Genomic DNA, 55209 nt, shown 5'->3' with positions numbered 1-55209 from the left:
ACGGCGTGCTGCTGCCGGTCGACGGATGGGCCCCCGTCCCCCGGTGGCGCGGGCAGCGCTCCTGATGCGGGCTGGGCCCGTGATGCGGGCTGGGTCCTGATGCGCGCCGTCGCCGCCCGGGTCACCCGGGCCTCGGTGACGGTCGACCGCGAGGTGGTCGGCGCGATCGAGGGGGAAGGCCTGCTGGTGCTCCTGGGCGTCCGGACGGACGACACCCCGGAGACGGCGGAGTGGATGGCGCGCAAGCTCCACGAGCTCCGGATCCTCGACGGCGAGCGGTCCTGCGCCGAGGCCGGGGCACCGCTGCTGGTGGTCAGCCAGTTCACGCTCTACGGCGAGGTCCGAAAAGGACGCCGCCCCTCGTGGACCGCGGCGGCCCGGCCCGAGGTGGCCGAACCGCTGGTCGACGCGGTGGTGGCCGCGCTGCGGGCGCGCGGCGCCCACGTCGAGACCGGTGTGTTCGGGGCGCAGATGGCCGTCGAGTCGGTGAACGACGGCCCGTTCACGGTGCTGGTCGAGAGCCCGGGCTGAGCGCGCGGCGGGGCTCCCCGGACGGCCCGGGACGGCGCATCACCGAATCGGAGTGCGCCGTGCCGGCCACCGAGGACCCCGCCGCGGAGATCGTGCCTCGCCGAGGGCGCGCACGTCCCGGGCCCGGATCAGCTCTTGGCGGAGCGGGTGCGGGTGGTCTTGGCCGCGGTGTCGTTCACGGCGTCGGTGACGGTCTCGGTCGCCTTGGTGGCGGCCTTGTTCGCCTGCTCGCCGATCACCTCGACGACCTGCACGCCCGCGTCGAGCAGGGTGCGGGCGACCTGGCGCTGCCCGGCGACGATCTTCTGCACGACGTCGAGGGTGGTGTCGAAGGCGGTGTCCAGCGCGGCGTGCGCGTCGGCGGAGGTGGGGCGGTGGCCGGTGAAGGTGCCGGCGTAGTCCTGAACGGTGTCCGCCCAGGTCTTGACGGCGGATGTGACGGCCTCCTGGCCGCGCTTGGCGTAGTCCGCGAACTGCTCGGTCGGAGCGCTCATGAGAAGTGCCTCTCGTGAAGGAAGTGTCGGCCTTGCGCTTCCTAAACTACGCACGATCGTTAAGTATTTCAAGCAACGCGGCGCGTCACACCGCGGACTTCTCGACGAAACTCCGGTAGACCCCCAGCAGGGCGAGCTTCTGCTCCTCCGAGAGCCGCCCGTCCGCGGCGATCGCCTCCTCCACCCCGGACACCGGCGCAGCCCCCTGAACGGTCGAGCCGTGCGGGCCCGCCGCCGCGGCGGTGGCCCCGGCCGCGGCCGGGTCCGACGCCCAACCCACCTGCTGCAGCAGCTGCTCGGTGGAGAGCTGCAGCGCGTCCGCGATGGAGTGCAGCACCTTGAGCGACGGCTGGTGCAGCCCGCGCTCGACCTGGCTCAGGTACGCGTTGGAAACCTTGGTCATCGACGCCATCTCGCGCAGTGACAGCTTGGCCATCTGCCGCTGCGACCGGATGAAGCCGCCGAGCGCGTTGAACTGCGCCGCCCAGCCCTCGGGGCGCGGACCCTGCGACCCCGCACTCGAGGAACGGGACGACGAACCGGTTGCCATGAGCACATTGTTCCTTCTACGGGGCCTGCGCCGCACGCAGCACCCCGGAGGCGGCCGTTCAGCCGGTCACGTAGCTCCCCGGCGCGTCGCCCAGGACGGGGTGGGTCGTGCCGCCGATCGCGGGCGACGTGCGCATCGCGCCCGCGCGCTCGGCGATCCACGGCGTCCAGTCCTCCCACCAGCTCGCGCGGTGCTCCCCCGCGTCGTCACGCCAGTCGTCGGCGTTCGCCGGCAGGTCCGCGGACTCGCCGAACCAGTGCCGGGACTTCTCCGACGGCGGGTTCACGACGCCGGCGATGTGCCCCGAGTTCGAGAGGACGAACCGCACGGTGCCGCCGAGCTTCGCCGCCCCCTTGTAGACGGACTTCCACGGCGCGATGTGGTCCCGCTCCGCGCAGATGACGTAGGCGTCCTGCGTGACGTCGGCGACGTCGAGCCGCTCTCCCGCGAGTTCCAGCTTGCCCTCGGCGAACTGGTTCTCGACGTAGCAGGTGCGCAGGTACTCCGTCTGCATCGCCGCCGGCATCCGGGTCGAGTCCGAGTTCCAGCTGAGCATGTCGAACGCCGCCGGCGGCTCGCCGAGCAGCCAGTTGTTCACCACGTAGTTCCACATCAGGTCCGTGGACCGCAGCATGTCGAACGTCGTCTTCATCTTCTCCGCGGGCAGGTAGCCGTCCCGCTTCATCACCTTCTCGAGACGGTCGACCGTCGCCTCGTCGACGAAGACTCCGAGCATGCCGGGGCCGGTGAAGTCGAGCAGCGTGTTCATCAGCGTCAGGCTGTTGATCCGGTCCTCGCCCTTCTGGGCGAGCCAGGCGGCGGTGGCCGCGGACATGGTGCCGCCCAGGCACAGTCCCGCGACGTTGACCTTCGGCGCCCCGGTGATCTCCTGCACCACGTCCAGCGCGGCGACGGGGCCCTCCCGCAGGTAGTCGCTCATCGTCAGGTCCCGCAGTGCGGAGTCCGGGTTGCGGTAGCTGATCATGAAGACGGTGTGCCCGTGCTGCACCGCCCACTCCACGAGGCTCTTCCCCGGCGCGAGATCCATGATGTAGTACTTGTTGATCCACGGCGGGCTCATCAGCAGCGGGACCTCGTGCACCTCGTCCGTCTGCGCCTCGTACTGGATCAGCTCGATCAGCCGGTTCCGGTAGACCACGCGGCCGGGCGTCGCGGCCAGGTCCTTGCCCACGACGAACTGACCGGGCGTGGTCTGGCGCGGCAGCCCGCGGTTCTGCACGACGTCCCGCAGCATGTTCGCGAGGCCCCGGACGAGGCTCTGCCCGCCGGTCTCGAGCGCCTTCTTCAACAGCGCCGGGTTCGACGCCGGCCAGTTCACCGGCGAGGTGGCCTCGACCAGCTGGCCGACGACGAAGTCCACCTTGCGCCGCGCGACCGGCGACAGTTCGGTCCCGGCCGCGAGCTCGCTCAGCCGCGCGGCGAACAGCGCGTGCTGCTGGCGGCAGAGGTAGTACCAGGCGTTGCCCTGCCACGCCGGGTCGCTGTAGCGCTTGTCCTTCGCCGGCAGGTCCGCCGGGCCCTCCTTGGTGCCGCCGACGGCCCGGGCGGCCGACGCCACCGTCGCGCGGGCGGCGTCCCCGCCCCAGCCGAGGCCGACCTTGAGCGCGGACCGCGGGTGGGTGATCACCTGGCGCACCGCCTCGCGGACGGCGCCGCCGAGGCCCACGGGATCGATCCGGGCGGCGGTGGTGGCGGGGTCGAGCAGCTCGCGGAGCTCGGCGATCAACGCGGTGACGCGCGCCGTGGCGGCCTCCGCCCTCGCCGTTCCGGTCGCGGGTTCGGCGGCGGCGCCGATCACGGTGGGGTTGCTCGCTCCGGTAGGTGCGGTGGTGGACATCGGTGGCCAAGCCTCCCGTGGTTCGTGGATCGCGTCCGTCGCCGCGAGCAGATGCCCAGGTCGTGGGGCCCCTCGGGGCGGTGATCCCATCGTGAGGGGTACTCGCCGGTAGCGCCGGATGGCGGACCCGGGTCACGTGTATGCCCCGTCACCTGCGCTTGAGATAGCAAGCGCTACCAATGGGTAGCTCCGCGTTGCTTGGGATCCTCATCACGGTTACCGTTCGGTATCGGACTTCTCCGACATCGAAGGAGATGGGAGACGGCCATGACTGCTGCTGCACAGACACCGTTGGAGCTGCACCGCAGGTCGAGGAACGCCGGACCGCAGGACGGCTCGGACGACTTCGCCTCCGTCCCGCTGGCCGGCACCTCCGGCCCGGTCCCGGGCGGGCGCGGCGACGCCGACGACGGCTCGCCGCACCCCGACCCGCTCCGCTTCCTGGCCGGCTACCACGCCGTCACCACGGCCCGGAGCGTCGCCGAGCTGGCCCGCGCGACCGCGACGGCCTGGGTCGACACCGTCACCCACTTCACGACGCCGCTGGAGACCGCCGCGCGCGGTATGGCGTGGTGGTCGACGATGCTGGACCGCCGGGTGCCGCAGTGGCACCTGCCGAACGAGATCGTGCTCAGCACGCCGTTCGCGCACCTGCGGGACTTCACCGCACCCGAGGACCGCGACGACGCCGTCGTGCCGACCCTGGTGCTCCCGCCGCAGGCCGGGCACTCGTCGACGGTCGTGGACTTCTCGCCGCAGCAGAGCCAGATCGCCGTCGTCCGCGCCGCGGGCCTGACGAAGGTCTACTCGCTGGACTGGCGGCCGGCCACCTCCGCGACGCGCACGGTCACCGTCACGGACTATCTCGACATGATCGACCGCTCGATCCGCCGGATGGGCGGGAAGGCGAACCTCGTCGGGGACTGCCAGGGCGGCTGGCTGGCCACCATCTACGCCGCGCTGCACCCGGAGCGGGTGCACACGCTCACGCTGGCCGGCGCGCCGATCGACTTCCACGCCGGGGACTCCGTCATCGCGGCCTCGACGCTGGCGATGGCCGGGAAGCTGGGCATGGCGCCGTACAAGGCGCTCGTCGCGGCCGGCGGCGGGAACATGCCCGGCCGCGCGGTGCTGGCGAACTTCATCATGATCCAGCCGCAGTCCGAGATCTCCCGGCAGCTGCAGCTGCTCGAGAACATCGACGACGCCGCGCACGTCGAGCGCTACCGCGTCTTCGAGGACTGGTTCAAGCACACGCAGGACATCCCGGGCGCCTTCTACCTCTGGCTCGTGGAGAACCTGTTCTGGAAGAACCGGCTGATCTCGGGCGAACTGGAGATCGACGGCCGGAAGGTGGACATGAGCTCCATCACGTGCCCGTTGTTCCTGCTGGCCGGCTCGACGGACCACATCACCCCGCCCGCGCAGCTGTTCGCGGCCGCGGACGCCGTCGGCACCCCCGCGAAGAAGATCACGAAGCGGACCGCGACGGGCGGGCACCTGGGCCTGTTCATGGGCCGGGACGCGCTGCGTCACGACTGGCCGCCCCTGCTCGAGGCGGTGCGGAAGCTCTCGGACACCGATCCGCGGAGCACCAGCCGCAGGCGGCGGGCGTCGAAGGCGGTCGCGGACCCGCGGGACACCCCGCGCGTGCCCGCGCCGTGACGACGAGGCGGTAGGACGGCGTCGCCGGACGATCCCGAACCGTGATCTTGCCCAAAAGGTGATCTGCATTGACCCGGACGGGGGATGCGTATCGCGGGAACGTTTGTCCGGCGACGTGCGTTCAACCCTGTAGAACCCCGGCGGTTCCGACCAATCAGCAGCTTCCAGGTCGCCAGTACCGCCCGGGTCGCATGGGGAGGAACGTAGATGACAGCGCCGACCACCGTGTCGCCGAAGGCCGCCGAAGCCGCCACCGCGCGGACGGCTGCCCGCAAGTCCCCGGTCCGGAAGTCCACCGGCTCGCCGCGGAGCCTGCCGAGCCAGCGTACCTCTTCCGACGAGGTGGAACCGTCCGCCCGGCCGGAGCTCACCGCCGAGGACCTCGACGCGCAGAGTCCCGCCGCGGACCTGGTGCGTGTGTACCTCAACGGCATCGGCAAGACCGCACTGCTCACCGCCGCCCAGGAGGTCGACCTCGCCCGGCGGATCGAGGCGGGCGTCTTCGCGAAGCACAAGCTCGACACCGCCGCCGACACCGGCGAGGAGATCGAGGCCGGGCTCGCCCGTGACCTGCGGGCCGTCGTCCGCGACGGCGCCCGGGCTCGCAACCACCTGCTGGAGGCCAACCTCCGGCTCGTCGTGTCCCTGGCCAAGCGCTACACCGGCCGCGGGATGCCGCTCCTGGACCTCATCCAGGAGGGGAACCTGGGCCTGATCCGCGCCGTCGAGAAGTTCGACTACGCGAAGGGCTTCAAGTTCTCCACGTACGCGACGTGGTGGATCCGACAGGCCATCACCCGTGGCATGGCGGACCAGGCCCGCACCATCCGGCTGCCCGTCCACCTGGTCGAGCAGGTCAACAAGCTGGCCCGGATCAAGCGGGACATGCACCAGCGGATGGGCCGCGAGGCCACGCACGAGGAGATGGCCGAGGAGTCGGGCCTGCCCGTCGAGAAGATCGCGGACCTGCTGGACCACGCCCGTGACCCGGTGAGCCTGGACATGCCCGTCGGCACCGACGAGGAGGCCCCGCTCGGGGACTTCATCGAGGACGCCGAGGCCGCGGACGCCGAGAACACCGTGATCTCGCACCTGCTGCACGACGACCTGCGCCGGGTGCTCTCGACGCTGGAGGACCGCGAGCAGGCGGTGATCCGGATGCGGTACGGCCTGGACGACGGGCAGCCGCGCACGCTGGATCAGATCGGTCGCCGCTTCGGGCTCTCCCGCGAGCGGGTCCGCCAAATCGAGCGTGAGGTCATGGCCAAGCTGCGGATCGGTGAGCGGGCGGACCGCCTGCGCGCCTACGCCAGCTGACAGCCGGCCACCGCCGAAACGACCAAGATCCGGCCCGGGCGCCTTCGTCCGGGTCGGATCTCGTTCCCAGGCCGGCGCCGCCCCCGGGCTCCCCACGAGTACAGGGCGGCGCCGACCGAGAGCAGTGTGTCGGTCGGGCGGGCCCCGCACACCCGCGACAGGCCCCCCGATCGGCTGACGCCCCCCGGACCGCCCGTCCGGGTGATCCGCTGCCGGACGGCTTTCGGGCCGGACGGCTCACCCCAGGGTGAACGGGTCCCGCGTCTCGCCGCTGAGCTCCACCCACACCGCCTTCTCCTCGGTGTACTCCGAGACCGCGCCCGCGCCGTTCTCCCGGCCCAGGCCGCTGAGCCCGACGCCGCCGAAGGGCACGCTCGGCGCCACCACGCGGTAGGCGTTGATCCACACCGTGCCCGCCCGGATCTTCGCGGCGACCCGGTGGCCGCGGTGCACGTCCTTCGTCCACACCGCGGAGGCGAGGCCGTACGGCGTGTCGTTGGCCAGCTCGACCGCCTCCTCCTCGGTGCGGAACGTGTACGCCGAGAGCACCGGGCCGAAGACCTCCTCGCGGACGATCGTCGACTCCGGTCCGACGCCCGTGAGCACCGTCGGCTGCACGAAGTAGCCGCCCAGACCCTCGTCCGCGCCGCCGCCGTAGGCGACCGTGGCGCCCTCGTCCCGCGCGGTGCGCAGGTAGCCGAGGACCTTCTCGTACTGCGGGCCGTTCGCGACCGGCCCCATCTCGGTCTCCGGGTCGTTCGGGTCCCCGAGCCGGATCTGCGACGCGCGCTCCGCGACGAGCCGGACCAGCTCGTCGTGCACGTCCTCGTGCACGATCAGCCGGCTGCCGGCCATGCAGGTCTGCCCGGTCGCCGCGAACACGCCCGCGACCAGCCCGTTCGCCGCCGCCTTCAGGTCCGCGTCCGGGAACACGACCTGCGGGGACTTCCCGCCGAGCTCCAGGGTGACCTTGTTCAGGTTCTCCGCCGCGGCGTGCGCCACCGCCCGGCCGGTGGCCGTCGAGCCGGTGAACGCGACCTTGTCCACGCCCGGGTGCCCGGCCAGCGCGGCCCCCACCTCCCGGCTCTGCCCGGACACGACGTTGACGACGCCCGGCGGAAACCCCGCCTGCTCGATCAGCTCCGCGAAGGCCAGCGTGGACACCGGCGAGTGCTCCGACGGCTTGATCACGATCGTGCAGCCGGCGGCCAGCGCGGGCGCGAGCTTCCAGGTCATCAGCAGCAGCGGCGAGTTCCAGGGCGTGATCGCCGCGACGACCCCGACGGGCTCGTGCCGGGTGTAGACGAGGTAGTTCGGGTTCGGCGAGGGGATCTGCCGGCCCTCGATCTTGTCCGCGAGCCCCGCGTAGTACGCGTACCAGCCGCCGAGCCCGGTCAGCTGGCCGATCATCTCGCGGTAGAGCTTCCCCGAGTCGGCGACCTCGAGCCGGGCGAGGCGTTCGGCGTTCTGCCCCACCAGCTCCCCGAGGCGCCGCAGCAGCGCGGCCCGGGCGAAGCCGGTGGTGGCACCCCACTCGCCGTTCAGGGCGGTGCGGGCCGCGGACACGGCGGCGTCGACGTCCTCCGGGCCCCCGTCCGGGACCAGCGCCCACGGCCGACCGGTGTACGGGTTCTGGGATTCGAAGGTCCGGCCGGACTGGGCGTCGACGGGCTTGCCGCCGATCAGCATCGAGAACCGCTCGAGATCGGCCATCGGGCAGGGCACCTCCACCACGTCGTGTGCCGTCGACCTTCGCACGAGCGACGACCCGGCGGCAACGACCTGCGCGGAGCGCAGGGCGATCCGGCGCACGGCGGATGGTCAACGTCCCCGTCGCTGCCTACTGTCGGGGTATGACGGGATCAACGCCGAGCACCAGCACCGCTCCCGAGGCGGTCACCGCGGCGACCATGCGGGACGTCCTCGGCCACTTCGTGTCCGGCGTCGTGGTCGTCACCGCACAGGGGCCGGACGGCCCGCTGGGCTTCACCTGCCAGTCCTTCGCGTCGCTCTCGCTCGCCCCCCCGTTGATCAGCTTCTCCCCCGCCCGCACGTCGTCGACGTGGCCGCGGATCCGGGAGGTCGGCTCGTTCTGCGTGAACATCCTCGCCGAGGACCACCAGGAGGTCAGCAACGCGTTCGCGCGCTCCGGTACGGACAAGTACGCGGGCAAGAACTGGCGGCCGGCCCCGTCCGGGGCCCCGATCCTCGACGGCGTGAGCGCCTGGATCGATTGCACCCTCTGGAACGAGTACGACGGCGGGGACCACACCGTGGTCGTCGGGCGCGTCACGGATCTCGGTGCGGACCCGGCCCGGCTTCCGCTGACCTTCTACCGGGGCAGCTACGGCATGGCCCCGCCCGCGGGGACCGCGGACGCCGAGGAGAACTGAGTCCGGGGACAACCGGCTCCGGGGAGAACCGGCTCCGAGCTCTCCTGGCTCAGCCGGGCAGGCCGAGCAACGCCGGCAGGTCCGCCACCGAGTCGATCACGGCGTGCGCTCCCGCCCGGCGCAGCACGGGCTCGGAGTGCGCGCCGGTGCGGACCCCCACGGCGAGCCCGGCCCCCGCCCGGACCGCCGCGAGGATCCCGGCGCTCGCGTCGCCGGCGACGACGGCGTCGGGCAACTCCACCTCGGTGCGCCTCGCCGCGCCGAGGACCAGCGCCGGATCCGGCATGCCGCGCCCGCCGGCGTCGGAGGGCGAGAGCACGGCGTCGACGAGGCCGGACCAGCCGAGCGCGTCGATCACCGCGTCTCGGGTCTCCGGCCCGAACCCGCAGACCAGCGCGACGGCCACCCCTGACGCGCGCAGCATCTCGATCGCCGCCCGGGCCCCGGGGATCTCCCGGATCCGCCCGGCCGCCACCGCCGTGGCCAGGCAGGCCTCGTAGGCCACGGCCGCCCGTCGCGCCAGCTGCATGTCGCCGTCGAGGAGATCGCCGAAGACGGTCAGCGTCGCCCTGTCCATCGTCGCCTCGGCCTGCCGGCGCAGCGCGGGGAACCGCGGGCCGTCCAGGGGGACGCGCACCGCGGTGAGGCCACGCCGGACCGCGTCGAGGACGAGCCCGTCGTCGGCCACGGTGGTGCCCGCCATGTCGAGAACGGCCAACCGCATCCCCGCACCCCATCGGCCCGAGATGGCCGGCCGGGAACACCCGGTCGTCGGGCGGGTGAACGGCTCGTGCCGGTCAGGCCCGTCCGGACGCGGGAGGGCGGGCCCGGGCCGCCATCACGCCGAGGCTCAGCAACAGCCGGTCCCGCGGATCGGCGATCCGGCGCCCGGTGACCGCCTCGATCCGGCGCAGCCGGTAGATCACCGTGTTGCGGTGGCAGAACAGCGTCCGCGCGGCGTGGGTCGGCGAGCCACCGCTGATCAGCAGCGCGTCCAGGGTGTCCAGAAGCACCTTCCGGTCCGCCGCGGGCAGCCCGAGCAGGCCGCCGAGCGCGGAGTCCAGCACCCGCGGCAGCAGTTCCGGGCTGTCCGCCAGCAACGCCTCCGGCAGCCGGTCGTCGAGGACGGCCAGGCCCGCCGCGACGAGCGTGCGGACGGCGGCCTGCGCCATCCGGTAGCCGGCGTCGGCCATACCCAGGCCCTCGACGAGGCCGGACAGCCCGACCCGGCCGACGACGCTCGGCTCCAGCAGCGCGCCGATCTCCCGGGCCGAGCGCCCCCGCGCGGCCACCAGGCCGACCATCTCCCCCTGCCGCAGCGCCCACACCGAGTCGATCCCCTGGGCCGCCAGGGTCTCCTGCGGATCGTGCAGCGGATCGTGTCCCGCGGTCTCGACGCAGCCGACGGCGCACAGCAGCGGCCCGGTGTCCGGGAGCCCGAGCACCACCGCCGCGTCCCGGACGAACCCCGGGTCCCGCCCGCGGCCGCCCAGCAGCCCGTCCAGGGCGGCCCGCCGCCGGCTGAGGTCGTGGCCGCGCATCCGCGACTCCTCCTGCCGGTAGGCGTCGACGAGCACCGCCGAGCTGCCGTCGTTGGTCCGCCAGATGTAGCCGGCGGCGTCCAGCAGGGCGACGTCGTACGCCCCGTCGAACCGCTGCCGCGACGCCGTGAGCAGGGCCTCCCAGATCAGTCGCCCGCCGAGCCGGTAGCCGTGCAGCACCGCCTCGAGCGGGACGCCCTGCCGGGCCCGGGTCCGGCCGGTCTCCCGCGTGCTGTCGACCGGGTCGACACCGTCCGGAACCGTGCCGGCGAGCACCTGGACGCCGCGGTGGAGGTTGCGCAGCGAGGCGTCGCGCAGTTCGTCGATCAGGCCCAGCTCGCCGTAGCAGGACTCGTGCTGCAGGATCTGCAGGGTCAGCCGGTCCGCGAGCAGGTCGATCTCGTCGAGGAGCACGGCGCCGAGCACGCGGAGCGCGTCGTCGACCACGGGGTCGTGTCGTGCGCCGCGCACACGACGGTGTCCCGGAGGCGTCGGCACAGCCTCGGACGCCCGCTCCCCGCCGGTGGACAGCACGACGGGAACTGTGCAGCAGGACGGCCCTCGTCGTCCACCCATTCGGGCGTTCCGCCCAGCGATCGGCCAGCGATGTTGTGCGCTGCGTCCATGGCGGTGTCTGGTCCCAGCGCCCAATCTGGACCCCGTCCGGATGACGCCGCTCACCCGGTCTCGTCACCCCCCTCGTCACCGCCGACGACGCCCGGAGGCCGCGCCCCGTGACCGAGCCCAGGCCCGATCCCGTCCCCCCGCCGGGCGCCGTCCGCACGGCCGCGCCCTTGTTCGCCGTCGACGGCGTGGAGGTCCGCTTCGGCGGGCTCGTCGCCCTCGACGACGTCTCGCTCGCCGTCGCGCCGGGGTCGGTGCACGGCGTGATCGGCCCGAACGGCGCCGGCAAGACGACCTTGTTCAACGTGTGCTGCGGCTTCGTCCGCCCGGACGCCGGCACCCTGTCCTGGCACGGCGAACCGGTCCGGGACCTGCGCCCGCACAAGCTCGCCGGGACGGGGATCGCCCGGACCCTGCAGGGCGTCGGGCTCTTCCGCGGCCTGACGGTCACCGAGAACGTGATGATCGGCGCGGACCGGCACCGCCGAGCGGGTTTCGGGTCCGCCCTGCTCGCCCTGCGCCGCTCGGACCGCGACGAGCGTGCCCTACGGGACCGGGCCCTGGCGGCCCTGGACGAGCTGGGCGCCGCGCACTACGCCGATCGGCTGCCCGGCAGCCTTCCCTACCCGGTGCAGAAGCGGGTCGCGCTCGCCCGCGCGCTGGTGGCCGAACCGGAGATGCTGCTGCTCGACGAGCCCGCGAGCGGCCTGGGCGAGGACGAGATGGCCGAACTCGGCGCACTGATCCGCACGCTGACCGCGCGGATGGCGGTCGTGCTGGTCGAGCACCACATGGACCTGGTGATGAGCGTCTGCGACCGGATCACGGTGCTGGACTTCGGCAAGGTCGTCGCGGACGGGCCGCCGGACGAGGTGCGCGACGATCCCGCGGTCGTCGACGCCTACCTCGGCGAGGAGGCGGTCCAGTGAGCACCTCGGCGGACACGGGGGCCGAGGGCCTTACCGCGACCTTCCCGAAGGCGGCCCTCGCCGTGCGCGGGCTCACCGCCGGCTACGGTCCGGTCCGCGCCCTCGACGGCGTCGACGTCACCGCCGAGCGCGGGCACATCACCGCCGTGCTCGGCGCCAACGGCGCGGGCAAGACCACCCTGCTCCGGACGATCTCCGGGCTCGTCCGGCCCACCGCCGGGAGCGTGCACGTCGACGGCACGGACCTGACCGCCGCTGCGGCGGAGAAGATCGCGCGGGCCGGGGTGGCCCACGTGCCCGAGGGCCGCGGCGTGATCACCGAGCTGACGGTGGAGGAGAACCTCCGGCTCGGCGCGCTGCTCGGCTCCGCCCGGAAGCGGACCGAGCGCACCGCCGAGGACGTCTACACGATGTTCCCCGCACTGGCCGAGCGCCGTCGCCGCGACGCCCACACCCTCTCCGGTGGAGAGCGGCAGATGCTGGTCATCGGCCGGGCGCTGGTCTCCGGGCCGGACGTCCTGCTGCTCGACGAGCCGTCGCTGGGCCTCGCGCCGCGGATCGTCTCGCAGATCTTCGGGATGCTCCGGGACCTGGTGCGGGAGACCGAGCTGGCGATCCTGCTCGTCGAGCAGAACGCGCGCAGCGCCCTGTCCATCGCCGACGTCGGGGTCGTCCTCGGGCTGGGCCGCGTCGTCGCCACCGCACCCGCGGCCGAGCTCGCCGCGGACGACGCCCTGCGGCACGCCTACCTCGGATTCTGACCCTCCCTCGCGGGGAAGGAGCCTCATGCAGCAGTTCGTCAACACCACGCTGACCGGCATCGGGCAGGGGGCGATCTACGCCGCCTTCGCGCTTGCCCTGGTGCTGATCTGGCGGTCGACCCGGGTGGTCAACTTCGCCCAGGGCGCGATGGCGATGTTCACCACCTACCTCGCGCTGGCCGTCATCGAGCGGGGCGCGCCGTACTGGGTGGCACTGCTCGTCGCGCTCGCAGGCGGGCTGGTCCTGGGCGCCGGCGTCGAGCGCCTGGTCGTCCGCCGCGTCGCGGGGAACGAGATGGCGGCGGTCATCGTCACCCTCGGCCTGTTCGTCGCGTTCCAGGCGGTCGCGTCGATCCTGTTCGGCGCCACGTTCAAGTCCTTCCCCGCGCCCGTCGGCCTGCAGGGCTTCACGATCGGCTCGACGACCGTCGCGTTCACCCCGTTCACGGTGTTCATCCTGGTCTCGGTGGGCGTGGTGCTGGCCGGGCTGGTGGCGCTGTTCCGGTTCACGAACGTGGGCCTGCGGATGCGGGCGACGGCGTTCAGCCCGGAGGTCTCGCGGCTGCTCGGCGTGCCGGTCGGCCGGATGCTGACCCTCGGCTGGGCGCTGGCCGCGCTGGTCGGCTCGCTCGCCGGGCTGCTGATCGCAGGCGGGAGCCTCGTCTACCCGGCCTACATGGACACCGTGATCGTCTACGGATTCGTCGCCGCGGTGCTGGGCGGGCTGGACTCCCCCGGCGGCGCCGTGGTCGGCGGGCTCGCGATCGGGCTCGGGCTCAGCTACGTGACCGGGTACCTCGGCAGCGAGCTGGTGCCGCTGGCCGCCCTCGCCGCGCTGGTCGCGGTGCTGCTGGTGCGGCCGCAGGGGCTCTTCGCCCGGGCCGCGGCGAGGCGGGTGTGATGGCCGCCCCGGCGAACTCCCCCACCCGCTCCGATGCCGCCGAGACCGTCGAGGACGCCACCGGGCCGGGCCGCTTCGGGCGGCTGCGTCGGTGGCTGCCGAAGTCCGTCCTCGGCCGGCACGCACTGCTCGCCCTCGTCGGGCTCGTCGTGCTCGTGCTGGTGCTCGAGGCGACGCCGCCGTTCGCGAACTCCCAGTTCGCGACGATGTCCTACTACGCGATCGCGGCCGCCGGGCTGACCGTACTGACCGGGCTCAACGGACAGATCTCGCTGGGCCACGGCGCCCTGATGGCCGTCGGTGCCTACACGACCGGGCTGCTGCTGACGCCGGACGGGCTCCCGCTCGTCGTCGTGATGGTGATCGCGGCCGTGGTCACGGCGCTGGTCGGCGTCGTCGTCGGGGCCGCTGCGTCCCGGCTGCACGGGCCCTACCTCGCCGGGGCCACGCTCGCGTTCGCCATCGCCGTGCCCGGCCTCGCGATCTACTTCCACGACTTCCTCGGCGGCGAGCAGGGCATGCAGATCACCGCGCCACGGCCGCCGGCCTGGTTCTCCGACGCGGTGTACTTCCTGTCCGCCAACGAGACCTCCGGGGTCAAGTTCCTCGCCTACGTCGGCTGGGTGACCGCGCTGCTGGTCCTGCTGCTGCTCGCCAACCTGTGCTCGAGCCGGGTCGGGCGGGTGTGGCGGGCGGTGCGGGACGACGAGGTCGCCGCCGAGCTCGCCGGGATCAAGCTCGGCCGGGTGCGCGTGCTGGCGTTCACCGTGAGCGCCGCGTGCGCCGGGCTGGCCGGGGCGGTGCTGGGCGTCGTCGTGCGGCTCGCGGCGCCCAGCGGCTTCACCATCGTGCTGTCGATCGGGCTGCTCACCGCGGTCGTCGTCGGCGGGCTCGGCAGCCTGACCGGCGCGCTCCTCGGCAGCGCGCTGCTGGTGTTCCTGCCGCCCGCGATCACCGACGTAGGCACCTCGATCGGCCTGGACGACGTCCAGGCGGCCCAGCTGGCCCCGCTCGTCTACGGCGCGGTGCTCGTGCTGGTGATGCTCCTCGCGCCGTCCGGCGCGGTGGGCATCGCGAAGAGGCTGGTCCCCGGGTTCGGCAGGGGAAGGGGCCTTCGGGGCAGGTCCTCGAGGGATCACCACTCGACGAGGAGGTCGTGATGGGCAAGATCTGGCCCAGGAGAATCAGGCGGCGTCAGGCGCTGGGCGCGCTGGTCGCGAGCGCGGCGCTGGTGCTGGCCGGCTGCGGCGCCGGCGGGCGGCCCGCGGAGGGCACGAGCGGTGGCAGCGGGGGCGGTACCACCACCGGGCTGACCGCGGACACGGTGAAGGTCGGCGCGCACTTCCCGTTGACCGGCGTCGCCGCCCCGGGCTACAGCGAGATCCCCACCGGCACGAAGGCCTACTTCGACTGGGTCAACGCCAAGGGCGGCGTGAACGGCCGGAAGATCGAGTACGTCGTCCGGGACGACGCCTACAACCCCACCCAGACCAGCCAGGTCGTCAACCAGCTCGTACTCCAGGACCAGGTGTTCGCGGTGATGGGCGGCCTCGGCACGCCCACGCACAGCGCCGTCCTGGACTTCCTCAACGGCGAGGGAGTGCCGGACCTGCTCGTCTCGTCCGGCTCGCGGCTGTGGGACCAGCCGGAGAAGTACCCGCAGACCTTCGGCTTCCAGCCGGACTACGAGATCGAGGCGAAGATCCTCGCCCAGTACGTGGCGCAGAACTTCCCGCAGGCCAAGGTGGGCCTGTTCCTGCAGGGCGACGACGTCGGCGTCGACGCGGAGGCGGGCGCCCGGCGCTACCTGGAGAAGCAGATCGTCGCGGTGCAGCGCTACACCCCGGGCAACACCGACATCGCCCCGCAGGTCTCCGCGTTGCAGGCCGCGGGCGCGGACCTCGTGATCGGCTTCAACGTGCCGTCCTACACCGCGCTGTCCCAGCTGCAGGGGCTGCGGCTGAACTACAAGCCGCAGTGGGTGTACAGCAACATCGGCTCGGACGCGAGCCTCGTCGGCTCGCTGCTGGCGCGCTTCTCCCAGGGTTCCGTGACGGACGCCGGTCTCCTCGACGGTGCCATCACCGACAGCTACTTCGCCACCGTCGACATGCCGGACGACCCCTGGACCAAGCAGTTCGATGCGATCTGGAAGGCGAACGGGATCGGCGGGGAGCTCACCAACTACCGGATCTTCGGCATGACGCAGGCCTACACGTTCGTGCAGGCGCTGCAGGCCGCCGGGCCGAACCCGACGCGCGAGGGACTCGTCGCGGCCGTCGAGAAGACGGGCACGTCGCTGCAGGGTCCATGGGCGGCGCCCTACCGCTTCTCCGCCGACCGGCACGCGGGCCTGTCCGGGGTCCGGGTCACGAAGATCGTCGGCACCGGGCAGCAGCCGCTCACCGGGGTCATGGTGACGGACAACGGGGACGTCCCGGTGACGCCGTACACCGCTCCGGAGGCGATCCCGCCCGCGGACGGGATCCCGCAGCAGCCCGCCGCCGGCTGAGCCCTCGCCCCGTGAAGCAGGAAAGCCCCTCTCCCGCCGGGTCCTGGCGGGGAAGGGGCTTTCCTGCTGTACGGGCGGGGTGGCGGATCAGGCGGCCTCGCTGGTCAGGATGCGCAGGGCCGCATCCGGGTACTCCTCCGTGAGGTGGTCCACCAGGTCGCCCCGGCCCTCGGCGACCGCGGCGTTCACCGCTTCCACGTACTCGTCGTGCAGCGCCACGAGGCGCATCCGTACCTGCTCGCCCATCTCCGTGCCCCTCTCTTCGCTCTCGTGGACTTGAACGATTCCGAGAATCGGAACGTGTGCGGTTCCGACGCAGGTCACAAGGTGTTCCGGGCCACCCGGCCGGGTCAGCTGGTGAGGTTCAGCTCGAAGGAGTAGCGGCTGGCCCGGTAGAGGTGCGAGCCGTACTCCACCGCCTTGCCGCCGGCATCCCAGGCGGTGCGGGTCATGGTCAGCAGCGGTGCGCCCCGGGACTCCCCCAGGATCTTGCCCTCGGCGGACGTCGCGTTCTTCGCCCCGACGATCTGGTTCGCCATCCGCGGGATGTGCCCGGCGGAGCGCAGCAGGTCGTAGAGCCCGGAGCGCTCGAGGTCCTCACGGCGCAGCGGGAGGACGTCCAGCGGGACCGCGTTGTGCATGATCGCCAGCGGTTCGTCGCCCGCGTAGCGCAGCCGCTCGATCCAGGTGACCTCCGTGCCGAACGCGATGCCCAGTGCCTCCGCGACGACGTCCGTGGCGGGCCGGATCTCGATCTCGCGGATCTCGGTGCGCGGTTCCTGCCCGCTCTTGAGCAGGTCGTCGTAGAGGCTGGTCAGCTCGACCGGGCGGCGCACCTTGGGGTGCACGACCTGCGTGCCGACCCCGCGCTTGCGGATGAGCATGCCTCGTTCGACCAGGTAGGAGATGGCGCGGCGCATGGTCGGGCGGGAGACGCCGAGCCGGTCCGCGAGCTCGACCTCGTTCTCAAGGCGGCTTCCGACGGGCATACTGCCGTCCTCGATCTGCTGCTGGAGGCGGGTCGCCACCTGGTAGTAGAGGGGGACCGGACTGGTCCGATCGAGCGACACATCCGGCACCAACCCTCCGGAGGACAAGCGGTCCACGGCGTTACCCCCTCTGTATGTCCTTACAAATTATGTAAGGACAAACCATTGACGTACAGCTCATACGAGCGTACACCTGACGCGGTGTTCCGAGTCACAACCGACGGTCACGTCACAAGCCTGTCGGAGCACGCACGTCACACCGGTCCGCGTCATCCGGCGCGGGCCACCCGTCGGGGGACGGACCGTCGCGACGACGCGACGCAGACCCGAAAGGGAAGGACAACGATGTTCCGACACGGGAAGAGGTCGATCGGCCTCCTCGCCGCGGTGGCGTGCGCGGCACTCGTCGCGGCCGGCTGCAGCAGCCAGGGCGGCGCGCAGAGCCAGGCCGGCGGCACCGCCCAGGGCCAGCGGTACACCATCGCGATGGTCACCCACGAGCAGCCGGGCGACTCGTTCTGGGACAAGATCCGCGCCGGCGCCCAGCAGGCCGCGACCGACCTGAACGTGGACCTGAAGTACTCGAACAACAACGCCGCCGGCGACCAGGCCACCCTGGTCCAGAACGCCATCGACTCGAAGGTGGCCGGCATCGCCGTCACCCTCGCCTATGCCGACCAGGTCGGTCCGGCCGCCCAGAAGGCGGTCGCGGCGGGCATCCCGACGGTCGCGTTCAACTCCGGGATCAACGAGTACCAGAAGTACAAGATCCCGATGTACTTCGGCTCCGACGAGGACCTCGCCGGGCAGTCCGCGGGCACCAAGATGACCCAGGCCGGCGGCGGCAAGGCGCTCTGCGTCGTTCAGGAGCAGGGCTCGGTCGCGCTGGAGGCGCGCTGCGCCGGCGTCAAGAAGACCTTTCCGGCCACCGAGAACCTGCAGGTCAACGGCGCGGACCTGCCGTCGGTCCAGCAGACCATCGGCGCGAAGCTGCAGCAGGACCCGTCGATCACCTACGTGGTGACCCTCGGTGCGCCGATCGCGCTCGCCGCGCTGCAGTCCAAGACCGACTCCGGTAGCCAGGCCAAGGTCGTCACCTTCGACCTCAACGCGGACGTCGCGAAGGACATCCAGAACGGGTCGATCCAGTTCTCGATCGACCAGCAGCCCTACGTCCAGGGCTACATGGCCGTCCAGTCGCTGTGGCTGAACCTGACCAACGGCAACGACCTGGGCGGCGGCAAGCCGGTCCTGACCGGCCCGTCCTTCGTCGACAACACCAACATCACCAAGATCGCGGAATACGCCGCGAAGAACACCCGCTGAGCCCGCTCCACCCCGGGGTCGCCGCGCGGTGACCCCGGGGTGGGCCCCGATCCAGGAGTGCAGAGCGATGAGCTCACCCGTCGCGACCCCGCCGTCCCCCCCGTCCCCCCCGTCCACGTCCGCCAAGGGCGCCGAGCCCGTGCGCGTGCAGCGCTCGCTCGTCGCCCGCGTCCTCGCCCGCCCGGAGATCGGCGCGCTCGCCGCGGCGATCGCGATCTTCGTGTTCTTCTTCGCGGTCGCCCCGCCCTTCCGCACCGCCGAGGCCCTCTCCACGGTCCTCTACGCCTCCTCGACGATCGGCATCGTCGCCGTCGGGGTGGCCCTGCTCATGATCGGCGGAGAGTTCGACCTGTCCTCCGGCGTCGCCGTCACCACCTCCGCGCTGGCCTCGGCGATGATCAGCTACCAGTTCTCGCTCAACGTGTGGGTGGGCGTGCTGGTCAGCCTCCTCATCTCCCTCGCCATCGGGTTCGTCAACGGCTACCTGCTCGTACGCACCAAGCTGCCGTCGTTCCTGATCACCCTGTCCACGTTCTTCGTGCTGCAGGGCCTCAACCTCGGCGTCACCAAGCTGGTCACCGGCACCGTCGCCACCACCAACGTCAGCGACCTCGACGGCTTCGCCTCGGCCAAGGCGATCTTCGCCGCGGACATCCCGCTCGGCTTCATGAACATCAAGATGTCCGTCCTGTGGTGGCTGCTGTTCGTGCTGTTCGCGACCTGGCTGCTGCTGCGCACCCGCACCGGCAACTGGATCTTCGCCTCCGGCGGCAACCAGGACAGCGCTCGCGCGGTCGGCGTGCCCGTGGCCAAGGTGAAGATCGGGCTGTTCATGGGCGTCGGGCTGATGGCCTGGTTCCTCGGCCAGCACCTGCTGTTCAACTTCTCCACCGTGCAGGCCGGCCTCGGCGTCGGCAACGAGTTCATCTACATCATCGCCGCGGTCGTCGGCGGCGCGCTGCTCACCGGCGGCTACGGCTCCGCCATCGGCTCCGCGCTCGGCGCGTTCATCTTCGGCATGACCACCCAGGGCATCGTCTACGCCGGCTGGGACCCCAACTGGTTCAAGACCTTCCTCGGCGCGATGCTGCTGCTGGCGGTCCTGGTGAACCTCTACGTCAAGAACTACGCCTCGACGAGGAAGTGACCCATGACCGACACGATCGCCGACCATGCCGCACCCGACCTGCAGGTCGGATCCCCGCTCGTCGAGATGGAGAACGTCGGCAAGTCCTACGGCGCCATCAGCGCGCTCGAGGGCATCAACCTGACCGTCAACGCCGGCGAGGTGACCTGCGTCCTCGGGGACAACGGCGCCGGCAAGTCGACCCTCATCAAAATCATCTCCGGGCTGCACTCGCACACCGAGGGCACCCTGAAGGTCGACGGGGCGGACTGCCGTTTCGGCTCCCCCCGCGAGTCGCTCGACCACGGCATCGCGACGGTCTACCAGGACCTCGCCGTCGTCGCGCTGATGGAGGTCTGGCGCAACTTCTTCCTCGGCTCCGAGATCCGCAAGGGCAACTACCCGCTCGCCCCCCTGGACATCAAGGGCATGCGCGAGATCGCCGACGCCGAGCTCAAGAAGATGGGCATCCACGTCAAGGACATCAACCAGCCCATCGGGACGCTCTCCGGCGGGCAGCGCCAGTGCGTCGCGATCGCCCGCGCCGTCTACTTCGGCGCCCGCGTGCTGATCCTCGACGAGCCGACCGCCGCGCTGGGCGTCAAGCAGTCCGGCGTCGTCCTGAAGTACACCGCCGCCGCGCGCGACGCGGGCCTGGGCGTCGTCTTCATCACCCACAACCCGCACCACGCCTACATGGTCGGGGACCACTTCATCATCCTGAAGCTGGGCCGCCGGGTGCTGGACAAGAAGCGCAGCGAGGTGTCGCTGGAGGAACTGACCACCGAGATGGCCGGCGGCCAGGAGCTCGCCGAGCTCTCCCACGAGCTCAAGCGCTGAGGAAGGCACGACACGGGTGAGCAGCACGAGGAGGACCATCGGCATCGGCCTGGCCGGACTCGGCCGGATGGGCCGGATCCATGCCGACGACCTGGCCGGGCGGTGCGCCACAGGCCGCCTGGCCTGCGTCCAGGACGCCGATCCGGCGGTGGCCCGGGAGGCCGGGGAGAGGTACGGCGTGCCGTGGGTGAGCTCCTTCGCGGAGCTGCTCGCGCACGACGACGTCGACGCCGTCGCGATCGCGACCCCCACGGGGACCCATGCCGAGCTCACGGTCCAGGCCGCGCGGGCCGGGGTCGACGTGTTCTGCGAGAAGCCGATCTCGCTGGACCGCGCCACGACCGTGGCCACGGTGGAGGAGGTGGAACGCAGCGGGATCGTGTTCCAGGTCGGGTTCCACCGCCGGTTCGACCCGGACTGGGTCGCCGTCGCCGAGCGCATCCACGCGGGCGAGCTCGGGGACGTCGCCCTGTTCCGCACGTCGCTGCGGGACATGGCATCTCCCCCGGCGGCGTTCCTGGCCGGCTCCGGCGGCTTCTTCCGGGACGTCACGGTGCACGACCTCGACGTGGCCCGCTGGATGGTCGGCGAGGTCGTCGAGGTGACGGCGCACGGCGCCGCGGTCTCGGACCCGGAGGCGTTCGCCGCGATCGGTGACGTGGACACCGCGGTCGTGGTGCTGCGGTTCGCGAACGGGGCGCTCGGGGTGATCGACAACAGCCGGGCGTCGGGCTACGGGTACGAGTGCTCGACGGAGATCATGGGCAGCCGGGCGACGGCCCGGATCGACGCGCCGCACCGGCGGAACTACGAGTGGCGCACGCCGGGCGCGGCGACGACGGACCTCGTCAAGGACTTCCAGGAGCGCTACCCCTGGGCCTACGCCGAGGAGCTCGACGCGTTCGCGCGGTGCGTGCGGGACCGGACCACGCCGCGGGTGTCCGGCGCGGACGCGCTCGCCGCGTTCGACCTGGCCGAGGCGGCCAACCTGTCCTGGCGGTCCGGCCGGTCCGTCGCCGTCCGGTACGCCGGGCGCGGCTACGAGCTCGCCGGGGCGACCGTGTGACGGCGCCTCTGCCCCGTCACGGGGTCCCTGCAGGTCGATGAGGTAGGGCGGGGCGATGACCGGGCGGGCCCGTCGTGCCGCGTACCGCCAGGTAGGGAGCGAGGATCTCCTCGCGGTGCCCGGCCCGGCCCCCGTCCAGGCGTTCCACGACGGCGTCGACGGCCCACTCGCCGAGCGCACGCGTGTCCTGCCCGACGGTGGTCAGGTTGACGTGGGCCATCCGGGAGAGCGGGTCGTCGTCGTAGCCCATCACCGAGATCGTCCCGGGGACGTCGACGCCCGCACGCTGCAGTGCGTCCAGCAGGCCGACGGCGCACCGGTCGTTGAAGGCGACCACCGCGGTGGGCAGGGTGTCCGCCGCGAGCAGGTCCCGGGTGGCGTCGATGCCGGTCGTCTCGGTGCCGTCCGCCCCCGGCAGCACCCGGATGCTCGCGCCGAGGCCGCGGGCGCGCATGGCGCCGAGGTAGCCCTCGCGGCGGTCCTGGGCGATCGTGCCCGTGCCCGCGTCCAGGTAGGCGATGTCGGTGTGGCCGAGTCCGTGCAGGTGGTCGACGGCGAGGGCCGTCCCGTCGGTGTCCGGCACCCGCACGACGTCGACGCCGTCGGCGTCCTCCCCCAGCCTCCGGCACAGCACGACGACGGGGACGGACGCGGCGAGCGCGGCGAGCCGGGGCACCGGGGCGTCCGGCCCGATCAGCAGGAGCCCCTCGCAGCGGGAGTCCAGCAGCGTCTCCACCGCGCGGTCCTCGCCGCGGCGCCGGGTGATCGTGCTCAGGACGAGGTCGTAGCCGCGGCCTTCGGCCCGGTCCAGGACCTGCTCGGCGACCTCGGCGTGGAACGGGCTGCGGACGTCGATCAGCAGGCCGATCAGCCGGCTGCGCCTGCTGGCCAGCAGGCTCGCCGCGCGGTCCGGCCGGTAGCCGAGCCGCCGGGCCGTCTCCAGCACCCGGCGCCGTGTCTCCGCGCTCGGTCCCGGGGCGTTGCGCAGGACCAGCGAGACCGACGCCGTCGACACCCCGGCCGCGGACGCGACGTCGTCCAGCCGGACCCGCCTGGCCGCACCCGTCATCCTCTCGGACCCCCTTGACACGATCTTCCCGGCCGCCTCACCATAGTGGAACTTAAAGCGCTTTAAGTCCAGCGGCACCGCCGTCTTCCCAGGAGGTCCACGATGACCGGCTCCGTCCAGCCGCCGGGTCTGCGGCCCGGCACCACCGCGTCCGACACCTCCTGGCCCGCCGCGGCCTGGCTCGATCCGGCGGACGCCCGGCTCGAGGACCTGTGCGCGGTCGTCGAGCAGGAGACCGATCCGGCCGAGTACCCACGCGCGGAGATCGTCCGCGGGGTTCCCGTGTACGCCGCCCGGGCCCTCGCCGTCGGGGACCGCCGGGACGTCCAGGCCGAGCTCGTGCACGCGCTGCTCGACGGGCCCGGGATCGTCGTGCTGGCCGGCGCCTTCGAGCCCGCCGTCGTCGACCGGGTGTCCGAGGCGTTCCGCGGGCTGATCGAGGCCCAGCGCGCCTCGGGCGCCGTCGCCGGCGACCACTTCGCGGCCGCGGGCAGCAACGACCGGGTCTGGAACGCGCTGGAGAAGCTGGCCGTCGCGGACCCGGACGCCTTCGCGGCGTACTACGCGAACGACGCGCTCGCGCTCGTCTGCGACGCGTGGCTCGGCCCGGACCACCAGGTGACGTCCCAGGTCAACGTCGTCAACCCCGGCGGCGCGGCACAGAGCCCGCACCGGGACTACCACCTCGGCTTCCGGACCACGGCCGGTGCCGCGCGCTACGCCGCGCACATCCACCGGCTCACCCCGGCGCTGACGCTGCAGGGCGCGGTCGCGCACGTCGACATGCCGCTGGAGAGCGGCCCGACGCTGTACCTGCCGCACTCGCAGAAGTACCCGCACGGCTACCTGGTGGCGGACCGCGAGGAGTTCCGCGAGTACTTCCAGGCCCACCACGTCCAGCTCCCGCTCGCGAAGGGCGACGCGGTGTTCTTCAACCCGGCCCTCCTGCACGGCGCCGGAACGAACCGCACCGCCGACGTCCGCCGGATGGCCAACCTGCTCCAGGTGTCGTCGGCGTTCGGGCGCGCGATGGAGACCGTGGACCGGGCGCGGGTCAGCACGGCCGTCCTGCCCGCGCTGCGCCGTCTCCGGGACGCGGGCGCGTCGGAGCGCGAGCTGGCGAACGTGGTGGCGGCCGCGGCCGAGGGCTATGCATTCCCCACCGACCTCGACCGGGACCCGCCCGTCGACGGCCTGGCCCCGCCCTCGCAGGCGGACCTGCTCCGCGCAGCGGTGGGCGAGGGCTGGGACGACGCCCGGTTCGCCGCGACGCTGGCCGAGCACACCGCGCGGCGGCACGGATGATGCTCGCGGGAAAGATCGTCCTGGTCAGCGGGGGGACGTCCGGGGTCGGCGCGTCGGCGGCCCGGGCGGCGGCCCGCGAGGGCGCGTCCGTGGTGGTCACGGGACGCCGCCGGGAACAGGGCGAGAAGGTGGCGGCCGAGTTCGGTGGCCGGTACGTGCCGTGCGACGTCGCGGACGTTCCGCAGGTCCGGGCCGCGGTGGACGCGGTGGTCGCCGAGTTCGGCCGGGTCGACGGGCTGGTCAACGCGGCCGGCCTGACGTCCCGGGGCACGCTGCTGAACACCACGCCGGAGCTGTTCGACGCGCACATGGCCGTGAACCTGCGGGGGCCGTTCTTCCTGATGCAGGCCGTCGTCGCGGACATGGTGCGGCGCGGCGAGCCGGGCGCGATCGTCAACGTCATCTCAGAGGCCCGCCGGGGCGGCGCGCCCGTCCTCGCGCCGTACGTCGCCGCGAAGGCCGGGCTCGCCGGGCTGACCAGGAACGCCGCCTACGCGCACCGCGGCGACCGGATCCGGATCAACGGCCTGGACATCGGCTGGACGGACACCGCCGGCGAGGACGCCACCCAGCGCGAGTTCCACGGCGCGGGCGACGACTGGCGCGAGCAGGCCGCCGAGAAGCTCCCGCTGGGACGGCTCGCCGACCCCGACGAGATCGCCGACATGATCGTTTTCCTGCTGTCCGCCCGCAGCGGCGTGGTCACCGGGTCCGTTCTGGACTGGGACCAGGCCGTCGTGGGTGCCCATGACTGAGAGGTGTCAGACCATGACCACTGCGCGGATCGCCGGCGCCCCCATCTCCTGGGGTGTCTGCGAGGTACCGGGCTGGGGCCACCAGCTCACCCCGGAGCGTGTGCTCCGCGAGATGACCGAGGTCGGGCTCGTCGCCACCGAGTTCGGGCCGGACGGCTTCCTGCCGCCGGACCCGTCGGACATGGCGGCGGTGCTCGAGCGGCAGGGTCTCGAGGCGGTGGGCGGCTTCACCCCGCTCCTGTTGCACGTGCCGTCGCACGACCCGGTGCCGGCCGTCGAGCGGCTGCTGGCGAGCTACAAGGCGTCGGACGCGGACACGCTCGTACTCTCCGCGATCAGCGGCGCGGACGGCTACGACTCCCGCCCCGACCTCGACGAGACCGGGTGGGCGACACTGCTCGCCAACCTGGACCGGCTCACCGAGGTCGCGGCCGCGCACGACGTGGTCGCGGTGCTGCACCCGCACGTCGGCACGATGGTCGAGAACGGCGACGAGGTGCAACGGGTCCTCGAGGGCTCGTCGGTCTCGCTGTGCCTGGACACGGGGCACCTGCTGATCGGCGGCACGGACCCCGCGGAGCTGACCCGGCAGGCGCCGGAGCGTATCGCGCACACCCACTTCAAGGACGTCGACCTGGGGCTGGCGCGGCAGGTCCAGGACGGGCGGCGCAGCTACACCGAGGCCGTCCGGGAGGGCATGTACCGGCCGCTCGGCACGGGCGACGTGGACTTCCCCGCGATCGTCGGGCACCTGCGCGCGCAGGGCTACGAGGGCTGGTACGTCCTGGAGCAGGACACCATCCTCACCGAGGAGCCGACGGGCGAGGGCCCGATCGCGGACGTGCACACGAGCGTGGAGAACCTCCGGTCCGTCCTCCGCTGCTGACGCCGCCCGTGTGCGGAAACGGTTGCGGGGCGACGTCTTCCGCGCACGAGCGCCGGAGGCGCCCGTGGTCACCGCCAGTGCGTGGGCCGGCTCAACGCGGCGGGTAGCCGCGTGGCGGCGTCGCCGCGGGCGGCGTTGACCTGGAACCGGGTGAGGAAGAGGCAGTCCGTGAGGTCCGCGCCGCGCAGGTCGGCACCGCGCAGGTCCGCGCCGATGAGCTCCGCGCGGCGCAGGTCCGCGCCCCGGAGGTCGGCGCCGATCAGGTAGGCCCCGCGCAGGTTCGCGCCGCGCAGGTCCGCCTTGCGCAGCTTCTTGCCGATCATGTCCGCGCCCCGCCGGATCTGCGTCCGGCCCGGGACCGCCGCGCGCACCAGCTCGCCGGTCTGCAGGAGCAGCTCGTTCACCTTCCTGCGGTGATCCGGGACGTCGACCTGCGCCAGCGTCGCGGCGTCCCGCGCGCAGAGGTCCTCGGTCTCGGCGAGCCGCACGCCGAGGTCCGCGTGCAGCGCCGCCGCCTCGTCCCGCGCGAGCGCCTCGGTCAGGTACCAGCGCAGCTCGTGGAGCTGGCGCATGGTCGAGAAGGCCGCGAACATGTCCGGCGCGATCGCGGGAGTCGCGCGCCAGTCGTCCCCGCCGAACGTCACCTGGGTGACCTGCTGCCCCGCGCCGAAGCAGTCGAACACGGTGCAGCCGGTGAACCCGCTGCTCCGCAGGTCCGCGTGGATGCCGCACCGGAAGTCCTGCTGCAGGTTCCCGCAGGCCTGCCCGGCGGGCTTGTCGACGGCGAAGTCCGACGACCGCGCGAACGCCGGGGCCACGCAGCACAGCCCCGCGCAGCGGCAGCAGTCCGCGCGCAGTTCCTGGGTCACACACTCTCCTGGCAGGACGAAGGGCCCGGATGGACGCGCTGCACCCTACGCCCTGGTGACGATCACGATCCTCGATGCTCCACGCCGGTGCCGGCCGCCAGCAGGGCCGCGACCACCGCCACCGCCGCCAGCAGCAGGAACAGCGCCGGATACCCGCCCAACGCGCCGGCCAGCACGGCCCCGGCCCAGGGCGCGACCGCCGTCGCGACCATCGCGGGCGCGGACAGGATCCCGCCGAGCCGCCCGTAGTGCTCCGTGCCCCAGCGATCGCTCACCGCCGTGGCCTGCAGCAACGTGAAGACCCCCCGGGCGGCGCCGGTCAGCATCGCCACGGCGACGAGCAGGCCGACCGGCCCGGGCAGCAGCCCGAGCCCCGCGGTCGTCAGCGCCATGACACCGAGCACGAGGACCGCCCGGGGCCGGGGCGCGATCGCCGCCAGCCGGCCGTAGCCGAGCCGCCCGAGGACCTGCCCGATCCCGCCGAGCCCGAGTGCCCACGCGGCCGCAGTCGTCGAGAGCCCCCGGTCGATCAGGAGCGGCACCTGGTTCACCACCACCGCGAACGCGGTGAACGCCCCCAGCCCGACTGCCACGACGAGCAGCACGAACGGCCGGCTGCGGACGATCGAGTCGGGGGTGCCCGTCGCGGGCGACGGTTCCGCCGCCGGCCACGGGCCCCGCAGGCCGAGCAGGTGCGCCGGGATCGTGATCACCCCGAGCACCACGGCCAGCACGAGGTAGGTGTCCCGCCAGCCGAGATGCCCGAGCAGGGTCGCGGTGAGCGGCGCGAAGACGGTGCTGGACAGACCCGCGAGCAGCGTGAGGGTGGTGAGGGCGGTGACCCGGCGGCTCCCCCACCAGCGGGTCAGCGCCGCGAAGGCCGGCGGGTAGAGCGTCCCCGCCATCGCCACGCCCGCGAGTACCCACGCGGCGAAGAACAGCGGCAGCGAACCGGCGAGCGCGATACCCGCGACGGCGGGGACGGCGAGCGCGGAGCAGGTGGCCATCAGGACCCGCGGACCGCGACGGTCGAGCAGTCGTCCGGCCGGGATCCCGAGCAGCGCGGACACGACGAGCCCGAGCGAGAACGCGGCGGTGGTCTCGCCGACGGACCAACCGGTGTCCGCCGCGATCGACGGCGCGAGCACCGGGAAGGCGTAGTAGAGGACGCCCCAGCTGGTCACCTCGGTGACGCAGAGGACGGCGAGCACCCGGCGCAACCCGGCAGGGCTCAGTTCCGGGGCCGCGATGCTCATCGCCGACAGCGTGCCTTGCGAGCGAACACCGCGCCGGACCGGGGTCGGCGGACCTGCCCGGACGGCGGCCGCCGGTGGTCGGCGTCAGGCGCCCGGGCCGCGCCGCTCGAACGTCGAGGACAGCCGTGAGCGCGTGGTGCTCAGCAGCAGCGCCAGCTCCCCGGTGATCCGCTCGGCGTCCGCGGAGAAGCGCCGCTCCCGTTCGCATTCGGGCAGCTCACGGTAGGTGTCCACCAGAACCTCGAGCGCGTCGAGCAGATCGGCGATCGCGGCGGAGCGCGCGCTCGCGGTCGCCGTCAGGACGTCGGGGGCCATGCCTTCCATGGATACGGCACCCGATCGCATCGGCCATCACCTCGGCGCTACGAAGTGATGACGGGGCGCACAGGATCCCGTAACCCAACCGCCACACATCAGCCCAGCAGGGGTGAGAGCCGCTCGGCGTGCTCCCGCAGCAGCTCGACGAGCTCCGGGTTCGGCTCGGCGACCCGATGCGCCGGACCGGACAGGGCCAGCCCCGCGACCAGCCGGCCGTCCGGCGCCCGCACCGGGACCGCGAGGCAGCCGCGGTCCGCGCGCAGCTCGCCGCACTGCCGGGCGATCCCCTCGCGCGCGACGGCGTCCAGCGCGATCGCGAGCTCCGTGGTCCCGGACACGGTGTGTTCGGTGAACACGCGCAGCTCCCGCACCAGCGCCCGCCAGTCCGCCTGTTCGGCCAGCAGCAACCGCCCGAGCGCGGAGACCTGCGGGTACCGGGCGAGCAGTGCGGCGTCGCTCGGCGGATGGTCCGGGTCCGGGTCGACCAGCACGACCTGGCCGGAGCCGAACGACGCCAGGTGCACGCCCCACCGGACCAGCCCCCGCAGATGATCGACGACGGCGCGGGCGGCGGTGGGCGGCGTCGTCACGACGGGGACGGCGAGCCGGGCGGCGCGGCGGCCCAGCGCGAACCCCTTCAGGTCCGGCAGCCGGACCAGGTACTCCTCCCCGACCAGCAGGTTCAGCAGCCGGTAGGTCGTGGCCTGCGGGAGCTTGAGCGCCGCGGAGATCTCCTTCGCCGTCACCCCGGGGCCGGTCGCGACGACCTCCTCCAGCACGGCGAGCGCGCTGCGCACGGCCCGCGGCTGCCGGCCCGACAGGGGAACGGGAGCGGTCACGACGCCGCCTCCGCGGGAGGAAGCACGTCGGCGGTCACGACGCCGCCTCCGCGGGAGGAAGCACGTCGGCGGTCACGCCGCCGCCTGCCCGAGGACGTCCTCGGCGACCGTCTCGTCGTACACCCCGATGGCCGCGATCCGGTCCGGACGCCACAGCCGCAGCCAGCCGAACCACACCCCGCCCACCGCGACCACCGCGGCCAGCACGACCACCGCCGGCCGCGACCCCGCGACGAACACCACGAGGACGATCAGCAGGATCGGCACGATGACGGCCGTCGCGGCCACCGCGGGCCACGTCAGCTCGCCGATGCGGTGCAGGAACACCGGCGCGGCCAGGCACACCAGCAGGTAGGCGACGAGGAACCCACAGGTCGCGAGCGTCAGCAGGGCGACGAGTGTGACGCCGATCGGCACGCCGGACACCACCGGCACCGCGAGCATCGCGACGACCACGGGCAGCGCGACGGCCAGCGCCACGTGCGGCGTGTGGAAGCGCGGGTGGGTGCGGCCGAGGGCCTGCGGGGCGACGCCGTCCCGGGAGAGCGAGAAGAGCACCCGGACCAGGGCCGTCGCCGTCGCGAGGGCGCAGGCGAAGAACGACATGATCAGGCCGGCGTCGAGCAGCGCGGGGATCCAGGACCAGCCGCGGGCCGTCGCCAGGGTCAGCACGGGTTCGGCCTGGCCGGCGAGCCCGCCGGGCGTCGTCGCGAACCCGACGACCTGCGTCTGCGCGGCGAACAGGTACAGCACGCCGCTGACCGCGGCCGTCAGCCCGACCGCGCGGGGGACGCTTCGGAACGGCCGGCGCGCCTCGGCACCGAGCGCCGTCGCGACCTCGAACCCGATGAACGCGGCGAGCGCCGGCAGGACACCGGCCGCCACGCCACCGATCCCGGCCGCCGGCACGGGTGCGACCGCTCCCGGCGCCGGGCCGCTGAGCAGCAGCAGCGCGAACACGACCACCATCACCGTGATCGACACGCTCTCGACCAGCAGCACCACCCGGGCGGACAGCCGGACCCCGCGCAGCGCCAGCGCCCCGACCAGCAGGCCGACCACCACGACCGCGACCGTGACCACGACCCGGCCGCCCGGGAGTCCGGACCGGGCCAGCAGCGCGTCGAGGTAGGCGCCGACCCCGGCGAGCGCGGCGGCGGCGAGCAGCCCGTAGCCGACCAGGAGGGCGATCCCGCAGGCGAACGCGGCGCCGGGGGCGAGGCCCTTGGCCGTCAGGCTGTAGAGGCCGCCGGGAGCGGCCATGCGGCGGGTGAACCGGCTGATGCAGCCGGCGATGAGCAGTGCCAGGACGGTCGCGATCGCGAAGGACCACACGGTCCCGCCGCCCGCGGAGGCGGCGACGATCGCCGGGGTCGCGGCCATCGCGGCGGACGGCGCAGCCCCGGAGACCGACTGCGCGACGACCTCCAGCGGCCCCAGCCGGCGGCGCGCCAGCCCGTGCACGGGCGAGCGGTCCCGCAACCGCAGAGACCTGCCGCCGCGCATGAGGCCTCCTCTCTCACCGGGTCCGGTGAGCGTAGATCGGCGACGTCACCCACGGAAAGCGCCGCGATGACCAGCGACGACGGGTCGAACGAGAATTCCCGCCGGCCGATTCCCGGGCCGTGGGAACGCGCCTCCGGGCGATTCGCGGACCGGAGAACGTGCTTTGACTCACCCCCCGGATCCGGCGACGGTCCTCCCACATCCCCTGACATCCGGAGCTGATATGAGCACGGACCGTTCGCACACCCTCTCCGGTCGGCTCGGCGTCGGATCGATCGTCTTCATGGTCGTCGCCGCCGCGGCGCCGCTGACCGTCATCGCCGGGACCGTCCCCCTCGGCCTCGCCGCCGGCAACGGCGCCGCCTTCCCGACGACGTTCGCGCTCTGCTGCGGGATCCTGCTGCTGTTCGCGGTCGGGTTCTGCGCGATGAGCCGCCACGTCCCGGAGGCCGGCGTTCTACGCCTACGTCCAGCGCGGGCTCGGCCACGCGCCCGGCCTCGGCTCCGCGTTCCTCGCCCTGGTCACCTACACCGCCGTGCAGCTTGCCGTGTACGGCTGCATCGGGGCCGTGATCGACGGCCTGGTCCAGCACCACGGCGGGCCGGCCGTGCCGTGGTTCGTGTGGTCGGTGCTGGTGCTCGCGATCGTCGGGTCGCTCGGCTACCGGCACATCGAACTCAGTGGCAAGGTGCTCGGCGTCCTGCTCGTGGCCGAGGTCGCGATCGTCCTGGTGTTCGACGCGGTGGTGGTCGGGCGGGGTGAGCATCTCTCGACCGCGTTCCTGCAGCCGCCGCAGGTGGTCTCCGGCTCGCTCGGGATCGCGATCATGTTCGCGATCGCGTCGTTCATCGGGTTCGAGGCCACCGCCGTCTTCCGGGACGAGGCGAGGGACCCGGGGCACACGATCCCCCGCGCCACCTACCTGGCGCTGATCCTGGTCGGCGTCTTCTACACGCTCTCCAGCTGGTCCGTCGTGTCCGCCTGGGGAGACCCGGCCGCCGTCGAGGCGGCCGGCGCGGACCCCGGGAACATGATCCTGACGACGATCGCGAACACCCTCGGCCCGGTCGGCGGCGATGTCGCCCAGATCCTGCTGGTGACCAGCCTGTTCGCGGCGATCCTGTCCTTCCACAACGTCCTGGCCCGGTACTTCTTCGCGCTCGGCAACTCGCGGGCGCTCCCCGCCGCCTGCGGGCGCAGCCACCCGAGGCACGCGTCACCGCACGTCGCCTCGCTGACCCGGTCCGTGTCCGCGCTCGTGTTCGTGGTGGTCTTCGCGATCGCCGGGATGGACCCGGTCGCCCAGGTCTTCGCCTGGATGGCCGGCACCGCGACCCTCGGGGTGCTCGCCCTGATGGCCCTGACCTGCGTCGCCGTGCTGGTGTTCTTCCGCCGGACCGAGGTCGATACCCGGCCGTGGCACACGGTCGTCGCCCCGCTGCTCGGGCTCGTCGGCCTGCTCGTGTGCCTCTGGTTGACCGTCTCGAACTTTCCCACCCTGATCGGCGGTTCGCCGGGGCTGGCCGCCGGGATCGGCGCGGTGCTGGTGCTCGCGTTCGTCCTGGGCGCAGTCTGGTCGCGGCGCCGAACTCCTGATCCCGTCACCCCCGCCCCGGCCGTCGAAGCGGCCTGAGAGGACACGACATGACGACCCTGGAGACCCGCACCCACGCCCTGGAGATGACGAGTGAGGCGGAGGTGAGCGCCGTCCGCGAGGTGCTCGTGGACGCCGGGCTGCTCACCGAGCACGTCCGCTACGCCTTCTTCGCGCCCGAGGAGCCCGCCAAGGCCGACGTCCTGGCCGGGACTCCGGTGGACCGCCGCTTCCGCGCCGTCCTGCTGGACCTCGCTTCCGGACGCTCGTGGGACACCGTCGTCTCCGCGACCTCCCGGACCGTCGTCAGCAGCCGGGAGCTCGACCCCCCGCGCGACGGCCAGCCGCCGATCATCGACACCGAGTTCGAGCTGATCGAGGACATCCTCAACGCCTCGCCGAACTGGCTCGCCGCGCTGGGGAAGCGCGGCATCGAGCCCGCCTCGGTTCGTGCCGTCCCCCTGTCCGCGGGCGTCTACGACTACCCGGGCGAGGTCGGCAGGCGGATCGTCCGCGCGTTCGGCTTCCGGCAGGACCACGAGAAGGACCACCCGTGGGCGCACCCGATCGACGGGCTCGTCGCCTACGTCGACCTGACCGCGCGCTCGGTCGACCGCGTGATCGACTCCGGCGTGGTGCCCGTGCCGTCGACCGCCGGGAACTTCGACGACCCCGAGGTCCAGGGCCCGCCGCTCGACCTGAAGCCGATCGAGATCACCCAGCCCGAGGGCCGCTCGTTCACGGTCGAGGACGGCCGGGTGCGCTGGGGGAAATGGGACCTGCGGATCGGGTTCAACGAGCGCGAGGGCCTGACCTTGCACCAGGTCGGCTTCGACGGCCGGCCGATCGTCTACCGCGCGTCGGTCGCGGAGATGGTGGTGCCCTACGCCGACCCCGCGCCGGTGCGGTTCTGGCAGAACTACTTCGACTGCGGCGAGTACATGTTCGCCCGCTACGCGGACTCCCTGCAGCTGGGCTGCGACTGCCTCGGCGACATCCACTACACGGACGCGGTGATCGCGGACGACCTCGGCAACCCGAGGACGATCCAGAACGCGATCTGCATGCACGAGGAGGACTACGGCGTCCTCTGGAAGCACTCGGACATGTTCACCGGCTCGCGCGAGGTCCGCCGTCAGCGTCGCCTGGTGATCTCGTTCTTCACCCCGATCGGCAACTACGACTACGGCTTCTACTGGTACCTCTACCTCGACGGCACCATCCAGCTCGAGGTCAAGGCCACCGGCATCGTGTTCACCGCGGCCTACCCGGAGGGCGGCAACGAGTACGCGACGGAGGTCGCGCCCGGTCTCGGCGCCCCGTACCACCAGCACCTGTTCTCGGCCCGGCTGGACATGACCGTCGACGGTACGCGCAACGCCGTCGACGAGGTGGAGGCCGAGCGGGTCCCGATGGGCGAGGGCAACCCGTACGGCAACGCGTTCCGGCAGAGGCGGACGCGGCTGACCCGGGAGTCCGACGCGCAGCGGGCCTCGGCGCAGGGGTCGGTGCGCACCTGGCACATCGTGAACCCGGACAAGCGCAACGCGCTCGGCCAGAACGTCGGCTACGCCCTGCACCCTGAGGGGAAGGCGACCCTGCTGGCGGACGACGCGTCGTCGATCCACGCCCGGGCGACGTTCGCGACCAACGCTCTCTGGGTCACGCGGTACGACCCGGCCGAGCGCTATCCCGCCGGGGACTTCGTGAACCAGAACGCGGGCGGGGCGGGGCTGCCGGCGTGGGTGCGGGCGGACCGCCCGGTCGACGGCGAGGACATCGTCGTCTGGCACACCTTCGGGACCACGCACTTCCCGCGCCCGGAGGACTGGCCGGTCATGCCCGTCGACTACACGGGCTTCACCCTCAAGCCGGTGGGCTTCTTCGACCGCAACCCGGCCCTCGACGTGCCCCCGGCGGCGTCCGGCGGGCACTGCCGCGCGGGGAAGGACGACGGCGTGGTGCACGGTCCCGGCCAGGACCGCTCCGGCCACGGCGGCTGAGCCGGTGCGGTGGGCGGCAACCGGTGCCACCCACCGCGCGGCTGCCGGAAACCGTCAGCCGCTCTGGCGCTTGGTGTGGCTGCGGGCGCCGCGGCCCCCGTGCGCCGGCCCGGACCGCGGCCCGACGTGCGACGGGTCGGTCTTCCCGGCCTTCGCCCGACGCTCGGCGCGGTTGAGCGGCACCTCGGCCGGGGTGTCCGCCTCGAGGTCGGCGGGGTCGCCGGCGGCGGTGGGGTCGGCCGAGGTGGTGTCGGCGGAGGTGGTGTCGGCGGTACGGGGCGGCACGGACGGGGCGGGCTTCGACACGGGAGAACCTCCGAGGAGAATCAGCACACGGGCAACGACGTACGAGCTCAGAGGATCGCCGGCCCAGCGTAGCCGGGCGGGCCGCCCGGCCCGGAGGCACGTCGCCGTCACCGCGGGCGCTCGGCGAGCCGGGCCGAGTAGATCGAGTAGCCGTCGATCCAGCGGGAGACCCCGGTGGCCAGGACCGTGGCCGCGATCATCGGGATCATCAGGCCGAAACCGGCGTGCGTCAGCTCCAGGACGAGGACGAGCGCGGCGAGCGGCGCCTGCATCCCGGCCCCGAGCATCGCCGCGGCGGCGATCATCGCGTAGGCCCCGACCGGCCCGCCCGGCCAGAGCAGTGCCCACGCCGAACCCAGTCCGACGCCCAGCACCGCACCGGTGCTCAGCAGCGGTGTGAACAACCCACCGTACGCCCCGCTGCCCAGGCACAGGGCCGTGACCAGCGGCTTGAGCAGGAACAGCGCGAACGGGACGACGAGCGCGGGCGGGGCGGCGAACGCCTCCCGGGCCATCTCCTGCCCGTTGCCGAACAGCTGCGGGAAGGCCAGGCCGACCCCGGCCAGCACGAGGAACGCCCCGAGCGGCGCGACGAGGACCCACCGGCCCTTCGCGCCGTGGTGCGACACCCACGCGACCAGCCGGATGAACCCGACGGCGGCGACCCCGACCACCGGCCCGGCCACGAGTGCCCACACGAACGGCGACGGCCCGAACGTGAAGTCCGGGACGCCGGCGTACGTGGCGGAGGTGGGCAGGTACACCCAGCCGACGAGCGTCGCGATGCCCGAGCAGGCCAGCGCGGGCAGCATCACCGGCAGCCGGACGACCCCAACCAGCACCTCGGCGGTGAAGAGCGCGCCGCCGAGCGGGACGTTGTAGACGGCGGCGAGCCCCGCTCCCGCCCCGCACGCGACGAGCAGGCGCCGCTGCGCGGTCGAGAGGCCCGTCCACCGGGCGAGCAGGCTGCCGCACACCCCGCCCATCAGCTTCGGCGCGGCCTCCCGGCCGAGCGACGCCCCGAGCCCGACGACGATCTCCGAGAGCACCGACGTCCCCGCGCTGCGCCGGAAGGAGAGGGTCCCGTCGCCGGTCCAGACCGAGTCGTCGACGTCGGAGCGCAGGCCCGCGCAGAAGCGCCGCAGCAGGAACCAGCCCACGCCGCCGATCACCCCCGCGACGGCCAGGGCCAGGGTCCGGTGCAGCGGGGACGGGGTCGTGTCCCCGTAGGCCAGCCGCTGCACGCCGTCGAGGAGCAGCATGAGGAGCCCGCCGAAGAGCCCGGCACCGATCCCGGTGAGCACCACCGCCAGCCAGAACAACGGCGTGAGCGGGGTGTCCTCGTCGCCGGTCACGTTCGGCTGCTCCATCGCACCGCGGCCGGACGCGATGCGGTGGCCGATCAACGGCGGCGGGATCCTGCGGCGCTCGCCGCCGGCCGTCACGTCCGCACCTCGGGCATGGCCGGACCGTAACGCGCCCTCCGAGGAGCTCGCCGCCTAGAGCTGCACGACCGGCAGCACCACCCGGGAACCCCGGTGCTGCACCGTGCGCCGGCTCGGGACGAGTTCCGTCGCCGACGCGGTCGGCTCACCGGTCCCGGGGTTGCGGGCGAACCGCGGGAAGGCGCCACCGGAGACCTGCAGCCGGATCCGGGAGCCGGCCTCGAACCGGTGGGCGCAGGGGTCCAGGCCCACCGTCAGGCGGTGGGGCTCCCCCGCCGGGACCGACGCGTCCAGGCGCAGGAACCCGTCCGCGACGTTGTGCGAGCGGTTCCGGCCCCGCCGGTCGACGGTCACCTCGCAGAGCCGGACGAAGACGTCCGCGTGCGGGTTGTCCACGCTCAGCGCGAGCTCGACGCGCGGTGTACCGGCCACGTCGACCGCCACCGGCAGCGGGGCCGACGTGAACGTGACGACGTCCGGGCGCGCCTCCAGCTCCGAGTTCTCCCGGCGGCCGGTGGACCCGGTCATGACCCGCCCGCCGACGGCCGGGGTGGGGTCCGTGGGGTCGTACCGGAAGGTCGTCGCGCCGCTGTGGGACGGCTTCGCCTCCAGCCGCGCCCCCGCGTGCAGGTGGAACGCCGTGTCGACACCCGGCGGCGGCCACTCCGGCAGCTCCCGCCAGGTTCCGGCGTGCTGGACGCGGACCGGCTGCCGCGAGCGCGCCGCGGCGCCGGCGAGATGCTCGTCGAACCACGCCAGGGTCTCGCCGCTCAGCGTGCGGGCGCCCTTGAACTGGGCGTCCATGTGCGTCCAGTCCCCGATGGTCAGGGCGACGTCCACGCCGCGGCCGCGCAGCGCCGCGTACTGCTCGACCGTCTGGTCCAGAAAGATGTCCGACCAGCCGCCGGTCAACAGCACCGGCGTCTCGACCCGCTCCAGCGCCTCGCCGGCCCGGTAGGGCTCCCAGAACGGGTCCGAGTCGTCGTCCGCGTGCTCGAGCCATTCGCGGTACCACGGCGCGCGGCCCCGTAGGAGCGGTTCGGCGGCCGCCGGGAGCGGGAGGTCCCCGACGACGGCGGCGACCCTCTTGCCGGCCGTCAGCGCCTCCACGATCCGGCCCGGCCCCTGCGCCTCCTGCCCGGCGACTGTGGCCGTCCAGCCGAGGAAGTCGTTCAGTGTGAACGCCCCGCTGCCGAAGACGGCCCGCCGGAAGTCGTGCGGGCCGACCTGCACGACGCTCGCCCGCAGCTCCGGCGGCGGGTCCTGGAGCAGCGTCCACTGCGTCCAGCCGACGTAGGAGGCGCCGAGGGTGCCGAGGCGGCCGTCGAACCAGGGCTGATCGCGCAGCCAGGCGACGGTGTCCCGGGCGTCGTCCGTCTCCTGGGCCATCGGCCGGAACGTCCCCCCGGAGCCGAACGTCCCGCGGACGCTCTGCAGCAGCACGTGATAGCCGCGGGCGGCGAGCATCGCCCCCTGCAGCACCCCGCCCGGGAAGCCGCGCCCGTACGGGGTGCGGACGAGGATCGTGCCGTTGCGGGTGGCACCCGTCGGCGCGTAGTGGTCCGCGTTCAGGGTGACGCCGTCCCGCATCGGGACCCGCACCCCGCGCTCGACGAGGTGACCGGTGCGGGCCCCGGGCTGGCGCAACACCTTCGCGAGGACGGTGTCGAGGAGCCGGGCGCGGCGGCCGGGGATCTCGGGCGCGACGGGGGTGACCGGGGGCCGCGGGACGCTCATGACCACCGACGCTACCCGCCGCCACGGCGCCACGGCGCCACCGATGATCGTGCCGGGCGCGTGGGGGCCGTAGGTTCGCAGTCATGGTGCGCGCGATCAGGTTCCACGAGACGGGCGGTCCCGAGGTCCTCCGGTACGAGGACCTCCCGGTCCGCTCCCCCGGGCCCGGCGAGGTCCGCATCCGGGTCGACGCGGTCGGGCTGAACCGCGCGGAGGTCAACTTCCGCCGCGGGACGTACCTCGAGACCCCCCGGCTGCCCGCGGGGCTGGGCACCGAGGCCGCGGGCGAGGTCCTCGAGGTGGGACCGGACGTCGAGCGCTGGGCGCCCGGGGACGCGGTGAGTGTCGTCCCGGCCTTCTCGCAGAACGACTACCCGGTCTACGCCGAGGAGGCCGTCGTGCCCGCGGCGGCGCTGGTCGCCCGGCCGGACGGGATGGACGCGGTTACCGGCGCGGCGATCTGGATGCCGTACGTGACGGTGTACGGGATGGTCGCGGAGATCGTCCGGGTGCGGCCCGGGGACCACGTCGTGATCACGTCCGCGGCGAACAGCGTCGGGGTCGCGGCGCTGCAGGTCGTCCGCCATCTGGGCGCGATCCCGGTCGCGACGATCCCCTCCCCGGCGCAGCGCGACGCGGTGTTCGCGGCGGGTGCCGAGTCCGTCGTCGTCACCTCCGAGACGGACGACCTCGCGGCCGCGCTGCGCGCCGCGACCGGTGGGCGGGGCGCCGCACTGGTCCTCGACGCGGACGGCGGGCCGGCCGTGGCCGACCTGGTAAGCGCGTGCGCGCCGGACGCGACCGTGATCGTCCACGGCGGGCTCTCCGGCGAGCCGACGCCGCTGCCCGCCGCCGGGTACGCGCCCGTCTGGCTGCGGCGGTACCGGGTCTTCGAGATCACCGGGGACCCTGAGGCGCTGCGCCGGGCCGAGCACTTCGTCCGGTCCGGGCTGGCGACCGGGGCGTTCACCCCGCTCGTCGACCGGGTCTTCGCCTTCGACGACGTGGTCGCCGCCCACAAGTACGTCGACTCGCCGGACCGGGCGCCCGGGAAGCCGGTGCTGCGCGTCCGCTGACCCTGGCGCCGAGTTTGAGCGATTGTCAGGACATAGGGTTGACGGGTGCGCGGTCGGCCCCGACGATGGTCGTACCTGCTCGACGACCCGGAGGACCCGTCCGATGAAGCTCGGTGCCTACACCGCCTGCCTGCACGACAAGCCCCTGCCCGAGGCCCTGGGAATCCTGGCCGGGATGGGCCTGACCAGCGCGGAGATCAACTCCGGAGGGTTCCTGCCGCCCGTGCACCTGCCGATCGAGGACCTCCGCGCGAGCGAGACCGCCCGCTCGGAGTACCTCGGCCTCTTCGCCGGGCACGGCATCACGCTGACCGCGCTGAACTGCAACGGCAACCCGCTGCACCCGGACCCCGAGGTCCGCGCCAAGCACGGGCAGGACGTGCTCGACGCCGTCGAGCTCGCGGCGCTGCTGGGCGTCCCGCGCGTCGTCACGATGTCCGGGCTCCCGGGCACGAACGCCGCGGGCACGCTCCCGGCGTGGGCCGTGCTGCCGTGGGAGAGCGCGCAGCTCGACGTCCGGGACTACCAGTGGAACGAGGTCGCGATCCCCTACTGGCGCGACGTCCAGGCCCGGGCCGCGGACGCCGACGTCAAGGTCGCACTGGAGATGCACCCGCACAACATCGTCTACAACGCCGGCACGATGCTCCGGCTGGCCGAGGAGATCGGCTCGACGCACATCGGCGCAGAGATGGACCCGAGCCACCTGTTCTGGCAGGGCATGGACCCGATCGCCGTGATCGGCGCCCTGGGCGAGCTCGTGGTGAACGCGGCCGCGAAGGATATCCGCATGAACGAGAACGTACTGGTCAACGGCGTGCTCGACGACCGCTTCGGCCGCATCGCGCCCGACACCCCGGACGCGCTGGGCCTCGGCGGCCGGTACACCCTCAGCCGGTGGCCGCAGCAGTCCTCGTGGGACTTCGTGGCGGTGGGCCGCGGCCACGACGTCGAGTACTGGTCCCGGTTCCTGCAGGCCCTGCAGAAGGTGGACCCGGACATGGCCGTCAACATCGAGCACGAGGACCAGGAGCTGGGCCAGATCGAGGGCCTCTCCTCCGCCGCGCGGGTCCTGCTGCAGGCCGCCGCCGGCCTGTGACCCCCGCCGGCCCGCGGCCCTTCCGGGTCAGGGGCAGGTGGCGGGAGCAGGCTCGGTAGAACCCGGCCGGCGGCGGGCGAGGGCCAGGCGCAGGACGAGGGCGGGGGTCGCCGCCACGACGACCGCCAGGCCGTAGACCAGCGCGGTGATCCGCAGCCCGAACGCCGTGCTCGCGAACCCCGCCGCGACGGCCGGGACGCTGAACGCCAGGTAGGAGATCACGAAGGCGAAGGCGAACAGCGCCCCGCGCTCGTCGACCCCGGCGATCCGGGCGAACGTGCCGAAGGTCGCCAGCGACGAGGCCCCGAAGCCCACGCCGGCGACGAGGGTCCCCAGGGCCGCGAGCGCGACGGTCCCGGTCAGCACCCCGAACAGGGTGACCAGGGTGCCGCCGCCGAGCAGGGCCGCCGCCGGGACGAGCAGGCTCGTCGCCGGCCGGGAGCGCAGTGCGAACGCGGTGACCGAGCCGGTGCCGCACAGCATCGTGACGACCAGGCCGCCGACCAGGTGGTTCTGCAGGCCGAACAGGCTCGCCGCCACCGAGGGCCCGAGCGAGAGGTACAACCCGCCGAGCGCCCAGCTCGCCAGCATCACGGGCACGACGGGGGCCACGTCGGCCTGCAGTCGGGCCGGCACGCCGACCCGCGGCCGCAGCGACGCCAACGCGCCGGGCCGGCGGCCGACCGTCTCCGGCATGCGCAGCACGACGATCCCGGCGACGACCATCCCGGCCAGCAGCAGGGCGAAGACGAGGTGCGTGGGCGCGGGGGCGAACTCGACGAGCGCGCCGGTGCCGAGCGCCCCGAACGCCAGCCCCGCGGTGGGGGCGATCGAGTTGATCAGGCCGGCCCGGCCGGGCGTGTGCGCGGGCTCGTGGTCGACGAGCGCGGCGCCGAGCGTCGTCATGGCGGCGCCGGTGGCGACGCCCTGCAGGAACCGCGCGACGGACAGCACCGCGACGTCCCCGGCGAGGAGGAACAGGACCAGCGCCAGGGCTTCGAGCAGGATCGCGGCAGCGAGCACCGGGCGTCGGCCGACGTGGTCCGAGAGAGCCCCGACGACCAGCAGCGAGCCGAGCAGCCCGAACACGTAGATCGCGAAGACGAAGGTCAGCACCGAGGCCGAGAAGCGCCATTGCTGCTGGTAGACGACGTAGAGCGGGGACGGCGCGCTCGACGCGGCCAGGAAGAGCACGACGATCGCGGCGACGGCCGCGAAGGTGCGGGTCCGCGATCCCGCCCCTGTTCCAGCGAGGGTGGACATGCGACTCCTTGCAGCGATCTCTGCGTTAATGGGCTGACCGTAGCACGAACGCACAGATCGATGCGTTTAGTTGCCGCAGTGATCAGTGCAATAATGGGGCCATGTCCGCCAGCACCGCCGTCCAGAGCCGCCCCGGCGGCCGGTCCGCGCGCGTCCGCGCCGCCGTGCACCGGGCCGTCGGGGAGCTGCTGGCCGAGGACACGTCCGAGGCGTTGACCATCCCGATCGTCGCGGCGCGCGCCGGCGTCCATGCCACCACCGTCTACCGGCGCTGGGGGTCGATCGGCGACCTGCTCGCCGCCGTCGCCTCGAGCCGGTTCAGCGGCGACATCGTGGTGCCGGACACCGGCAGCCTGCGCGGGGACCTCGAGCAGTGGGCCGGGGACGTCGCGACGGACCTGCAGGATCCTGACGTGCTCGCGCTCATCCGGGCCTCGATCGGCGCCGGCGGCGCCGAGGGCGCCTGCGCCTGCAGCACGGACCGGCGCAACCAGCTGGCCGCGATGATCGAACGTGAGCAGGCGCGGGGTGGCACGCCACCGGACGTCGAGCGGGCCACGGACCTGCTGCTCGGCCCGCTCTACTACCGCGCGATCTTCACGTCCGCGCCCGGCGAGCCGGCGTGGGCCCGCGGCCTGGTCGCCGACCTGTTGCCATGAGTCGGCTCGCCGAACGCGCCGCCGCGGCGCTGGACATCCCCCTGCAGCACGCCCTGAAGGCGCGGGCGATCGATCCGGACGACCCGACGGCCGGGGTCACGTTCCCCGTCGAGGGCCTGGCGATCAACCCCGGCGGGACGCTGCACGCCGGCGCGCTGGGCGCGATCCTCGAACTCACCGGGTTCCTCGCGCTGCTCCCCCACCTCGCCCCGACCGAGCACGCGGTCACGCATCACATCTCGACGCAGGTCCTGAGCCCGGGCCGGGTGGGTGAACAGGTCGAGGTGACGGCGGAGGTGGAGCGGCGGACGAAGCGGCTGGGGTTCGTGACCGTCACCGCGACGATCGGGGACCGGCTGATCGCCCGCTCGCAGATCACGAAGTCCGTGATCGAGATCCGCTGACCCGACCGTCCCGCGCAGTCGGCCCGGCTACCCCGCGTCCTGCCGGGTGCACGATCATCGACGGCGACGAGGACGAGGAGGCCGGGTTGAGTCGGCCAGGAGACGGTGACGGTGCGCCTCCGGTGGGCGGCCGCGAACTGCGGGTGCACGGTGTCGCGGGGACCCCGCCCGAGAGCATGCTCGGGTTGCGCGCCGTCCTCGACGGGAGCCCGGGCGGGGCGGCCTGCGTCAGGCGGCCCCGTCCGGACGAGATCACGCTCTGGGACCCTCCGGGGATCGATCCCCGCCTGCAGGCGTGGTCCTGGAGCTCGCTCACGTCGGGCCGCTGGTACCAGGCGTTCTACCTGCTCCTGCTGCCCTTCATGATCGCGAACCTGGCGGGCTGGATGCTGCCGGCGGGACGGCCCGAGGACCCGGGCGAGCCGGCGCCGTACCGGGACCTGCGGCTGCGGTGGGCGACGCTCGTCGTCCGGCTCGTCGGGCTGCTCGTGACGCTCGTCTTCGTCGTCTCGGTGCAGATCGTGCTGGCCGATCTCGTCGTCTGGCAGTGGCTCTACCAGAGGCTCGACCGGCCGGTGGGGGTCGCCGGGATCGGCACGACGGCCACGGCGGCCGTGTTCCTGCTGCTGATCGTCCTGACCCGCATCCGCCCCCGTCCCGCCACCGCGACAGGGCGGCAGCTGCGGCCCTTCCCCTGGAGCCTCGTCGACGCCTCACGGGAGCGCCGGGCGCAGTGGCGCACCCCGCGCGACCCCGTCGGAGCCGGCTTCCTGATGCGCGAGCAGTGGCTGCTGTGGAACAGCGGCGCGATCAACGTGGCGCTCCGCAGGCTGCACCTCACGGCAGGGCTGGCCACGATCGCGCTGCTGGCCGCCGTCCCGGTCGGCCGCGCCGAGCCCAGCGCTCTGCGGTCGTGGACGCTCGCGCTCGGCCTCCTCGCCTGGGCGTCGGTCCTCGGCCTGCTCGCCTGGATCGGCCTGCGCCGTGGCCCGGGGGTGCAGGGCCGGCCGGCGACGGACACCGGCGACCCCGGCCTGCGGCTGCCCTTCCTCCTCGTGCGCTGGGCGACGTGGCCCCTCGCCGCCGCCGCGGTCGTCCTCGCCGCCCTGCTGCCCCTCGGCTGGTCCCCCGACATCGTCCGCAGGTGGGGCTCCCTGCCCGCCCTGCGCGGCACCGCGGTCTGGGTCACGGCCGCGGTCCTCGTGGGCATCCTCGTCCTGTACCTCCTGTGCCGACCGTTCCGCAGCGGGCGCCGGGCCGTGAACCCCGCGGCGATGCTCCTGATCGCCGCGAGCGTCGGCGCGGCGTTCGGCGCCGGCCTGATCAGCCGGGCCGCCGGGCTGGTCGGCGGGCTGGGCTCGTTCGCGCCCGCCGTCGACCAGTACGTGGGCTGGCTCGCCGTCGGGGTGACGACCGACCTCGCCGTGCTCGTCCCCTTCGCCGCAGTCCGCTGGTGGTGGCTCTCCCGGGACGGTGGCCGCGCGGTGGGCGTCCACCGGCTCACCGGCGACGGCTCGTGGCTGACCGCCGTGATCGGGGTGACCGGGGTGGTACTCGCCGTCGCCGGCGGCATCGGCTTCCTCGTCCGGGGCGGGATGCCGCCGGTGGACACCCTGCCGTCGTGGTTCGCCCTGACCGTCCTGGGGCTCCTGCTCGGACCGCCCCTCGTGGTGGCCTGCGTGCTGGCGGCGAGCCGCGTCCGGAACCTGGTGCTGGTCGTGCTCGCGGCGGTGGTCGTGGCGGCGGCGGTCGTGGCCGCGGTGCACTTCGGGCGCGGCTTCACCGTGCTCGGCGTCGCGCTGCCGCCGTCGACGTTCGCCGAGTTCTGCCTCGACGTCGCCGTCGTGCTGCCCACGGCCGCGGTCCTGGCCCGCATCTACGCCGGGCTCACCGACGTCGGCGCCCGGCGCGGGGTCGGTGTCCTCTGGGACGTCGGGACGTTCTGGCCGCGCTGGTTCCACCCGCTCACCCCGCCGACGTACTCCGACCGGGCCGTCCCGGAGCTGGACCGGCGGATCACGACGGAGCTCGAGGGCCCCGGCGCCACGCTGCTGCTCGCGCCCCACAGCCAGGGGACGATCATCGCCGCCGCGGCGGTCCTCCTGCACGAGCAGCCGCGGGAGGGGCTGGCCCTGCTCACGTACGGATCGCCGTGGCAGCACCTCTACGCCGAGTTCTTCCCCGCGCAGGTCCATCCGGTCGCGACGGACACGATCCGGGAGCGGCTGGACGGCCCGGCCGGCGCGCGCTGGATCAACCTGCACCGCGCGACGGACGCGATCGGCGGGGAGATCGACGGCGTCGAGCAGGCGGACGCGCTCGACGACCCGTGCGGCCGCAAGCACTCCGACTACTGGGTCGAGGACGAGTACGGCGAGGCGGCCGCACGCCTGCGCGCGATGCTCGCGGGGGATCCGGCACGCGACGGGCACCCGCCCGACGGTTCCGACGCGCCGGCCCCGGCCGAGCCCGCCGGAACGGGGTGAAACCGGCCTGGCCGCACCACGTCCGGGCGTCTTTTGGACGCGCCAGGTCCGTCCTGCGTCGCGGCCGTCCGAGGCGTGACACCCTGGGTCCAGGATGTCCGACGCATCCGGAGAGCGGGCCCGCATGGCAGAACCGACGACCGGCCGGGTGGCCCAGACCCGGGACCAGCATGATCCGCTGAGCGATCTCGCCCACGGGTCGATGGCCCTGCCCAACGGCGGGCGGATCCACTACACGCACCCGCGGGCCGCGATGGCGGTGCTCTACGAGACGAACTTCGACGCCACCGAGGAGTACCCGCCGTACTGGGCCGAGCTGTGGCCCAGCGGCGTCGAGCTGGCGCGTGCGGTCGCCGCCGCGCGGAACCGCAGCGGGACCGAGCTGACGGGGGCGAAGGTCCTCGAGCTCGGCTGCGGCCTGGGCCTGCCCGCGATCGCCGCGGCGATCGCGGGGGCGAAGGTCCTCGCGACGGACCGGTCCCCCGACGGCGTCGCCTTCGCGGCCGGGAACGCCCGGCGCTCCGGTGTCGAGATCGAGACGGCGGTCTGCTCCTGGTCCGAGCCCGCCCCGCTGGTCACCCGCGCGCCGTGGGACCTCGTGCTCGCGGCGGACGTGCTCTACGGGCACCGCAACGTCGTCGAGCTGCTGGACCTCTTCCCCCGGCTCGTCGGCCGCGGCGGCGAGGTGTGGCTCGCGGACCCGGGTCGCCCGCTCACCGCCGAGTTCCTCGACGGCGCCCGTGCGCGGTGGGGGTCGGTGTCCACACTGGTCACGGTGCCGACGTTCAACCCGGTCTCGGACGTCGACGACGACGACACCCCGGATCCCGTGCTCGTGACGGTGTACCGGCTCCGGAACCCGCGGTACTGATCGCTTCCCGGGTCAGCCCCTCCCGCGCACCGTGATCCCGTACTGGGAGATCTTGCGGTAGATCGTCGCCCGGCTCATGCCCAGCACCGCCGCGGCCTGGGTGACCGTGACGCCGGGCTCGGCCAGGCAGCGCACGATCTCGTCCCGCTCAAGGGTCTCGATCCGGCTCAGCCGGCGGGTGGCGCCGCTGAAGACGTCCGCGGCGAGGTGCCGGGCGTCGATGACGTCGGCGCGGGTGGCCGCCTCGCGCACGACCTCCTTGAGCTGCCGGACGTTGCCCGGCCAGTGGTAGGTGGTCAGGGCGCGGGACGCGGCCGGGGTGAACCGGATCCCGCGGCCGCGGACCTGGTGTCCGAAGAAGTGGGCGAGCGCGAGGACGTCGTCCGGCCGGTGCCGCAGCGCGGGCAGCTCGACCAGGGTGTCCACCAGCGCGGACAGGGGCGCGGGGATCCCCGGGAAGTCCTCGGCCGTCACGGCGAACGGGCGCCGCAGAGCCCCCTCCGGGGCGTGCGATCCGACCTCGCCGAACATCCGCCCCAGCTCGGTGGCCGCCCAGGACGGCAGCGAGTCCACGCGTCCGACGATCACGCTGGTGTTGTCCTTGCCCAGCTCCGGCGTCCAGAGCGAGAGCCAGGAGTCCGCGTCGCGGGGCTCCGGCGGCCGCGCGGTGAGCACCCGGCACTGCGGCCGGACCCGGCGGTGCGCGGCGGCGAGCAGCGCGGTCTTGCCGGTCCCGGGCTCCCCGACGACCCCGACGACGAGGTCCTCGGCGAGCGCGGCCTCGACCTCGGCGAGCGCGGTGGTCCAACCCTCCGAGAGGACGGGTTCGGCCGGGGCGCCGTCGTCCGTGCGGGCGTTCACGACGCGGAAGACCTCACCGCGTGGAACAGGCCGCGGGACGCTCCCCCGCGCCCGGGCGAGCATCAGCGCCGCCGTGTTCCCGGCCGCCATCTGGGCCAGCGCGAGCAGCAGGGCATCTTGCTCCTTCGACCAGGTCGTCAGGTTCACGCTGCCGACGAGATGCCCGCTCACCGGATCCAGTACCGGGACGGCCGCGCAGGTGTACCCCCACAGCCCGGTGCAGTAGTGCTCGTCCGCCCGGACGAGCGACGGCGCGCGGTCGGCCAGGGCGAGGCCGAGGCCGTTGGTGCCCGCCTCGCGCTCCGAGAACGCGAAACCCGGCGCGAGGTGCACCCGGTCCAGGGCCCGGACCAGCGACGACTCCCCGCAGAGCCGGCTCAGCACGAGCCCGCGGCTGTCCGTGAGCATGAGGCTGACGGGCTCGTTCGCGAGCGTCCCGTGCAGGCCGCGGAGCACCTCCTGGCCGCACTCGTAGAACAGCGAGCCGTCGTCGACGTTGCCGGCGAAGACCGGCTCCACCGCATCCAGCGAGACCCCGTAGGCCTGGCTGCGCTGCCAGGACGCGGACAGCCGTGGGGTCACCGTCACCGAGACGCCCGCCGCCCCGGCCAACTGCTCCCGCTCCGAGCGTTGCCGCTGCTCGCTCATGCACGTACCTCCCCAGGACGCCCCGCTGCGCCTTGCTCCGCGCCTCGACTGTGACACGGGCGCGGCCCGGGCGGCCGCGACGAAGGTCTCACATTGAGACGCGCGCGGACCCGCCGCGCACGCCCGGCTCCCTAGCGTCCCAGGTCGAACGTGCCATTGCTGTCGCGGAGACCAGGAGCACCCATGTACACCAAGGACGGCGAGAACTACTTCATCGTCGACGCCCACGTCGCCCTGTGGGATGCGCGACCGGAGAACCAGCGCAACATCCACGGCAAGCAGTTCATCGACTGCTTCTACGACTACCACCGCAACCTCAGCCCGCAGTCCGAGTCCTGGTCCTACGACGAGTTCCTCTACCAGGGCGGGGACCGCCTGATGAAGGACCTCTTCGTCGACGGCCACGTGGACCACGCGATCTTCCAGCCGGCCGCGCTGCCCGCCTTCTACAACAACGGCTTCGGGCAGGTCGAGGAGGCGTTCGCCCTGGCGAGCGCGCACCCGGACAAGCTGACCTACAACCACTGCTGGGACCCGCGCTTCGAGGGGGCGGGCCTGAAGCAGCTGCGGGAGGACGCGAAGCGCTTCGGCCTGAAGGGCGCCAAGCTCTACACCGCCGAGTGGCACGGCAGCTCGCGCGGCTGGAAGCTCGACGACCCGTGGTCCTACCGGTACCTCGAGGCCGCCCAGGAGCTGGGCGTCAAGAACATCCACATCCACAAGGGGCCGACGATCCGTCCCCTGGACCGGGACGCGTTCGACGTCGCGGACGTGGACAAGGCGGCCACGGACTTCACCGAGCTGAACTTCGTCGTCGAGCACTGCGGGCTCCCCCGGCTCGAGGACTTCTGCTGGATCGCCACCCAGGAGCCGAACGTGCACGCGGGCCTGGCCGTCGCCATGCCGTTCATCCACACCCGGCCCAAGTACTTCGGGCAGATCATCGGCGAGCTCCTGTACTGGCTGGGCGAGGACCGGATCCAGTTCTCCAGCGACTACGCGATCTGGACGCCGCGCTGGCTCGTCGAGCGCTTCGTGGACTTCCAGATCCCCGAGGAGCTCTCCGAGTACGCGCCGCTCACGCCGGAGCAGAAGAAGAAGATCCTGGGCCTCAACGCCGCGGCCATGTACGACATCCCGGTGCCCGCGGAGCTGCAGCTGCCCCGCGAGGAGCCCCAGGCCGTGGCGGTGGCCTGACCGTGATCCGGGATGACGCCTACGCCGCCCTGCACACGGTCTCCGATCCCGAGCTCGACGAGCCGATCACCGATCTCGGCTTCGTCCGCTCCCTCGACGCGTCCCCGGACGGGCGCGTGACCGTGCACCTGCGGCTGCCCACCTCGTTCTGCTCGCCGAACTTCGCCTACCTCATGGCATCCGACGCGAAGGACGCCCTGACGGCGTTGCCACAGGTCCGCGAGGTGGAGGTGCTGCTCGACGACCACCACGACTCGGATCTGATCAACGCCGGGCTGGCGGCCGACGCCGGCTACCGGGGCACCTTCGGCGAGGAGGCGGAGAGCAGCCTCGACGAGCTGCGGCTCACCTTCCGCCGCAAGGCCCACACCGCCGCGATGGAGCGGGCGCTGACGCAGCTGCTCCGCCGGGAACGGGAGCTCGAGGAGGCGGACCTGCACGCCGTCACCCTCGGCGACCTGCCGGACGAGCGGACCACCCACGCCCTGCTGCGCCGGCGGGAGGCGCTCGGCCTGGGCACCGGCCCGGACGAGGCGGTGATGGTCGACGACCAAGGCCGCCCGTACCCGCGCGAGGAGGTCCCGCTGCGGCTGCGCCTCGCCCGCTCCACCCGCATCTCGATCGACGGCAACGCGCACTTCTGCCGCGGCCTGCTGCGCACCCGCTATCCCGACTCGGCCAACGACCAGGCCCCGCGGGCCGAGGGCGCCGAGAACCTGAAGGAGAGCTCCGCATGAGGGCAGTCCAGGTCGTCGGCTACGGCCGGAACCTCGAGATGACCGACGTCGCCGCGCCCGCCGTCGTCGAGCCGTACGACGTGATCGTGAAGATCGGCGGTGCGGGCGTGTGCCGCACGGACATCCACATCCTCGAGGGCCAGTGGGCCGAGAAGTCCGGCGTGACCCTGCCGTACACGATCGGCCACGAGAACGCGGGCTGGGTGCACGCCGCCGGTAGTGCGGTCACCGACGTCGCCGAGGGCGACAAGGTGATCGTGCACCCGCTCATGACATGCGGGCTGTGCCGCGCGTGCCGCTCCGGCGACGACGTCCACTGCACTCAGAGCCGGTTCCCCGGCATCGACACCGCCGGCGGCTATGCCGAGTACCTGCGGACGTCCGCGCGCAGCGTCGTGAAGCTCGACGACTCGCTGGAGCCGGCGGACGTCGCCGCATTGGCCGACGCCGGCCTCACCGCCTACCACGCCGCGGCCAAGGCGGCCCGCACCCTGCGCCCGGGCGACCGCTGTGTGGTGATCGGCGCCGGCGGCCTGGGGCACATCGGGATCCAGGCGCTCAAGGCCATGACGGCGGCCGAGATCGTCGTCGTGGACCGCAACGCGGACGCGGTGAAGCTCGCCCTGTCCATCGGGGCGGACCACGGGATCGTCGCCGAGGGTGGCCACGTCGACCAGGTCCTCGAGCTCACCGACGGGAACGGCGCCGAGGTCGTCGTCGACTTCGTCGGCGAGGGCGGCAGCACCCGCGACGGTGTGCGGATGCTGCGCCGGGCGGGCGACTACCACGTCGTCGGGTACGGCGAGAACATCGACATCCCGACGATCGACGTCATCTCCACCGAGATCAACCTGATCGGCAACCTGGTCGGCAGCTACAACGACCTGTGCGAGCTGATGGTCCTCGCCGCCCGCGGGCTGGTGAAGCTGCACACGACGAAGTACCCGCTGGACCGCTTCCAGGACGCGCTCGACGACCTGAACGCGGGACGGATCCGGGGACGGGCGATCCTCACTCCCTGACCGGTCTCCGTAGGCGACGACGAGCGGATGGCGGCGCACCTCGCCACCTTCGGGCCGGGAGCGGCGCCGCCACCACCTCGCGCGGGTCGCTCCTGGCGGGCGTTCATCGGCCGATTCCCGATTCGTCGACGTCGAGGTCCGTCACCTCGGCCGTCGTCGAGGCGACCCGAGCCGAGCAGGGTTCCGGGTCGAAGGCGCTGAACTCCTCGACGGGGCACCGCAGGTACGGGGTGGGGTCGAGATCATCGAGCCTCGCCACCGGTGTGGCAGGTCGCGGTCCGATCGGATGAGCGATCGAGTCCGGTCGGTGGATCAGGTTTCGCAGCGGCCGGTCGCCGACCCAGGGTGGTGGGTGGAACAGCGGAAACCCATCGGCCATCGAGATCACCCACTCGCTTTTGTGGATCATCGTGTGGTGCCGGGTGCAGAGCAGGACCAGGAAGCCGCTTTCCCGACCGGGGTCGCCGGCACCCGCGACGGCATCGCGCTGACGGCGGCCTCCCCTCGCCTCTGCTGCTCCGCTCCGCGGGAGACGGGGAGCCGGGGAGCCGGATCGGGATGGGCGGCGCGTTCAGCTCTTGATCGTCGTTGGGCAGCTCAGTCCCTTCCTCGGCGGCATCCTTCGCCGTGGGCCACCGTCCCGACTGGACGCCTTCGGATCGTCGGAGAACTGCGGGGCGGGTGACGCAGCGCCGTGGCCGTCCCGCGGTGAGAGGCTCATCCCGCAACCGCCGACTCCGAACCGGGGTTCTGCAGGACATGGTCGACGACGGGCACGACGGGACGGCCGAGGCCGCCGTCGAGGAGCAGTGGTTGCGCTGTGCCCTGGCCCGTGACCTCGACTCCGGATTCGCCGAGCTCACGCGGGTGCACAGCGACGTCGTCCACTCGGTCGCCCGCAACCTCGCCCGCCCGGCCGACGCCGAGGACCTGGCCGCGGAGGCCCTGCTCAAGGCGTACCGGGCCCTGCGCGGCTTCGACGCCGCGCGGATCGGCACGCTGTCGATCCGGCCGTGGCTGCTCACGATCCTGCGCAACACCGCCCGCAACGCGGCCAGGGACGCCGCCCGGCGGCCCGGCCCGCCGCCGGCGTTCGAACCGTCCACCGAGCAGACCGAGCCCGAACCCGCCGCGGGCCCCGCGGAACGCGCCGAGCGCGCGGACACGCAACGCCGCCTCGGCGCCCTCCTGGCCGAACTGCCCGAGGCGCAGCGGACCGCGATCGTGCTCCGGCACGTCGTGGACCTGCCGATCGGCGAGATCGCCGAGATCCTCGGCTGCAAGGACGGCACCGCCAAATCCCACATCTCACGAGGACTGCAACGACTACGGACACTGCTCACCGACACCACGACCACCGCCACGGTGACGGTCGTCGGCGGAACGGCACAGCGGGTGCTCCGGTCGGGGAGGACAAGTCGATGACCAGCAACGGCCGACCTTTCGGCACCGATCAGCAGCTCGTCAGCGCGCTCGGCACCCTCGCCGCGCCGGCGCCGCCCGGCCTGGCGGACAGGGTGTTCACCCGCTGGGCGAGCGCGCCGAGCCGCCTCGGCGACGTCTTCGTCGCCTTCACCGACCGGGGCGTGCAGTTCCTGCGCCCCGCCGGGGAGGGCGACGCCGACGGGTTCGCGGACGCCTACCACCGGCGGTTCGCCCGCCCCCTGCAACCCGCGGCGAGGCTCCCCGCCGGGGTCCTGCCCGCGCTGCGGGGACGCCAGGCCCGCGCCCTGACGCTCGACCTCGCCGGCCTCTCGGAGTTCGAACGGGCCGTGCTGGCCGCGACCCGGCGGATCCCGGCCGGGCAGACCCGCCCCTACGGCTGGGTGGCCCGCGAGGCCGGCAGCCCGCGCGCCGTCCGGGCCGTCGGATCGGTGCTCGCCCGCAACCCGGTACCGCTGCTCGTGCCGTGCCACCGCGTCGTCCGCGCCGACGGCGCCGTGGGCGACTACATGTTCGGGGCCCCGTCCAAGGAGCAGCTGCTGCGCGACGAGGACGTCGACCTCGACGGGGTCCGGGCGCTCGCCCGCGGCGGCGTGCGCTACCTGGCCAGCGACACCACCGGGATCTTCTGCTTCCCGACCTGCCGCGACGCCCGGCGCATCACGCCCGCCCATCGGCACGGCTTCCGCACCGTCTCCACCGCTGCCGCCGCCGGCTACCGGCCCTGCCTGCACTGCCGGCCCGCGGCCTGACCGCGGACCGCAGCTGCAACGGAGCCGACCCGGACGGGGTTCTGCAGGACGAACCGGAGAACCCACCAGGAGGAGCAGACCTCATGTCCACGACCATCCGTTCGACCCCTGTCGGGCCGCTGACCCTCACCGCCTCGGACGAGGGCATCACCCGCGTCGCGTTCGGCGCCGCTCCCGCGGACACGGCTCCGTCCACCGAGGCCGGGCAGTGGCTCGAGCAGGCCTGCCGGGAGCTCGACGAGTACTTCGCGGGCACCCGTACGGCGTTCACCGTCCCGGTCGACCTCCGCGGGGTCGGCGCCGGGCAGCGCGCGGCGCTCGACCTCCTCGGCGCGGTCGGCCACGGCGAGACCACCACCTACGGCAGGCTGGCCGCGCAGCTCGCCCGCCGGGGCGGGCCGGCGTCGGAGTCGTGGTCGTCCCACGTGGGGCCGCGCCGGGTCGGGTCCGCCATGGCCCGGAACCCGGTCCCGGTCCTCGTGCCGTGCCACCGCGTCGTCGGCAGCAACGGTGACCTCACCGGCTACGCGGGCGGCCTCGAGATCAAGCGGCGCCTGCTCGAGCTCGAGTCCCCGCAGGGGATGCTCGGGTCGGCCTGAACCGGCTCGCGATCGGAAGGACCAGCATGACCGACGCCACCACCACGCCGGGCCCGGCCGACACCGCCCGGAGCCTCGACTGGCCGGCGATCGAGCAGCGGCTCGACGCGGAGGGCTTCGCCTCCGCCGGGCCGCTGCTCGGCCCCGACCGGTGCCGCGACGTCGCCCGCATGTTCGACGACGACGCCCGCTTCCGCAGCACCGTCACCATGGCGCGGCACTCCTTCGGCGAGGGCAGCTACCGCTACTTCGCGAACCCGCTGCCCGAGCCCGTCCAGCAGCTGCGCGAGGCCCTCTACCCACCGCTGGCCGCCATCGCGAACCGGTGGGCGGACCGGCTCGGCGAACGCCGCTTCCCCACGACCCTCGACGCGCTCCTCGACGAGTGCGCCGGGCTCGGCCAGCACCGCCCGACCCCGCTGGTCCTGCGCTACGGCCCCGGCGGCTACAACTGCCTGCACCAGGACGTCTACGGCGACCTGACTTTCCCGCTGCAGTTCCTGATCATGCTGAGCCGGCCGGACGAGGACTTCACCGGCGGCGAGAGCGTGTTCGTCGAGCAGCGGCCCCGCCAGCAGTCCCGTCCGATGGTCGCGCGGCCAGGCCAGGGCGAAGCGATCATCTTCCCGGTGCGGCACCGCCCGAAGCCGGGCACCCGCGGCTACCACCGGGTGCAGATGAGGCACGGCGTGAGCGCGGTGCACTCCGGGGAGCGGCACGTGCTGGGGATCATCTTCCACAACGCGCGCTGACGGCTTCCCTACGGCGCCGAGCCGTCCTTCCGCGACGGCCTCTCCGCGTCGGGAGCGCCGCCGATCAGGTCGAGCATGCGGTCGTGGCGCCCGACGTAGGCCGCGCCGAACCGTCGCTCCGCCCGGGCCAGCCTCGCCCCGGAGTACCGCCGGCGCGCCCACACCGAGGCGGGCTTCGCGAGCCGGATCGCGCCGACGGTCGCGACGACGGGCAGCACGATCCCGATCATGCCCGTCGCGATCTTGCCCTTGACGAAGCACACGCCGGCCATGGCCAGGTGCACGCAGACCGTGGCGACGTACCCGCACGTCGCGAGAGCGCCGAGGCCCCGGCCCTCGTCCATCCCCACCGGCGAGGCCTGCACGAGCAGGACCGCGCCGATCGCGCCGCCGACGAGGATCGCGTCCACCGACTGCCGTCCCTGCTCGCCCCAGTAGACGTCGTCGAGGTGGAACCACAGCGCGAACTCGTCGAGGGTCAAGGCGGCGCCGATGCCGAACAGCGTCGCGAGGACCTGCACCCACGGCGGACCCGGCTGGTAGCGGAACTCCAGCAGCCCGCACAGCAGCACGAGCAGGATCCCCCACACCTGGTGGTGGACGTGCACGCCACCGATGTAGATGTCGCCGAGCCCGCCGCCCTCGGCGGCCGGTGCGGACGCCTTCGCCCGGATCCGACGGGTGATCCCCCGGACCACCACGAACGTCACGACGAACCCGATCAGTGCACAGAAGGCGGCCGACCGCTCGGAGCCGACGAAGGTCTGTTGGAACCAGCCCACCGCGGGACCCCCGCACCCGATGCTGCGGTGTCACGCACCGATCCGCCGATCCTGCCGACATCGGGCACGCGACGCCATCCCTTGACACCGCCCTCCGGGCGCGGCAGCCTGGTCACACCGATATCAGGAATACTGATACTCCAGGGTCGAACACCCGGACCGGCGCGGTACCGCCCCCGCTCACCGAGGAGCTGCGATGACCAGCACCGCTCCACGTTCCCCGCACGGGGTCGGGCGAGCGGGGCGACTACTGCGCCGGGTGGGTCGCCAGGGCGGCGCGGCAGCGGTTGAGCACGTCGTGCAGCGAGGCCTGCTCGTCGTCGCTGAGCCGGCTGACCATCCGGGCCTCGATGTCGGCGACGCGCGCGGCGTGCTCGGCCAGGAACGCGCGGCCGGTGGCGGTGAGGCTGATCAGCAGCCGCCGCCGGTGGGCCGGGCTCGGGGCCCTCGAGATCAGCTCGCGCCGTTCCAGGCTCGTGACCAGGTCGTTCATGGTCTGGGCGGTGACGAACGAGTTGCGGGCCAGCTCGGCCGAGGTGAGGCCCTCGCGCCGGGCCAGCACGGTCATCGCCGTGTACTGCAGCGTCGTCACCCCGGTGGGGCGCAGCAGCTCGTCGAGGTGGGCGCGCACCGCGAGCTCGACCTGCTTGATCGCGTAGAGCAGCGACGGCCGGCCGGCCCCGTCCGCGGTGGGTCCACCGGTGGCGTCCCGCCGCTCGGCGCTCGCCGTCATCGGTGCCCCTTCGGTTCGATCCCCTGCCATCCCGGTCGCAGGAAGCCTGGCACAGGCGACGGCGACGCGGCGAGCACCCCCACGCCCGCCCCCCGCTCCTCGAAGGGTCCGCGATGAACGTCTCCACCCTCGCCGGTTCCGACATCGGACTGGGCAGCTGGCCCGCCCGCCGGGCCCGGATCTCCCCCGGGCGGACCGCACTGACACCCCGCGGAGTGAAGGCGGTCGTCCTGGACGCGGACGGGGACCACCTCTCCGCCGGGCTCGATCTCTCCGAGCTCGCCGAACGGGACGCCTTCGAGGGCCTGGAGCACTCGATGATGTGGCACCACGCGTTCGAGCGCCTGGAACGCGGTCGGCTCCCCGTCGTCGCGGTGTTGAAGGGCGCGGTCATCGGCGGCGGCCTCGAGCTCGCCACCGCCGCGCACATCCGCGTCGCGGAGCCGTCGGCCTTCTACGCGCTGCCCGAGGGCCAGCGCGGCCTGTTCGTCGGCGGCGGCGCCTCGGTGCGGG

General features: G+C 73.2%; 54 protein-coding genes and 1 pseudogene (1 of these 55 only partly in view). 33 read left to right on the top strand and 22 right to left on the bottom strand.

What is annotated here, in order from left to right; translation table 11 throughout:
* Both JWP64_RS03645 and dtd read left to right on the top strand, forming a co-directional pair.
* Positions 1–65 carry the 3' portion of a methyltransferase gene (locus tag JWP64_RS03645; RefSeq protein ID WP_297492232.1) on the top strand. Its footprint begins 1510 nt before the window's first position, so only the last 65 of its 1575 coding nucleotides appear in the window; the start codon falls outside the window, past its left edge; the stop codon is at positions 63–65.
* 34 nt (positions 66–99) lie between these two features.
* Positions 100–531, top strand: coding sequence for a D-aminoacyl-tRNA deacylase (dtd, locus tag JWP64_RS03640; RefSeq protein WP_297492230.1), 432 nt, complete (start codon positions 100–102; stop codon positions 529–531).
* A gap of 128 nt (positions 532–659) precedes the next feature.
* Here dtd and JWP64_RS03635 read toward each other — a convergent pair whose 3' ends face one another.
* The 3 genes from JWP64_RS03635 to JWP64_RS03625 form a co-directional block, all read right to left on the bottom strand.
* Positions 660–1025 carry a hypothetical protein gene (locus JWP64_RS03635; protein WP_297492228.1) on the bottom strand — a complete coding sequence of 122 codons (366 nt, stop codon included), beginning with the start codon at positions 1023–1025 and terminating at the stop codon, positions 660–662.
* A gap of 85 nt (positions 1026–1110) precedes the next feature.
* Positions 1111–1575: a helix-turn-helix transcriptional regulator gene (locus JWP64_RS03630; RefSeq protein WP_297492226.1), complete on the bottom strand. Its 465-nt coding sequence runs from the start codon at positions 1573–1575 to the stop codon at positions 1111–1113.
* Between the two features lie 58 nt (positions 1576–1633).
* Positions 1634–3433 (bottom strand): alpha/beta fold hydrolase, encoded by a 1800-nt coding sequence (locus JWP64_RS03625; protein ID WP_297492224.1) that lies wholly within the window; start codon positions 3431–3433, stop codon positions 1634–1636.
* Positions 3434–3700: 267 nt separating this feature from the next.
* On the opposite strand from JWP64_RS03625, the gene JWP64_RS03620 reads away from it, so the two are divergent.
* A complete protein-coding gene (locus tag JWP64_RS03620; RefSeq protein WP_297492221.1) occupies positions 3701–5098 on the top strand; it encodes an alpha/beta fold hydrolase in 1398 nt (465 codons plus the stop codon).
* Positions 5099–5305: 207 nt separating this feature from the next.
* Positions 5306–6415: a sigma-70 family RNA polymerase sigma factor gene (locus tag JWP64_RS03615; RefSeq protein WP_297492219.1), complete on the top strand. Its 1110-nt coding sequence runs from the start codon at positions 5306–5308 to the stop codon at positions 6413–6415.
* 237 nt (positions 6416–6652) lie between these two features.
* Here the strand turns inward: JWP64_RS03615 and JWP64_RS03610 are convergent, their stop codons facing one another.
* Positions 6653–8128, bottom strand: coding sequence for an aldehyde dehydrogenase (locus JWP64_RS03610; protein WP_297492217.1), 1476 nt, complete (start codon positions 8126–8128; stop codon positions 6653–6655).
* Positions 8129–8268: 140 nt separating this feature from the next.
* Between JWP64_RS03610 and JWP64_RS03605 the strand changes: the two genes are divergently transcribed.
* Entirely contained in the window at positions 8269–8808 is a 540-nt protein-coding gene (locus tag JWP64_RS03605) for a flavin reductase family protein (protein ID WP_297492214.1), read from the top strand.
* Between the two features lie 49 nt (positions 8809–8857).
* Here the strand turns inward: JWP64_RS03605 and JWP64_RS03600 are convergent, their stop codons facing one another.
* Complete coding sequence (locus JWP64_RS03600; RefSeq protein ID WP_297492212.1) at positions 8858–9532, bottom strand: HAD family hydrolase; 675 nt, start codon at positions 9530–9532, stop codon at positions 8858–8860.
* Between the two features lie 73 nt (positions 9533–9605).
* A complete protein-coding gene (locus tag JWP64_RS03595; protein WP_297492210.1) occupies positions 9606–10796 on the bottom strand; it encodes a CdaR family transcriptional regulator in 1191 nt (396 codons plus the stop codon).
* A gap of 287 nt (positions 10797–11083) precedes the next feature.
* On the opposite strand from JWP64_RS03595, the gene JWP64_RS03590 reads away from it, so the two are divergent.
* The 5 genes from JWP64_RS03590 to JWP64_RS03570 all read left to right on the top strand — a co-directional run bounded on the left by JWP64_RS03590 (position 11084) and on the right by JWP64_RS03570 (position 16076).
* Entirely contained in the window at positions 11084–11902 is an 819-nt protein-coding gene (locus JWP64_RS03590) for an ABC transporter ATP-binding protein (RefSeq protein WP_297492208.1), read from the top strand.
* A 62-nt stretch (positions 11903–11964) separates the two neighbouring features.
* A complete protein-coding gene (locus tag JWP64_RS03585; RefSeq protein WP_297492245.1) occupies positions 11965–12663 on the top strand; it encodes an ABC transporter ATP-binding protein in 699 nt (232 codons plus the stop codon).
* A gap of 25 nt (positions 12664–12688) precedes the next feature.
* Positions 12689–13564 carry a branched-chain amino acid ABC transporter permease gene (locus tag JWP64_RS03580; protein ID WP_297492206.1) on the top strand — a complete coding sequence of 292 codons (876 nt, stop codon included), beginning with the start codon at positions 12689–12691 and terminating at the stop codon, positions 13562–13564.
* A complete protein-coding gene (locus JWP64_RS03575; RefSeq protein ID WP_297492203.1) occupies positions 13564–14724 on the top strand; it encodes a branched-chain amino acid ABC transporter permease in 1161 nt (386 codons plus the stop codon). Before JWP64_RS03580 ends, JWP64_RS03575 begins: the two co-directional genes overlap by 1 nt.
* Positions 14724–16076 (top strand): ABC transporter substrate-binding protein, encoded by a 1353-nt coding sequence (locus JWP64_RS03570; protein ID WP_297492201.1) that lies wholly within the window; start codon positions 14724–14726, stop codon positions 16074–16076. The genes JWP64_RS03575 and JWP64_RS03570 overlap by 1 nt, the downstream gene beginning before the upstream one ends.
* Positions 16077–16163: 87 nt before the next feature.
* On the opposite strand, the gene JWP64_RS03565 is transcribed toward JWP64_RS03570, so the two are convergent.
* Together JWP64_RS03565 and JWP64_RS03560 are read right to left on the bottom strand one after the other, a co-directional pair.
* A complete protein-coding gene (locus tag JWP64_RS03565; protein WP_297492198.1) occupies positions 16164–16322 on the bottom strand; it encodes a hypothetical protein in 159 nt (52 codons plus the stop codon).
* 104 nt (positions 16323–16426) lie between these two features.
* Positions 16427–17104 carry a GntR family transcriptional regulator gene (locus JWP64_RS03560; protein WP_297492243.1) on the bottom strand — a complete coding sequence of 226 codons (678 nt, stop codon included), beginning with the start codon at positions 17102–17104 and terminating at the stop codon, positions 16427–16429.
* A 306-nt stretch (positions 17105–17410) separates the two neighbouring features.
* Between JWP64_RS03560 and JWP64_RS03555 the strand changes: the two genes are divergently transcribed.
* The 4 genes from JWP64_RS03555 (at position 17411) to JWP64_RS03540 (ending at position 21423) form a co-directional block, all read left to right on the top strand.
* Positions 17411–18391: a substrate-binding domain-containing protein gene (locus tag JWP64_RS03555; RefSeq protein WP_297492196.1), complete on the top strand. Its 981-nt coding sequence runs from the start codon at positions 17411–17413 to the stop codon at positions 18389–18391.
* A gap of 67 nt (positions 18392–18458) precedes the next feature.
* A complete protein-coding gene (locus JWP64_RS03550) occupies positions 18459–19538 on the top strand; it encodes an ABC transporter permease (protein WP_297492194.1) in 1080 nt (359 codons plus the stop codon).
* A 3-nt stretch (positions 19539–19541) separates the two neighbouring features.
* A complete protein-coding gene (locus JWP64_RS03545; RefSeq protein ID WP_297492192.1) occupies positions 19542–20357 on the top strand; it encodes an ATP-binding cassette domain-containing protein in 816 nt (271 codons plus the stop codon).
* A 16-nt stretch (positions 20358–20373) separates the two neighbouring features.
* Entirely contained in the window at positions 20374–21423 is a 1050-nt protein-coding gene (locus JWP64_RS03540; RefSeq protein ID WP_297492190.1) for a Gfo/Idh/MocA family oxidoreductase, read from the top strand.
* A gap of 16 nt (positions 21424–21439) precedes the next feature.
* Here JWP64_RS03540 and JWP64_RS03535 read toward each other — a convergent pair whose 3' ends face one another.
* Positions 21440–22492 (bottom strand): LacI family DNA-binding transcriptional regulator, encoded by a 1053-nt coding sequence (locus tag JWP64_RS03535; RefSeq protein WP_297492187.1) that lies wholly within the window; start codon positions 22490–22492, stop codon positions 21440–21442.
* Between the two features lie 102 nt (positions 22493–22594).
* Here JWP64_RS03535 and JWP64_RS03530 point away from each other — a divergent pair, with 102 nt between their 5' ends.
* The 3 genes from JWP64_RS03530 to JWP64_RS03520 are packed head-to-tail and all read left to right on the top strand — an operon-like array spanning position 22595 to position 25438.
* Entirely contained in the window at positions 22595–23797 is a 1203-nt protein-coding gene (locus tag JWP64_RS03530) for a phytanoyl-CoA dioxygenase family protein (RefSeq protein ID WP_297492184.1), read from the top strand.
* Positions 23794–24552 carry an SDR family oxidoreductase gene (locus JWP64_RS03525; RefSeq protein ID WP_297492182.1) on the top strand — a complete coding sequence of 253 codons (759 nt, stop codon included), beginning with the start codon at positions 23794–23796 and terminating at the stop codon, positions 24550–24552. The genes JWP64_RS03530 and JWP64_RS03525 overlap by 4 nt, the downstream gene beginning before the upstream one ends.
* Before the next feature lie 13 nt (positions 24553–24565).
* Complete coding sequence (locus tag JWP64_RS03520) at positions 24566–25438, top strand: TIM barrel protein (RefSeq protein ID WP_297492179.1); 873 nt, start codon at positions 24566–24568, stop codon at positions 25436–25438.
* Positions 25439–25506: 68 nt separating this feature from the next.
* Here JWP64_RS03520 and JWP64_RS03515 read toward each other — a convergent pair whose 3' ends face one another.
* The 5 genes from JWP64_RS03515 to JWP64_RS03495 form a co-directional block, all read right to left on the bottom strand.
* Positions 25507–26307 (bottom strand): pentapeptide repeat-containing protein, encoded by an 801-nt coding sequence (locus JWP64_RS03515; RefSeq protein WP_297492177.1) that lies wholly within the window; start codon positions 26305–26307, stop codon positions 25507–25509.
* 62 nt (positions 26308–26369) lie between these two features.
* Positions 26370–27563, bottom strand: a complete 1194-nt coding sequence (locus JWP64_RS03510) for an MFS transporter (RefSeq protein ID WP_297492175.1) — start codon at positions 27561–27563, stop codon at positions 26370–26372.
* Positions 27564–27647: 84 nt separating this feature from the next.
* A complete protein-coding gene (locus JWP64_RS03505) occupies positions 27648–27878 on the bottom strand; it encodes a hypothetical protein (protein WP_297492173.1) in 231 nt (76 codons plus the stop codon).
* Positions 27879–27976: 98 nt separating this feature from the next.
* Positions 27977–28720, bottom strand: a complete 744-nt coding sequence (locus tag JWP64_RS03500) for an IclR family transcriptional regulator C-terminal domain-containing protein (RefSeq protein WP_297492170.1) — start codon at positions 28718–28720, stop codon at positions 27977–27979.
* A 72-nt stretch (positions 28721–28792) separates the two neighbouring features.
* Entirely contained in the window at positions 28793–30226 is a 1434-nt protein-coding gene (locus JWP64_RS03495) for an APC family permease (protein ID WP_297492168.1), read from the bottom strand.
* Between the two features lie 512 nt (positions 30227–30738).
* Here JWP64_RS03495 and JWP64_RS03490 point away from each other — a divergent pair.
* Together JWP64_RS03490 and JWP64_RS03485 are read left to right on the top strand one after the other, a co-directional pair.
* A pseudogene (locus tag JWP64_RS03490) lies at positions 30739–31860 on the top strand (APC family permease); the annotation flags it as partial.
* 11 nt (positions 31861–31871) lie between these two features.
* Positions 31872–33824: a primary-amine oxidase gene (locus JWP64_RS03485; protein ID WP_297492166.1), complete on the top strand. Its 1953-nt coding sequence runs from the start codon at positions 31872–31874 to the stop codon at positions 33822–33824.
* A gap of 54 nt (positions 33825–33878) precedes the next feature.
* On the opposite strand, the gene JWP64_RS03480 is transcribed toward JWP64_RS03485, so the two are convergent.
* From JWP64_RS03480 to JWP64_RS03470, 3 genes are all read right to left on the bottom strand, one after another.
* On the bottom strand, positions 33879–34130 hold the full coding sequence (locus tag JWP64_RS03480; protein WP_297492164.1) for a hypothetical protein: 252 nt from the start codon (positions 34128–34130) through the stop codon (positions 33879–33881).
* A 107-nt stretch (positions 34131–34237) separates the two neighbouring features.
* Positions 34238–35575 (bottom strand): chloride channel protein, encoded by a 1338-nt coding sequence (locus JWP64_RS03475; RefSeq protein WP_297492162.1) that lies wholly within the window; start codon positions 35573–35575, stop codon positions 34238–34240.
* A 54-nt stretch (positions 35576–35629) separates the two neighbouring features.
* Positions 35630–37312 (bottom strand): CocE/NonD family hydrolase, encoded by a 1683-nt coding sequence (locus JWP64_RS03470; RefSeq protein WP_297492160.1) that lies wholly within the window; start codon positions 37310–37312, stop codon positions 35630–35632.
* 83 nt (positions 37313–37395) lie between these two features.
* Here JWP64_RS03470 and JWP64_RS03465 point away from each other — a divergent pair, with 83 nt between their 5' ends.
* Together JWP64_RS03465 and JWP64_RS03460 are read left to right on the top strand one after the other, a co-directional pair.
* Entirely contained in the window at positions 37396–38388 is a 993-nt protein-coding gene (locus tag JWP64_RS03465) for a zinc-dependent alcohol dehydrogenase family protein (RefSeq protein ID WP_297492159.1), read from the top strand.
* Between the two features lie 103 nt (positions 38389–38491).
* Positions 38492–39487, top strand: a complete 996-nt coding sequence (locus tag JWP64_RS03460; RefSeq protein ID WP_297492157.1) for a sugar phosphate isomerase/epimerase — start codon at positions 38492–38494, stop codon at positions 39485–39487.
* A gap of 27 nt (positions 39488–39514) precedes the next feature.
* Here the strand turns inward: JWP64_RS03460 and JWP64_RS03455 are convergent, their stop codons facing one another.
* On the bottom strand, positions 39515–40750 hold the full coding sequence (locus tag JWP64_RS03455) for an MFS transporter (protein WP_297492155.1): 1236 nt from the start codon (positions 40748–40750) through the stop codon (positions 39515–39517).
* A 101-nt stretch (positions 40751–40851) separates the two neighbouring features.
* On the opposite strand from JWP64_RS03455, the gene JWP64_RS03450 reads away from it, so the two are divergent.
* From JWP64_RS03450 to JWP64_RS03435, 4 genes are all read left to right on the top strand, one after another.
* On the top strand, positions 40852–41409 hold the full coding sequence (locus JWP64_RS03450) for a TetR/AcrR family transcriptional regulator (RefSeq protein ID WP_297492153.1): 558 nt from the start codon (positions 40852–40854) through the stop codon (positions 41407–41409).
* Positions 41406–41813 carry a PaaI family thioesterase gene (locus tag JWP64_RS03445; protein ID WP_297492151.1) on the top strand — a complete coding sequence of 136 codons (408 nt, stop codon included), beginning with the start codon at positions 41406–41408 and terminating at the stop codon, positions 41811–41813. The genes JWP64_RS03450 and JWP64_RS03445 overlap by 4 nt, the downstream gene beginning before the upstream one ends.
* A 122-nt stretch (positions 41814–41935) precedes the next feature.
* Positions 41936–44299 carry a hypothetical protein gene (locus JWP64_RS03440; RefSeq protein WP_297492149.1) on the top strand — a complete coding sequence of 788 codons (2364 nt, stop codon included), beginning with the start codon at positions 41936–41938 and terminating at the stop codon, positions 44297–44299.
* Positions 44300–44423: 124 nt separating this feature from the next.
* Positions 44424–45170 (top strand): methyltransferase domain-containing protein, encoded by a 747-nt coding sequence (locus JWP64_RS03435; RefSeq protein ID WP_297492147.1) that lies wholly within the window; start codon positions 44424–44426, stop codon positions 45168–45170.
* Positions 45171–45182: 12 nt separating this feature from the next.
* Here JWP64_RS03435 and JWP64_RS03430 read toward each other — a convergent pair whose 3' ends face one another.
* Positions 45183–46679, bottom strand: a complete 1497-nt coding sequence (locus tag JWP64_RS03430; RefSeq protein ID WP_297492145.1) for a helix-turn-helix domain-containing protein — start codon at positions 46677–46679, stop codon at positions 45183–45185.
* Positions 46680–46862: 183 nt separating this feature from the next.
* Here JWP64_RS03430 and JWP64_RS03425 point away from each other — a divergent pair, with 183 nt between their 5' ends.
* From JWP64_RS03425 to JWP64_RS03415, 3 genes are read left to right on the top strand one after another with little or no spacing between them, the layout of a single operon-like run.
* Complete coding sequence (locus JWP64_RS03425) at positions 46863–47876, top strand: amidohydrolase family protein (RefSeq protein ID WP_297492143.1); 1014 nt, start codon at positions 46863–46865, stop codon at positions 47874–47876.
* A gap of 5 nt (positions 47877–47881) precedes the next feature.
* Entirely contained in the window at positions 47882–48613 is a 732-nt protein-coding gene (locus JWP64_RS03420) for an iron-sulfur cluster assembly protein (RefSeq protein WP_297492241.1), read from the top strand.
* Entirely contained in the window at positions 48610–49635 is a 1026-nt protein-coding gene (locus JWP64_RS03415) for an NAD(P)-dependent alcohol dehydrogenase (protein WP_297492141.1), read from the top strand. Before JWP64_RS03420 ends, JWP64_RS03415 begins: the two co-directional genes overlap by 4 nt.
* Before the next feature lie 103 nt (positions 49636–49738).
* On the opposite strand, the gene JWP64_RS03410 is transcribed toward JWP64_RS03415, so the two are convergent.
* Complete coding sequence (locus JWP64_RS03410; RefSeq protein ID WP_297492139.1) at positions 49739–49894, bottom strand: hypothetical protein; 156 nt, start codon at positions 49892–49894, stop codon at positions 49739–49741.
* A gap of 500 nt (positions 49895–50394) precedes the next feature.
* Here JWP64_RS03410 and JWP64_RS03405 point away from each other — a divergent pair, with 500 nt between their 5' ends.
* The 4 genes from JWP64_RS03405 (at position 50395) to JWP64_RS03390 (ending at position 53181) form a co-directional block, all read left to right on the top strand.
* Positions 50395–51060: an RNA polymerase sigma factor gene (locus JWP64_RS03405; protein ID WP_297492137.1), complete on the top strand. Its 666-nt coding sequence runs from the start codon at positions 50395–50397 to the stop codon at positions 51058–51060.
* Entirely contained in the window at positions 51057–51830 is a 774-nt protein-coding gene (locus tag JWP64_RS03400) for a methylated-DNA--[protein]-cysteine S-methyltransferase (protein ID WP_297492135.1), read from the top strand. The genes JWP64_RS03405 and JWP64_RS03400 overlap by 4 nt, the downstream gene beginning before the upstream one ends.
* A gap of 83 nt (positions 51831–51913) precedes the next feature.
* The gene (locus tag JWP64_RS03395; protein ID WP_297492132.1) at positions 51914–52429 is read left to right on the top strand and encodes a methylated-DNA--[protein]-cysteine S-methyltransferase; all 516 of its coding nucleotides are present in this window, start codon (positions 51914–51916) and stop codon (positions 52427–52429) included.
* Between the two features lie 26 nt (positions 52430–52455).
* On the top strand, positions 52456–53181 hold the full coding sequence (locus JWP64_RS03390) for a 2OG-Fe(II) oxygenase (protein WP_297492129.1): 726 nt from the start codon (positions 52456–52458) through the stop codon (positions 53179–53181).
* An 8-nt stretch (positions 53182–53189) separates the two neighbouring features.
* Here the strand turns inward: JWP64_RS03390 and JWP64_RS03385 are convergent, their stop codons facing one another.
* Both JWP64_RS03385 and JWP64_RS03380 read right to left on the bottom strand, forming a co-directional pair.
* Positions 53190–53963 carry a hypothetical protein gene (locus tag JWP64_RS03385; protein WP_297492127.1) on the bottom strand — a complete coding sequence of 258 codons (774 nt, stop codon included), beginning with the start codon at positions 53961–53963 and terminating at the stop codon, positions 53190–53192.
* A 247-nt stretch (positions 53964–54210) separates the two neighbouring features.
* A complete protein-coding gene (locus JWP64_RS03380) occupies positions 54211–54696 on the bottom strand; it encodes a MarR family transcriptional regulator (protein ID WP_297492125.1) in 486 nt (161 codons plus the stop codon).
* Between the two features lie 113 nt (positions 54697–54809).
* On the opposite strand from JWP64_RS03380, the gene JWP64_RS03375 reads away from it, so the two are divergent.
* Positions 54810–55209: enoyl-CoA hydratase-related protein (locus tag JWP64_RS03375; protein ID WP_297492123.1), on the top strand; the 400-nt coding region annotated here is incomplete at its 3' end.

This window comes from Pseudonocardia sp. (genome assembly GCF_025465255.1).
GTDB lineage: Bacteria > Actinomycetota > Actinomycetes > Mycobacteriales > Pseudonocardiaceae > Pseudonocardia.
Note: the sequence above shows the minus strand (reverse complement) of the source record. Positions and strands in the feature narration are given on the sequence as shown.

What these genes read in the sequence shown, in the direction of transcription:
- JWP64_RS03635 (WP_297492228.1), bottom strand. Translation starts at nt 1,025, where the DNA reads ATGAGCGCTCCGACCGAGCAGTTCGCGGACTACGCCAAGCGCGGCCAG.
- JWP64_RS03530 (WP_297492184.1), top strand. Translation starts at nt 22,595, where the DNA reads ATGACCGGCTCCGTCCAGCCGCCGGGTCTGCGGCCCGGCACCACCGCG.
- JWP64_RS03570 (WP_297492201.1), top strand. Translation starts at nt 14,724, where the DNA reads ATGGGCAAGATCTGGCCCAGGAGAATCAGGCGGCGTCAGGCGCTGGGC.
- JWP64_RS03535 (WP_297492187.1), bottom strand. Translation starts at nt 22,492, where the DNA reads ATGACGGGTGCGGCCAGGCGGGTCCGGCTGGACGACGTCGCGTCCGCG.
- JWP64_RS03555 (WP_297492196.1), top strand. Translation starts at nt 17,411, where the DNA reads ATGTTCCGACACGGGAAGAGGTCGATCGGCCTCCTCGCCGCGGTGGCG.
- JWP64_RS03465 (WP_297492159.1), top strand. Translation starts at nt 37,396, where the DNA reads ATGGTGCGCGCGATCAGGTTCCACGAGACGGGCGGTCCCGAGGTCCTC.
- JWP64_RS03605 (WP_297492214.1), top strand. Translation starts at nt 8,269, where the DNA reads ATGACGGGATCAACGCCGAGCACCAGCACCGCTCCCGAGGCGGTCACC.
- JWP64_RS03435 (WP_297492147.1), top strand. Translation starts at nt 44,424, where the DNA reads ATGGCAGAACCGACGACCGGCCGGGTGGCCCAGACCCGGGACCAGCAT.
- JWP64_RS03575 (WP_297492203.1), top strand. Translation starts at nt 13,564, where the DNA reads ATGGCCGCCCCGGCGAACTCCCCCACCCGCTCCGATGCCGCCGAGACC.
- JWP64_RS03405 (WP_297492137.1), top strand. Translation starts at nt 50,395, where the DNA reads ATGGTCGACGACGGGCACGACGGGACGGCCGAGGCCGCCGTCGAGGAG.
- JWP64_RS03390 (WP_297492129.1), top strand. Translation starts at nt 52,456, where the DNA reads ATGACCGACGCCACCACCACGCCGGGCCCGGCCGACACCGCCCGGAGC.
- JWP64_RS03400 (WP_297492135.1), top strand. Translation starts at nt 51,057, where the DNA reads ATGACCAGCAACGGCCGACCTTTCGGCACCGATCAGCAGCTCGTCAGC.
- JWP64_RS03620 (WP_297492221.1), top strand. Translation starts at nt 3,701, where the DNA reads ATGACTGCTGCTGCACAGACACCGTTGGAGCTGCACCGCAGGTCGAGG.
- JWP64_RS03450 (WP_297492153.1), top strand. Translation starts at nt 40,852, where the DNA reads ATGTCCGCCAGCACCGCCGTCCAGAGCCGCCCCGGCGGCCGGTCCGCG.
- JWP64_RS03625 (WP_297492224.1), bottom strand. Translation starts at nt 3,433, where the DNA reads ATGTCCACCACCGCACCTACCGGAGCGAGCAACCCCACCGTGATCGGC.
- JWP64_RS03430 (WP_297492145.1), bottom strand. Translation starts at nt 46,679, where the DNA reads ATGAGCGAGCAGCGGCAACGCTCGGAGCGGGAGCAGTTGGCCGGGGCG.
- JWP64_RS03580 (WP_297492206.1), top strand. Translation starts at nt 12,689, where the DNA reads ATGCAGCAGTTCGTCAACACCACGCTGACCGGCATCGGGCAGGGGGCG.
- JWP64_RS03415 (WP_297492141.1), top strand. Translation starts at nt 48,610, where the DNA reads ATGAGGGCAGTCCAGGTCGTCGGCTACGGCCGGAACCTCGAGATGACC.
- dtd (WP_297492230.1), top strand. Translation starts at nt 100, where the DNA reads ATGCGCGCCGTCGCCGCCCGGGTCACCCGGGCCTCGGTGACGGTCGAC.
- JWP64_RS03380 (WP_297492125.1), bottom strand. Translation starts at nt 54,696, where the DNA reads ATGACGGCGAGCGCCGAGCGGCGGGACGCCACCGGTGGACCCACCGCG.
- JWP64_RS03565 (WP_297492198.1), bottom strand. Translation starts at nt 16,322, where the DNA reads ATGGGCGAGCAGGTACGGATGCGCCTCGTGGCGCTGCACGACGAGTAC.
- JWP64_RS03550 (WP_297492194.1), top strand. Translation starts at nt 18,459, where the DNA reads ATGAGCTCACCCGTCGCGACCCCGCCGTCCCCCCCGTCCCCCCCGTCC.
- JWP64_RS03505 (WP_297492173.1), bottom strand. Translation starts at nt 27,878, where the DNA reads ATGGCCCCCGACGTCCTGACGGCGACCGCGAGCGCGCGCTCCGCCGCG.
- JWP64_RS03630 (WP_297492226.1), bottom strand. Translation starts at nt 1,575, where the DNA reads ATGGCAACCGGTTCGTCGTCCCGTTCCTCGAGTGCGGGGTCGCAGGGT.
- JWP64_RS03510 (WP_297492175.1), bottom strand. Translation starts at nt 27,563, where the DNA reads ATGAGCATCGCGGCCCCGGAACTGAGCCCTGCCGGGTTGCGCCGGGTG.
- JWP64_RS03395 (WP_297492132.1), top strand. Translation starts at nt 51,914, where the DNA reads ATGTCCACGACCATCCGTTCGACCCCTGTCGGGCCGCTGACCCTCACC.
- JWP64_RS03615 (WP_297492219.1), top strand. Translation starts at nt 5,306, where the DNA reads ATGACAGCGCCGACCACCGTGTCGCCGAAGGCCGCCGAAGCCGCCACC.
- JWP64_RS03470 (WP_297492160.1), bottom strand. Translation starts at nt 37,312, where the DNA reads ATGAGCGTCCCGCGGCCCCCGGTCACCCCCGTCGCGCCCGAGATCCCC.
- JWP64_RS03495 (WP_297492168.1), bottom strand. Translation starts at nt 30,226, where the DNA reads ATGCGCGGCGGCAGGTCTCTGCGGTTGCGGGACCGCTCGCCCGTGCAC.
- JWP64_RS03610 (WP_297492217.1), bottom strand. Translation starts at nt 8,128, where the DNA reads ATGGCCGATCTCGAGCGGTTCTCGATGCTGATCGGCGGCAAGCCCGTC.
- JWP64_RS03425 (WP_297492143.1), top strand. Translation starts at nt 46,863, where the DNA reads ATGTACACCAAGGACGGCGAGAACTACTTCATCGTCGACGCCCACGTC.
- JWP64_RS03445 (WP_297492151.1), top strand. Translation starts at nt 41,406, where the DNA reads ATGAGTCGGCTCGCCGAACGCGCCGCCGCGGCGCTGGACATCCCCCTG.
- JWP64_RS03545 (WP_297492192.1), top strand. Translation starts at nt 19,542, where the DNA reads ATGACCGACACGATCGCCGACCATGCCGCACCCGACCTGCAGGTCGGA.
- JWP64_RS03600 (WP_297492212.1), bottom strand. Translation starts at nt 9,532, where the DNA reads ATGCGGTTGGCCGTTCTCGACATGGCGGGCACCACCGTGGCCGACGAC.
- JWP64_RS03525 (WP_297492182.1), top strand. Translation starts at nt 23,794, where the DNA reads ATGATGCTCGCGGGAAAGATCGTCCTGGTCAGCGGGGGGACGTCCGGG.
- JWP64_RS03455 (WP_297492155.1), bottom strand. Translation starts at nt 40,750, where the DNA reads ATGTCCACCCTCGCTGGAACAGGGGCGGGATCGCGGACCCGCACCTTC.
- JWP64_RS03485 (WP_297492166.1), top strand. Translation starts at nt 31,872, where the DNA reads ATGACGACCCTGGAGACCCGCACCCACGCCCTGGAGATGACGAGTGAG.
- JWP64_RS03460 (WP_297492157.1), top strand. Translation starts at nt 38,492, where the DNA reads ATGAAGCTCGGTGCCTACACCGCCTGCCTGCACGACAAGCCCCTGCCC.
- JWP64_RS03520 (WP_297492179.1), top strand. Translation starts at nt 24,566, where the DNA reads ATGACCACTGCGCGGATCGCCGGCGCCCCCATCTCCTGGGGTGTCTGC.